Raw genomic sequence first — 56,201 nt, 5'->3', positions numbered from 1 at the left:
AGACCTTCCACATGGCTGCGGCCAGCGCCTGGGCGTGCTTGCTGAGCATCCCTTTGAATCTCCGGGCCCGCAGCAGCTCGATGATGGCCTCCAACTCACTACGCAAGCGCTGCATGCGTTCCTGATGAGCCGCCGCAGAGTTGTCATAGAACATATCCGTCGTGTCTCGACTTTCATGACCCATGGTCATCGAGAGCAGCGCAATGGGATTATCCCGCTTTTTGTAGAGCAGCCAGGTTGGGCGCAGGCGTCGAGTCAGTTCGCTGGCACTCGTCAGTCTTTTGCCGTTGTCTACGACTTCGTACTGCTGAAGGAAATGTTGCACACAGACGCGGAACGTCTTGGGGTGAGCGATGGAGGTCAGGCGACCACCTCGGCTCCAGTCCTCTCGTAGGCGCAGGCAGAGGAACAGCGGGTTCATCTGGTCTTCCGTCATGTCCACTGGGATCTGATCGATCGGGTAGGGGGACAAGGGAGCCGCCAGGTGCTTGGCCAGCCGGATCAGGTTGTAGAAGGAGTAAGGATCATCGCCACTTGTGGGGATCTCAATGCGTTTAGCTGAGAAGTAAGGCTTGTCATTCCCCTGTGAACGCGTCTTCTCCGCGAAGACGACTTTCACCGCTTCATCAATCGTGCCGGTGAGCAGGTGCTCGAAATTGTCTTTGTCCAGCGACAGAGCTGTCTCTTTGTTCCACCCCGACTGGAACATCATGAAAAGCAGAATGGCGGTCATGTCGACAACTGTCGGGTAGTAGAAGCCAAGCACTTCGTCGACCATAGGCAGCTTGGCATCACGGTTCGCTGAGCTGAACCGGTGCAGAAGGATCTTGATAACATCCTGACACCCCGCCTCAATCGAGAGCAGGTTCACTCTGCGCAGCTCGTTGTAGAGGTAATCCAAGGACATTTCGAACGGATAGCCATGGGCTAGGAAGGTCTTGATTACGCGGTGATAGTCAGGCTGCCAGACGCTCATGGGGACGCCAGCGAGTGGGTCTTCGCTAGTGTCAAACTCGGGAAGGCTATGCACTTGTTGCTGGTAGATCGCCTTGAGTTCTTGCATCGCCGTGTCTGGAGTATTCGCAAGCTGGCGCAGCTCTGGATCCGTGCATTCAGCGAGCCGCTTCAGCCACACCTGTCTCCTTGGCTTGCCGTTATTCATCTGCTGATGGTGATAGGATTGCAGCATCCTGACACGAGTCCGAACTGGCGTGAGTTGGTTGTTGATCTCCTCGGCGGTATACGGCTGAGCGCTCTTCACCTCTTCGCGGAATAACATCTTGTCCCAGAGGACGTTGACGTGCGCAGTCAGTGCCTCCTCCAAGGAATTGAGGCCCTCGGCGGACAAAGGCGGGTTCTTGCCCGTCTTGGGCGGCAGGGGCACGATCGGCAGCGTCAGCAGCGGAAGCTTTCCGGTTTCTTCCGCTACGAGTTTGACTGCTGATTTGAAGATTTCCGGCTTAGCGGGCGTGTCGCCTAGGTCATAGACGTACTCGATGTAGCGGTTGAAGATCTCTGCGTTGATGTCCGTGTACATCTTGATGTGCAGAGGTTCAGGGTTGTTCGAGTTGTGAAGGTGCGCGAAGTCCACAAAGAGGCCGATGGCATCGCGTAGCAGGTAAGCTCGTGCGTGGTTTCTGGCAGGGCAATAAAGAAGGAATAACCAATGGAGGCATGCGCAGACGTTGCTGGTCGGATCGTAGTTCGGGTTGCTCAGGTATGAGCACGCCACCTTCCGGCCAGTGGAGGTCACTACTTCGGTAATGCTGTGGTCGAAGGCAGACATCAGTTGCGGCCTCCGGTGGTGCCGGTTTCTGAGTTGGCCTCTGTGTTGTTTTTTGTGGGCGACTGGCGCTGGACGTGGGATTGCCAGGCCTCCGCTACACGGGCCTTGAGGTCTTCCAGGGTGCCATCATTGATTAGATGCAGATCGCCAGGTGCTTGGGCCACGCCGAGCTCTGAGGAGTGGGTATTGATCTTCTGCAGATTCGGTCTGGTGATGTGCCAGATCTCTCCGTTATGCGCCCGGAGAAACGCAGCTTCGTTCTCAAAGCGGATGTCCTTGAAGATGATTGTTCTCGCGTTAGCCGGGATCTGTCCGCGCGGGGTCGGCTTGCTGACAGGGCGGTGGCTGCGCAGGGCATCAAAGTCCGGGTACAGGTCGTAAGCGTGACGTTTAAGCAGCGCTACGGCATCGGCAGGGGAGAGGCCCCAGTAGCTGTCGAGAGTAGTGTAGGAACCTGAGTTCCAGATCTGGTCGTCGCTGAAATCGAAAATCGCCTGAGCTGCCAGCAGGAACGGAGCGTCCGGGGCGCTGAGATTTGCGGGTGTTGCAGGGGGTTTTGGGCGCTCTGGGGGATTGATCTCCCTTGCAGCTCTCATTAGCCAATGGTCTGCGTTATGATGGCGCATCCATTCAGTACCCACCGTTTGAAAGAACTCGCGAGGCGAACGGCCCCAGAGCTCGATGGTTTCTTCCTTTATGTCGTCCTGCCACGCCTCTGCGTCTGTCAGGCCGAACAACGCTTGGCACCCCACTTTGAGTGGGTCAGCCAGAGCAAAGGCGGCTAACCCCGGAATGCTCAGAAGCATCGAAGCTACGGTGTCTTTGCCAGATCTGGCTAAGGCGGCTAGGCCGATGATGGTTCTCACGGTGGACTCCTGTTTTCGGCTCAAGCCTTGTGATTCGGGGATTTGAGCACGTTTACCTTTTTGTTAAAAGGGTTATAATTTTCTGATGTTGACGTTTTTGAAAAACCGAAAACAAGACTCCACTTATGCTTACCAGGGCGGCGGGCGCGGCTTGTCCCTTGAGCGCATCGCCAGTCTGGAGGCTTTCGTCCAAGGCGACTTGCGCCCCGACCTGACCCTGCTGTTCGACCTGCCGATCGAAGTCGGCATGGCTCGCGCCAGTGCCCGTGGGCGCTTGGATCGGTTCGAGCTGGAAGGTTCGACATTCTTCAATGCGGTCCGTAGCGCGTTCCTGCAGCGCGCCAAGGCTGAGCCTGCGCGTTACTCCTTACTGGACGCAGCCCAGCCACTGGCGCAGGTACAGCAGGCCATCGATGCTCTGCTGCCCGAACTTCTGGAGCGCGCCCGTGGCTGAAGCCTACCCGTGGCAGGACAGCCTCTGGCAGCAATTGGCCGGGCGCGCCCAGCATGCCCATGCCTATTTGCTGCACGGCCCCATCGGCATCGGCAAGCGCGCCCTGGCCGAGCGCCTGATGGCCAGCCTGCTGTGCAAGCAACCGATCAACCTGGAAGCCTGCGGCGAGTGCAAATCCTGTCTGTTGCTCAAGGCCGGCAGCCACCCCGACAACTACCTGCTCGAACCTGAAGAGGCCGATAAGGCGATCAAGGTCGACCAGGTGCGTGACCTTGTCAGCTTTGTGGTGCAGACCGCACAAATGGGCGGGCGCAAAGTAGTACTGATCGAACCGGTGGAGGCGATGAACATCAACGCCGCCAACGCTTTGCTCAAGAGCCTGGAAGAACCGTCGGGCGACACTGTGCTGCTGCTGGTGAGCCACCAGTCCAGCCGCCTGTTGCCAACCATCCGCAGCCGTTGCGTGCAGCAGGCCTGCCCGCTGCCGAGCGAGGCCATGAGTTTGCAATGGCTGGCGCACGCGCTGCCGGAATGCTCTGCCGACGAGCGTGTCGAGTTGCTGACCCTGGCTGCCGGTTCACCCTTGGCGGCGGTTAAGCTGCAGGCCCAAGGCGTGCGTGAGCAACGCGCACTCGTGGTGGATGGCGTCAAGAAGCTGCTCAAGCGGGAACAGTCCGCCACGCAACTGGCCGAAGGCGCCTGGAAGGATATCCCGTTGCTGCTGCTGTTCGACTGGTTCTGTGACTGGTCGAGCCTGATCCTGCGCTACCAGTTAACCCAGGACGAAAATGGCCTCGGCCTGCCGGACATGCGCAAAGTGGTGCAGTACCTGGCGCAAAAAAGTGCGCAGGACAAGGTGCTGAACATCCAGGACTGGATTTTGGCCCAGCGCCAGAAAGTCCTCGGCAAAGCCAACCTCAACCGCGTGCTGTTGCTCGAAGCACTGCTGGTGCAATGGGTTGGCTTGCTCGGCCGGCGTTAATTTCCGTGGCCGACGGGTGTATCGTTGGCCAGACACTTTCCATGAATTAAGTCGTACTTTCCTATGCTCGTAGATTCCCACTGCCACCTTGATCGCCTCGACCTCGCCCAACACGGCGGCTCCCTCGACGCCGCCCTGGAAGCGGCACGCCAGCGTGGGGTAGGGCACTTCCTGTGCATCGGCGTGAGCGCGGAGAATGCCGCCGACGTCAAAGCCTTGGCTGATCGATATGCCGATGTCGATTGTTCGGTCGGTATCCACCCGCTGGACCTCAAGCCGGGTGAAGCGCCGGCCCTGGATTGGCTCTTGAACGAGCTCAACCACCCACGCGTGGTGGCGATTGGCGAAACCGGCCTGGATTACCACTACGAGCCTGAAGCCGCCGAGCTGCAGCAAGCCTCCTTCCGCCTGCACCTGCAAGCGGCCCGGCAGACTGGCAAACCCGTGATCGTCCACACCCGAGGCGCTCGCGCTGACACCCTCACGCTGTTGCGCGAAGCTGCCTTGCCCCAGGCCGGCGTGCTGCATTGCTTTACCGAAGACTGGGACATGGCCAAGGCCGCGTTGGACCTGGGTTTCTATATCTCCCTGTCGGGCATCGTCACCTTCCGCAACGCCGACGCCTTGCGTGACGTGGCGCGTCAGGTGCCGGCCGACCGCCTGCTGGTGGAAACGGATTCGCCTTATCTTGCGCCGATTCCCCATCGCGGCAAGCCAAACCTGCCGGAATACGTGCGTGATGTAGCCGATTACCTGGCGATGCTGCGCGGCGAATCCGTTGAGCGCTTTGCCGAGCAGACCACCGAGAACTTCAAGCGTCTGTTTCCGCTGGCGCACGTGGCCGGTTGAGGCGACCAAATCGCAGGCAAAAAAAACCCGGGTTCTGGGGGGGGAATCCGGGCTAAGACCATTAGGAGTAAAACAAGGGTACACAGTCCGTCGGTACCCAGGTCGACGCGTCACTTGGGGGAGATGTCACGCCGACAGTTCAAGTATTGATCAGTATCCGATTCAGTCCAGTCGCGATTGGTCGTTTTTTAAACAGATTTGGAATACGCGCGCTTCGCTTGAGTTCTCATTGAGCGGATGCACGGCTGCAGTTGTTGCGTATTATTTCTGACTGATACCCGGCCATTCGTTGGCGCGCTGAAACTAAAGTGCGCGGTGGGTTCACATAGGCGTTGCCCAACGACCGTTCAGTCGGGATAATCCCTCGCATCGGGTAAATCGTATCGCCACGTATCCGTGGCCCTGCGTAACCCTCCCTAATTCCGACCTCTGCAGACCTCTTCCTCATGCACAAAGAACCCCGTAAGGTCCGTGAGTTTCGCCGCCGTGAGCAGGAAATTCTCGACACCGCGCTCAAGTTGTTCCTCGAACAAGGTGAAGACAGCGTCACCGTCGAGATGATTGCGGATGCCGTGGGTATCGGCAAAGGCACGATCTACAAACACTTCAAATCCAAGGCCGAGATCTACCTGCGGCTGATGCTCGACTACGAGCGCGACTTGAACGAGCTGTTGCATTCGGCTGATGTGGACAAGGACAAGGAGGCGCTGTCACGCGCCTATTTCGAGTTCCGCATGCGTGACCCGCAGCGCTACCGCCTGTTTGACCGCCTGGAAGAAAAGGTGGTCAAGGGGCATCAGGTGCCGGAAATGGTCGAAGAGCTGCACAAGATCCGCGCCTCGAACTTCGAGCGCCTCACCCTGCTGATCAAGGGCCGCATCAGCGAAGGCAAGCTGGAAGACGTACCGCCGTATTTCCACTACTGCGCCGCCTGGGCATTGGTACATGGCGCCGTTGCGCTGTACCACTCGCCGTTCTGGAGCAATGTGCTGGAAGATCAGGAAGGTTTCTTCCAGTTCCTGATGGACATTGGCGTACGCATGGGCAACAAGCGCAAGCACAGCACTGAGCTGCCGAGCGCTGAGCCCAAGAGCGGCGACGCTCCCGCTGTTTAAGCTATTCCCGACAGTGATGGCGCAATGATTTGCTGCCGCTTGCAGTACCCCAGGAATATACTCAGGCAAGGACGCTTGCTAAAAGCTGATTTTTCAGTCAGCTTTTAGCGCGCCTGAACCATCCTCTGCCGGAGTGTTCCATGATCGTTGATCGTCAAGGCAGGCGATTTCGCAATTTGCGGATCAGCCTGACCTCAGCCTGCAATTACGCGTGTACCTACTGCGTGCCAAACGGCAAGCGGCTGGTGGCTGCCCAGGACGAACTCTCGGCCGAGGCCATGGCGCGTGGCGTTGCCTATCTGATCGAAGCTGCCGGCATCGAGCGTTTGCGCATCACCGGCGGTGAACCGCTGGTCAGCCCCAAGCTGGAAGCCTTCATGGGCGCCGTGGGCGGCATGGGCCTCAGTGATATCAGCCTGACCACTAACGGCCAACTGCTGGCGCGCAAGTTGCCACTGCTGGTCGACGCCGGTATTCGGCGCATCAACGTGTCCCTCGATACCCTGGATGCTGACGCTTTCCGCAGCATCGCTCGTGGCGGCGACCTGGCCACCGTGCTCGATGGCATGGACCAGGCCCGCGCCGCCGGCATCAAGATCAAAGTCAATATGGTGCCGCTGCGCGGGCAGAACCTGGACCAGGTGATGCCGCTGCTCGACTACTGCCTGGAGCGCGGCTACGAGCTGCGCTTTATCGAACTGATGCGCATGGGCCACCTGGCCAAGGATTCCAATGCGTTCCTGCAGCAGTTCGTCAGCTTGCAGCAACTGCTCAGCCTGATCGGCGAACATCACGAATACCTGCAAGCCAACGCGCCGATTGATGCCACGGCGGTGCGCTATGAAGTGCCGGGCAAGGGCTTCTTTGGCGTGATCGCAAATGAAAGCGTGCCGTTCTGCCGCACCTGCTCGCGCCTGCGCTTGTCGTCTACCGGTTGGTTGCATGGCTGTTTGTCGTCGAGTAACCGCCATTACGTGGGCGACCTGCTGGACCAGCCACGTCATCAGGCGCTGCCGGCCTTGCAAGGTTTATTGATGAAGGCCCTGGGTGACAAGCAGGAAGTGGCCTTCTCTGGCGGCGCCACGGTCATGAAGATCATCGGCGGCTAACACCGCACACAATCGAATGTAGGAGCAGGCTTTTTGTGGGAGCTGGCTTGCCTGCGATTGCATCACCTCGGTGTACTTGATGTACCTGGGTGTCTGCATCGCAGGCAAGCCAGCTCCCACATTTGGTTATGCATCGTTCTTGAATGGCGCGGATTCTGCATTAAGTGCCCATTCGCCGGTTTTCCGTCACCGGCTTCTGGAGGATTAGGATGCGTAGTCTGGTTTTGTTGCTGGCGTCAGTGGCGCTGAGTGGCTGCATGACCGTCAGCGATATGGCCGAAGGCACCCGCTATCAGATGAGCGACGCCGGGCTGCTGGACCACAGTGATACCCGCCGTACCGCCTCGGTGCGCATACAGCCGGACTCCTTTGTGTTTATTGCCCAAGGCGCCTTTGTACCGCCGGGCAGTGCCTATCCGCGACCTAACGTGGTGGCCGAAGAAGCCTTCAACGGCTTCGTCGAATATTTCCCGATGGTGCGCCGCGCCCGCAAGCCGGAAGGCCTCGAACAAGCCATGGCCGAAGCCCGTGCGGCAGGCGCTCACTACCTGCTCTATTGCCGCTTTGCGGCAGCCGATGACCGTATTGGCAATGCCGATGAGTGGACCGACCAGCAAGCGTTGGACCGTGTCGGCCTGGACAGCGGTGTGATCCAGATCATGTTGATCGAGACCAGCACCCAGTATTTGATTGATACTGCACGCATTCGCAGTCGTGGCGGTTTACTGACGTTCCACGACAACAAGCCAGAAGACTTGATTGCCCGCCCGCTGGCCCAATACGCCCGTGGCCTGTTGGGGATGGGTGATCAATAAAAATCCAGAGGAGAACCCTATGACCGATTCCGCCAAGGCCAATGATCTATTGGCCCAACTGCCCAAGGGCAAGGGGCCGGCGCCGGTACACCTGTGGAACCCGGATTTCTGCGGCAACATCGACATGCGCATCGCCCGTGACGGCACTTGGTTTTACCAAGGCACGCCGATCGGGCGTAAGCCGATGGTCAAGTTGTTCTCCAACATCATTCGCCGCGATGGCGATGAGTATTTCCTGGTCACTCCCGTGGAAAAGGTCGGTATCAGCGTCGATGATGCGCCCTTTGTCGCGGTAACGCTGGAAGTCGAAGGGCAGGGCGAAAGCCAGGTGCTGCGCTTCACCACCAATGTCGACGAGGACATTGAAGCGGGCCTTGAACACCCCTTGCGCGTGGTAATCGACCCGATCACCCAAGAACCCGCGCCCTACCTGCGAGTGCGCACCAACCTTGAAGCCCTTGTGCATCGCAACGTGTTTTACCAGTTGGTCGAACTGGCGGTCAGCCGTCCGATCAACGGTCAGAACTGGCTTGGTGTCTGGAGCGGCGGGGAATTTTTCCGCATTGGCCTCGAACCCTGAGACTGGCTTTTTCATCACCCTGAAATAATTCGCTTGCTGTTGTCGGGCGCTTTCGGTTATCAATTTGTACATGATTAGACATGTCCGATTTGATAAGAAAAAACGCGTCGTCGACGAACTCATCCGCCGTATCGAAGGTGGAGTGATGGCCGACGGTTTCCTGCTGCCGGGCGAGCATCAACTGGCCGAGGAGTTTGCGGTCAGCCGTGGCACCTTGCGCGAAGCCCTGGCTGAGCTCAAACGGCGCAACTACATCGCCACGCAAAGCGGCGTCGGCTCCATCGTCACCTTTGATGGCATGGTGCTCGACCAACGCAGTGGCTGGGCACAGGCGCTGGCCGATACCGGCGCACTGGTCACCACCGACATCCTGCGGCTGGAAGCCGTGACTCGACCGGACCTGCTCAGCCGTTTTGGCAGCGACCAATTTATCGCCCTCGACCGCCGTCGGCGCACCACCGATGGCACCGCCGTTTCTCTGGAGCGTTCGTTGATGCCTGCTACCGGTGGCCTGGAAAGCCTGCCCCGTGTCGGCCTGATCGACAACTCCCTCACCATCACGCTGGCCGCTTACGGCTACGTGGGCGCCGAAGGGGACCAGTGGATCGGTGCCGAGCCCTTGAGCGATGAAGACGCCGAGTTGCTCGGCCGCCCAGCCGGTACGGTGTTTCTCAAAGCCTCGCGCACTACCTACGACCGCCGCGAGCGTCTCATGGAGTATGTCGAAAGCTTGCTCGACCCTTTGCACTTTCGCCTGCACCTGCAGTTTGGAGCTTCGAAATGACCGCGCAAAATCGCGCCCTCGGTGCCTTCTACGGCCTGGCCCTGGGCGATGCATTGGGCATGCCCACCCAGTCGTTGAGCCGCGAGCAGGTGCAGCAGCGCTTCGGGGCCATCACCGCTCTGCAAGATGCTGGTGCCGACCAACCCATCGCGCCGAACATGCCGGCAGGCTCCATCACCGACGACACCGAGCAGGCGATCCTGGTCGGTGAGTTGCTGGTGCAAGGGCAGGGCAAAATCGAACCCACGGTACTCGCCCAGCGCCTGATCGAGTGGGAAGCGGCGATGCGCGCCAAAGGCTCCCAGGACTTGCTGGGGCCATCGACCAAACGCGCCATCGACATGATCCTCGCCGGGCACACCCCGGAAGAATCCGGGCGCTACGGCACCACCAATGGCGCCGCGATGCGCATCACGCCGGTCGGCATTGCCGCCGACGTCAGCGACCCGGCGCAGTTTATCCAGGCGGTGATCCAGGCCTGCCAGGTCACCCATAACACCAACCTGGGCATTTCCAGCGCGGCGGCGGTGGCGGCAGTGGTTTCGGCAGGTATCAACGGTGTGGATTTGGGTGAAGCCCTGAACATTGGCACCCAGCTCGCGCAGCAGGCCGAAGGCCATGGCCACTGGATCGCCGGTGGGCGGATTTCCACGCGCATCAGTTGGGCACGCACCTTGAGCGTCGGCAGTGGCGACAAAGCCCTGTTTGCCGACCTGCTTTACGAACTGATCGGCACCTCGGTCGCTTCTCAGGAATCGGTGGTGGTGTCGTTTGCCCTCGCCCAGCAAGTGGCGGTGGGCGACATGAATGCCGTCGAGGCGCTGTGCCTGGCGGCCAGCCTTGGCGGCGATACCGACACCATTGCCGCCATGTTGGGCGCGATGTTGGGCGCGTGTCTTGGGATGCAGTGCTGGCCTGAGGCGATGATTGAGCAGGTCAAGCAGGTCAATGGTCTGGATTTGCAGCCACTGGTGCAGGGGCTGCTGCAATTGCGCTGATCACCACCGATCAAAAAATGTGGGGGCTGGCTTGCCTGCGATAACGGTGTGCCAGCCACTGATGCACTCACTGAAAGACCGCTATCGCAGGCAAGCCAGCCCCCACCTTAAATCGTGTTTGAGTCAGGACGACCGCTTAAAGCTTTGACTATCTGCCACAACCACAACAATACAGGCACCAGGAGCACCCCTCATGAGCAGCACTTCTTCCGGCCAAAGTGCCGGGCAATTGGAAACACGCGGAATCGAACCGGTCCCCGAAGGCGAGTGCAATGGCCATCCGCTGCAACTGTTCTGGGTGTGGTTCGCGGCTAACATCAGCATCCTCGGCTTGCCGCTCGGCGCGACCCTGGTGGCGTTTCGTGGCCTGGCGATCTGGCAGGCGATCATTGTGGCGATTCTCGGCGCCGCCGGCTCTTTCGCAGTGGTAGGCATCATCTCGATTGCCGGCCGTCGCGGCCGCGCGCCGAGCCTGACGCTGTCGCGCGCCATCTTCGGTGTGCGCGGCAATATCGGTCCCACGCTGGTCTCGCTGATGTCGCGCCTGGGTTGGGAAACCGTCAACACCACCACGGCCGCCTTTGTGCTGCTGTCGTTGTGTTCGATCCTGTTCGGCTCGCCGGTCGAAGCCAAAAGCGCGCCGGTGCTCACGCTGATCTTCATCGCGATTTTCGTGCTGCTGACCCTGTCGGTATCCGGCCTCGGCCACGCCACCTTGCTGGTGATCCAGAAGTGGGCCACCTACGTGTTCGGCGCGTTGAATATCCTGGTGGGCGGCTTCCTCTGCGCCACCATCGACTGGAGCGCGGTGTTCAACGCCACCCCGGCGCCGCTGAGCGCCATGATCATTGGCGTCGGCACTATGGCCGCCGGTACCGGTATCGGCTGGGCCAACGCCGGTGCCGACATGTCGCGCTACCAGCACCGCAGCGTCAAGGCCGTGCGTCTGGTGGCGTCTGCCGCATTTGGTGCGGGCATTCCGCTGGTGCTGTTGATCACCCTCGGCGGCCTGCTGTCGGTGGGCAACAACGACCTGGCGTCGGCCACCGACCCGATCATCGCGATCCGCGACATGCTGCCGACCTGGATGGCCGTGCCGTACTTGATCACCGCGTTCGGCGGGCTGTTGCTCTCCAATAACCTCTCGGTGTATTCGGCTGGTCTCACCACCTTGACCTTGGGTCTTAAGGTCAAGCGCGTGCACGCGGTGATCGTCGATATCGTGGCGATCTTCGCCGGCTCTATTTACTTCATGCTGATAGCCGACAGTTTCTACGGCCCGTTCATCACCTTCATCTCGCTGCTGGCCGTGCCCATCACCGCCTGGGTCGGGATCTTTGTGGTCGACCTGATTCACCGTCACTACTACAGCCCCAAAGACCTGCTGGACGTAAGCCCAAGCAGCGCCTACTGGTATCGCGGCGGCGTGGAATGGCGTGCATTCGGCGCCTGGGCTGTGGCGATTGTGCTGGGTTTCAGCTTCACCACCATCGGCACCACCGCCGAAAATATCTGGTTCGCCGGGCCTTTGTCCGACTCCTGGCTGGGCCACAACGGCCTGGGCTGGATCGTCACCTTCCTGGTGGCCGGTGGGATTTATGCAGTACTGGGCGGCGCAGCTGACCGTCGCCCGGCTTTGGTAGAGCGCGCTAATGTCTAGATTGCTGCACACCGGCCAGGTCATCGTCGACCTGGTCATGGCCCTCGACACACTGCCTGCAACCGGCGGAGATGTGCTGGCGCAATCGGCCAGTTTCGAAGCCGGCGGGGGCTTCAACGTGATGGCTGCCGCCCGGCGCAATGGTTTGCCGGTGGTTTACCTCGGCCGCCATGGCCACGGGCGCTTCGGCGACCTGGCGCGCGCCGCGATGCAGGCCGAGGGCGTGGAAATGGCCCAGCCGGCCAGCGAGGGCAAGGACACCGGTTTGTGTGTGTCGCTGACCGAGGCCAGTACCGAGCGCACGTTCATTTCGCATATCGGCGCTGAAGGGGATTTGAGCGCAGAGGACCTGGCGGGCGTGGTGCCGCGCGCAGACGATTATGTCTACGTCAGCGGCTACAGCCTGTTACTCGACGGCAAGGCCCAGGCATTGCTCGATTGGTTGCTGGCGCTGCCGCGTGAAATCACCGTGGTGTTCGACCCGGGGCCGTTGGTCAAGGCGCCGGACTCGGCCTTGATGGTTGCCTTGCTGCCGCGCATCGATATCTGGACCAGCAATGGGCCGGAAGCCCTGGCGTTTAGCGGCGCCAGTACGCTGGCCGAAGCGCTGCGCGAACTCAACCGTCACTTGCCCGCCGAAGCGCTGCTGGTGGTGCGCGACGGGCCGAATGGCTGCTGGGTGAGTCGCCACGGCAAGGCCGAGCATGTGCCGGGTTTCAAGGTGCAGGCCGTGGACAGCAACGGCGCGGGCGATGCCCATGCCGGTGTGTTTCTGGCGGGGCTGGCCAAGGGCTTGCAACCCTCGCAAGCAGCGCGTCGCGCGAATGCGGCAGCCGCTTTGGCGGTAACGCGTTGGGGGCCGGCGACTTCACCCGGTACTGACGAAGTGGATGCGTTGTTGGCAAAATAGGCGCTTACCCGCACGGAATAAGCCCATGACCCAGAATATCTACGACACCCCGGCCTTCTTCGAGGGCTACAGCAAGATGGGCCGCTCGGTCGAAGGCCTGGCCGGTGCGCCGGAGTGGCCTGCCTTGCAGGCTTTGCTACCGCCGATGCGTGGCTTGCAGGTGGTGGACCTGGGCTGTGGCTATGGCTGGTTCAGCCGCTGGGCCGAGGAACAGGGCGCTGCGCAGGTGCTGGGGTTGGACGTGTCGCAGAAGATGCTGGCGCGGGCCACTGAAATGACTTCGGCGGCGACCATCACCTATGCAATCGCCGACCTGGAACAGCTCGACCTGCCGGCGGGCGCATTCGACCTGGCCTACAGCTCCCTGGCGTTCCATTACATCGTCGACCTCCAGGGGCTATTTGCGCGCATCCACCAGGCCCTGGTACCGGGCGGGCGCCTGGTGTTTTCCATCGAGCACCCGATCTTCATGGCGCCGCGTAATCCGGGGTGGCTGGTTGATGACCAGGGGCGCAAAAGTTGGCCGGTGGACGGCTATCAATTGGAAGGGCCACGGGTGACCCATTGGCTGGCCGATGGCGTGATCAAGCAGCACCGCACCTTGGGCACGTTGCTCAATCTGCTGATACAGGCGGGGTTTACGCTCAACCACATTGAAGAATGGGGGCCGAGCAAAGCGGACCTGATGGCGAGGCCCGAACTGGCCGAAGAACAAGAGCGTCCAATGATGCTGCTAGTGTCGGCTCAGTGCTGATGTGCGCTGCGCACTGCACATCAAAGTGTGGGAGCGGACTTGCCCGCGATGACGGTAGATCAGCCACAAAAAGAGTGACTGATGCGACGCCATCGCGGGCAAGCCCGCTCCCACATTTGATCTTCGTCTAGTTCAAACGGTGCCTTCGCCTTCCAGCTTGCGCGCCTCATCAACCCCTGAGGCGGTCAGCTTGATCGGCAGGTTCAACGAATATTCACCGGCGTCGTCGGTGGTCACATGCCCATCCTTGATAAACCCGCGTTCTTGCAGAAATGCCAGCACACTGGCCACCACCTTTTCGCCGCGGTAGTTATCCAGCACCTCCTTGCCCAGGCCGTTGGGGTGGGCGTGCAGCAGGCGGGTGAGGACTTCTTTTTCAAGGTTTCTATCGACGTTCATGCGTACCTCTTCACTGGGAAATGATCGGGTGTCGGTGCGGCTATCGATGCATCAAGGCGCAGGTTGTTTCGGGGCGCCCGGGATGTTGCTGTCATCGCCTTTGTTGATTTTGGGTTCTTCATTGACGCCTGGGCCCATTTTGCCGTTACCGACTGCAGCCGGTGCCTGACGTTGGGTATCGGCGCCTTTGGTGTGAGGGTCTGCGCCGTTATCGATAATCGCGCCACCGTTGGTTTCCATCCCTGTGCCCATCGAGTCCTGAGACTCCTTGGTAGCAGGGTTGGTGGTGCCGGTGGATGAGGTGGCGGCAACGGCACTCAACGAGGCGGCGGACAGCAAGCCGGTGAGGGCGAGGGCAGCAAATTTGGAATTCTTCATGAGGGGTGTCTCCATATGATTAATGTCCTTACCCCTTATTGGTCCGCCCCAGTTTGCGGTTCGTGCCTTGATGGCGACGAACGGTGCTAATTCACCTGTAAGATTTTGTTAGCCGAACGCTGGCGCCAGATCAGTCGCGCCACCGTGATCAACCAGTTGAACAAGGCCACGGCCAACACACTCGCCAGCAGCGTCGGCAGCCCAGAATCGACAATGATTTTGCCCGCCAGCAGCGGAAAGCCGAACACCCCGACAAAGTACGCCAGGCTGAACAGCAGCAAGGCTTGTGACGTCGTTCCAGGCGGTGCTTCATTGGCTACCAGCCCATTGATCACCGAGTACGTCAGGCCGTAACCCACGCCCAGCGTGCCGGCTGCCAACAGGTAACTGAGGTTGCCACTCACGCCAAACGCAAACAGCGCGATCGAGCCGAGCATGATCCCGGACAGCACGCAGGCGGCCCAGTACGCATCGCGCTTGACCACGTGGCCGGCGATCAACAGCCGGCTGGTAATGGCGGCGCTCAGGAAGCCGCCAAAGAACAGCGAATAGTCCAACCCCTGCGCAGCCGCGTAGCTGGTTTGAAACGATGAAAGCCCACCAAACACACAGCCGCCCAGGCCGACCATCAGGATCGCAAACGCGGCTTTGGATGACAGCACGCGGCGGCTGGACGCCCAGGAAATCTTCGAGGTGGGCGCATTCGCGTGATGGTTGAGTTGTGCGCCCATTCGCCAGAACATCAGGACGCCGACCAGACTGGCCAGGCCGGCGATATAGAAGGCTGCTGTCAGCGGCAGGCCCAGCGCGTCGGCGGCACGGCCGAGCAAAGGGCCGGAGCCGATCCCGCTCAACATACTGCCCGACAGCAGCGCAAAATATTTGGCCCGCTGCGCCGATTGCACCAGCAGCGTCACGATGATCGGCCCCAAGGTGTAGAACACGCCCCAGCCCAACCCAAGCGACAGACCGAACAGCATCAAGCCCTGGCCAAACCCAGGTGTCAGGGCAAACCCCAGGCACGCCACCACCAGCAATACGCCCATGCCCGCAATCGCGCGCGCCGCACCGACCGCATCGGCCAAGTGCCCGCAGAACAGCACTGCCACGAACGTACTGAGCATCGCCATGGAGATCACGCTGCCGGCGTCGTGTTCATTGCCGCCGCGCGAGTGGATCAGCAGCGACAGCAAAAACGTCGAGCCATAGGACAGTGACAGCAAGAAGCTGGCGAGGCAGAAAAAGGCGAACAGTTTGGTATTCACGGCGGGTGTGGAAGGCATCGGGCGACCTTGCAGTTATCAGCATGCAGTTATCAGCATGCAGTTATTAGCGTTATGCCCGACTGTTTACCATGCCCGTGCATGGCGAATGTTGCGTGGTTGGTGGTACTTGCTTTACGCGTGGCCGGAGTAAACAAATTGCACTGCAATCAGTCATCAAAGCGTCTTAGTATGTGGCCTTTGACATTGCCCAAGGCCCGCCCATGACCATCGAGATTCGCCCTGCCGTGCCCAGCGATGCTGCGCAGATCCTGACTTTCATCACTGAACTTGCCGAGTACGAAAAGGCCCGGCACGAAGTGATCGCCAGTGTGGTGGATATCGAGCGCAGCCTGTTCAGCGAGGGCGCCACCGCCCATGGCCTGATCTGTTCGCGGGATGGCCTGCCGATTGGCTTTGCGGTGTTCTTCTTCAGTTACTCCACCTGGCTGGGCAGCAACTGCCTGTACCTCGAAGACCTCTACATCAACCCCGAGCAACGTGGCGGCGGGGCGGGCAAGAAGCTCTTGCGGCACCTGGCCAAGATCGCCTGCGACAACGGTTGCGGGCGTTTCGAGTGGAGCGTGCTGGACTGGAACGAGCCGGCGATTGCCTTCTACAAGTCCATCGGCGCCCAGCCGCAGGAGGAGTGGGTGCGCTATCGCATGGAGGGTAATGCACTGCGCGACTTTGCGCAGGGCTGAAACCCTCTTTCAAAAACACTGAAGGCCCAATGTGTGAGGGCTTGGGTGGGAGCTGGCTTGCCTGCGATACAAGCACCTCGGTATTTCAGTTGTACCGAGGTGCCTGTATCGCAGGCAAGCCAGCTCCCACAGAGGTCGACTCCCGCATTTTTTTGTGTCGCGTCTCACTATATGGGATGCAAATTTATATATTGAGATATTTCAAAAGATGGGTTTATAGTCGGCGGCATCAGCACTCACTACCAAAAATAAAACAGGTGAAGCGATGCAGCCCCAACCGTTGTTATTACCCGCCGTGCCCGAACCCACCTATGGCGAGCGGCTGAAAAACAAAGTGGTGATCATCACCGGTGCCGCTCAAGGGATAGGCGAGGCGATCGTCGCCTGCTTCCAGGCCCAGCAGGCACGGCTGGTGATTGCGGATATCCAGGCCGAAAAGGTTGAGCAAGTCGCCGCCCACTGGCGCGAACGCGGCGCTGAGATTGTCGCGCAGGCCGTCGATATAACCTCCAAAGAGCAATGGCAGGCGCTAGTCAATGTGGCCATCGAGCGCTTTGGCCGTGTGGATGTGTTGATCAACTGCGCGGGCGTCAACGTGTTCCGTGACCCGCTGGAGATGACCGACGACGATTGGCGCCGCTGCTTCGCCATCGACCTCGACGGTGCCTGGTTCGGCTGCCGCACCGTGTTGCCGCACATGATCGAGCAGGGCATCGGCAACATCATCAACATCGCTTCCACCCATTCCAGCCACATCATTCCCGGCTGTTTTCCCTATCCGGTAGCCAAGCATGGCCTGCTCGGTCTCACCCGCGCCCTCGGCATCGAATACGCACCCAAAGGCATCCGCGTGAATGCCATCGCACCGGGCTACATCGAAACCCAGCTCAACGTCGATTACTGGAACGGCTTCCCTGACCCGCATGCCGAGCGCCAGCGCGCCTTCGATTTGCACCCGCCCAAGCGCATCGGCCAACCGGTCGAGGTGGCGATGACGGCGCTGTTTCTGGCCACCGACGAGGCGCCCTTTATCAACGCAACCTGCCTGATGATCGATGGCGGGCGTTCCGTGATGTACCACGACTAACAACAATCAAGAGAGGTGGTTCATGTTCAAGAAGACGTTAGGCGCCGTGGCGCTGGCGATGGCCTTCAGCGGTTTTGCAGCGGCCGAAGAAGTGAAGATCGGCTTCCTGGTCAAGCAGGCCGAAGAGCCTTGGTTCCAGACCGAATGGGCCTTTGCCGAAAAGGCCGGTAAGGACCAGGGCTTCACCGTGATCAAGATCGCCGTGCCCGACGGCGAGAAAACCTTGTCCGCCATCGACACCCTCGCCGCCAACGGCGCCAAGGGGTTTGTGATCTGCCCGCCAGACGTGTCCCTCGGCCCTGCGATCATGGCCAAGGCCAAGCTCAACGGCTTGAAAGTGCTGGCGGTGGATGACCGCTTCGTCGATGCCAAGGGCAAGCCCATGGAAGACGTGCCTTATGTGGGCCTGGATGCCTACAAGATCGGCCAGAAGCAAGGCGAGGCCATGGCCGCCGAAGCCAAGCATCGTAACTGGGACTGGAAGGACACCTACGCCGTCATCAACACCTTTGACGAGCTGGAAACCGGCAAAAAACGCACCGACGGTTCGGTCGAAGGCCTCAAGGTCGCCGGCTTGCCTGCTGACCACATCCTGTTCAGCGCGCAGAAAACCCTCGACGTGCCAGGCAGCATGGATTCCACCAACTCGGCGCTGGTAAAGCTGCCGGGCACCGCGAAAAACCTGATCATCGGCGGCATGAACGACAGCACCGTGCTGGGCGGCGTGCGCGCCACCGAAAGCGCCGGCTTCAAGGCGGCCAATGTGATTGGCGTGGGCATCAATGGCACTGATGCGATTGAAGAGTTGAAGAAAACCGACACCGGCTTCTACGGCTCAATGCTGCTCAGCCCCGATGCATCCGGCTACAAAACCGCCACGGCGATGTTCGAGTGGGTCACCAAAGGCACCGAGCCTGCCAAGTTCACCGCCCTGGATAACGTAACCCTCATCACCCGCGCCAACTTCAAGGAAGAGTTGAGCAAAATCGGTCTGTGGAAATGACCGGCGCGGCCTTGCGTTTCAACGGCATCGGCAAGGAGTTTCCCGGGGTCAAGGCGCTGGCGCAGATCAGCTTTGAAGCGCGGCCGCACTCGGTGCATGCGCTGATGGGCGAGAACGGCGCGGGCAAGTCCACGCTGCTCAAGATCCTCGGCGGTGCCTACACGCCCAGCAGCGGCACGGTGCAGATCGGCGAGCAGGTCATGGCGTTCAAGAACGCCGCCGACAGCATCGCCAACGGCGTGGCGGTGATTCACCAGGAGCTGCATCTGGTGCCGGAAATGACCGTGGCCGAGAACCTGTTTCTCGGGCATTTGCCGTCGCGTTTCGGCGTGGTCAATGGCGGCCAGCTGCGCAAGCAGGCGTTGGCGTGCCTTAAAGGCCTGGCCGATGAAATCGATCCGCAAGAGAAGCTTGGGCGTTTGTCCCTCGGCCAGCGCCAACTGGTGGAAATCGCCAAGGCGTTGTCCCGTGGTGCCCATGTGATTGCTTTTGACGAACCCACCAGCAGCCTGTCGGCGCGGGAAATCGACCGCTTGATGGCGATCATCACGCGCCTGCGCGATGAGGGCAAAGTGGTGCTGTATGTGTCGCATCGCATGGAAGAAGTGTTCCGTATTTGCGATGCGGTGACGGTGTTCAAGGACGGCCGTTATGTGCGCACTTTTGACGACATGGCCACACTGACTCACGACCAGTTGGTGACCTGCATGGTCGGGCGAGATATCCAGGATATCTACGATTACCGCCCGCGCGAACGCGGTGAGGTGGCGCTCAAGGTCAACGGTTTGCTTGGGCCTGGCCTGCGCGAAGCGGTCAGCCTGCAGGTGCACAAGGGCGAGATTCTCGGCCTTTTCGGGCTGGTGGGCGCCGGGCGTACCGAGCTGTTTCGTTTGCTCAGTGGCCTGGAACGCGCAACGGCCGGGCAGTTGGAATTGTTTGGGCAAGCCCTGCCATTACATTCACCACGCGATGCCATCGCCGCCGGTGTGCTGCTGTGCCCGGAGGACCGCAAAAAGGAAGGCATCATCCCGCTGTCCAGCGTGGCCGAGAACATCAACATCAGTGCGCGTGGCGCGCATTCGACCTTTGGCTGGCTGTTGCGTGAAGGCTGGGAGAAGGGCAACGCCGACAAGCAGATCAAGGCGATGAAAGTCAAAACGCCGAACGCCGAGCAGAAAATCATGTACTTGTCCGGCGGCAATCAACAGAAGGCCATTCTTGGCCGCTGGCTGTCGATGCCGATGAAAGTGTTGCTGCTGGATGAGCCCACACGCGGCATCGATATCGGCGCCAAGTCGGAGATCTACCAGATCATTCATAACCTTGCGGCCAGCGGCATTGCGGTGATTGTGGTGTCCAGCGACCTGATGGAAGTGATGGGCATCTCTGATCGCATCCTGGTGATGAGTGAAGGCGCGCTGACTGGCGAGTTGACCCGCGACCAGGCGGATGAAGCGAAGCTGTTGCAACTGGCTCTCCCGCGTTCGCGGGCTTGAAGAATTCGAGGGTATAGGTATGTCACAGGTAAAAACTGCAAAGGGCTTTTGGCCGGGTTTCAACCAACGTAAATTTCTCGATGATTGGGTGATGCTGCTCGCGGCATTGAGCATCTTTGTGCTCAGCGCGCTGTTTATCGACAACTTCCTCTCGCCGCTGAATATGCGCGGGCTGGGCCTGGCGATTTCGACGGTGGGCATCGCTGCGTGCACCATGCTGTTCTGCCTGGCGTCGGGGCATTTCGACTTGTCAGTCGGCTCGGTGATCGCCTGTGCCGGTGTGGTCGCGGGGATTGTGATTCGTGACACCGACAGCGTGGTACTCGGCGTGTCCGCTGCGTTGGCCATGGGCCTGGTAGTGGGGCTGATCAACGGCATCGTGATCGCCAAGCTGCGCATCAACGCGTTGATCGCAACCTTGGCGACCATGCAGATCGTGCGCGGGCTGGCCTATATCTTTTCCAACGGCAAGGCGGTCGGCGTGATGGACGAACGCTTCTTTGTGTTCGGCAACGGCCAACTGATGGGCGTGCCGGTGCCGATTATCATCACCGTGTTGTGCTTTGTGTTCTTCGGCTGGCTGCTCAACTACACCACCTATGGGCGCAACACCATGGCCATCGGTGGCAACCAGGAAGCGGCGTTGCTGGCCGGGGTGAATGTCGACCGCACCAAAATCATCATCTTTGCCGTGCACGGCTTGATCGGCGCATTGGCCGGGGTGATCCTCGCCTCGCGCATGACCTCGGGCCAGCCAATGATCGGCCAGGGCTTCGAGCTGACGGTAATCTCGGCGTGTGTGTTGGGCGGTGTGTCGTTGAGTGGCGGTATCGGCATGATCCGCCATGTGATTGCCGGGGTGTTGATTCTGGCGATCATCGAGAACGCGATGAACCTGAAGAACATCGACACGTTTTACCAGTATGTGATCCGGGGCTCGATCCTGCTCTTGGCGGTCATCATCGACCGCATGAAGCAACGCTGAACTCTCGCCCTATGAAGATCCAAATGTGGGAGCTGGCTTGCCTGCGATAGCGGTGGGTCAGCTAATTATTTGTAGGCTGATGCACCGCTATCGCAGGCAAGCCAGCTCCCACAATGGATCTCCTCTGTTCAGCAGGGCTGCATTTGCCATAATGGCGCCGTTTTCGTACTTCCCAATAGGCCCGATATGCAGGAAAACGCCCACATCCCCGTCAAAGACGCCGCCCCCACCGGCACCCAGACCCTGCTGCGTGGCCTGGGCGTGGTGCAAGCGGTGGCGGCGGGTGCGCGCGACTTGAAAGAGATCGCCAGGCGCATCGGCACCACCCGCAGTACCACTCACCGGCTGGCCAGTTGCCTGGTTGAGGAGCGTTACCTGCGTGTGGTGCCGCAAGTAGGTTATTTGCTCGGGCCGAAACTGATCGAACTGGGTTTTCAGGCCCGTGACGAACTGCCGCTGGTGACCCTGGCGGTGCCGTACCTGGATGAACTGTCGGCGTTGACTGGCGACACCATCCACTTGGCGATTCGTGAATACGACGATGTGCTCTACCTGCACAAGAACCCCGGCCGCTACGGCCCGGAAATGCGCTCGCGAGTCGGCCATCGCATGCCGCTGGCGCGCACCGGTGTGGGCAAGGCAATGTTGCTGGATGACTCTGTGCAGGAGTGGCAGCGCCTGTATGAAGCCAGCCTGCCCGCCGAGGGCAAGAGCCAGCAATGGCCAGCGCACCCGGAGCAATCCTGGGCGCAGTTCGAGCAGCGCATGCGCGAATACGTGGAGGGTGGGTATGCGTTCGACCTGGAAGACAACGAACCGTCGATCCGTTGTGTGGCGGCACCGGTGCGCGATGCCAGCCGGCGAATCGTCGCCGGCATCAGCATCGCCAGTACCGTGCCCTACATGCCGCTGGAAAAGATGGCCGAGCTGATCCCTGTGATCAAACAGGTCGCAGCGCGGCTGTCAGCGGAGTTGGGCGCTAAGGCCTGATCAGGCCTTCAAGGTCGCCATGTCGATGACAAAGCGGTACTTCACATCGCCGGCGATCATGCGGGTGTAAGCCTCGTTGATCTGGCGGATATCGAGCATTTCGATATCGCAGGTGATGTTGTGCTCGGCGCAGAAATCCAGCACTTCCTGGGTTTCGGCAATGCCGCCGATCAACGAACCGGCCAGCACTTTACGGCCCAGCACCAGCTTGGCAGCGTTCACCGGTGGGTCGACCGGTTCGATCAAGCCAACCAGGATATGCACGCCGTCAAAGCGCAGCACGTCGAGGTAGGGGTTCAGGTCGTGTTGCACCGGAATGGTGTCCAGCAGGAAATCGAAGCTGCCGGCGGCGGCTTTCATCTGCTCGGCATCGGTGGACACGATGACATGGTCGGCACCCTGGCGACGGCCTTCTTCAGCCTTGCTCGCGGAGCGGGTGAACAGCGTAACTTCTGCGCCCATGGCCTTGGCGAACTTGATGCCCATGTGGCCCAGGCCGCCCATGCCCAGCACGCCGACTTTGTCGCCAGCCTTCACGCCGTAGTGCTTGAGTGGCGAGTAGGTGGTGATGCCTGCGCACAGAATCGGCGCGGCGCTGGCCAGGTCGAGCTTGGCCGGGATCTTCACCACGAAGTGCTCACTGACGACGATGCTGTCGGAGTAGCCGCCCATGGTGTTGCTGCCATCCACCCGGTCCGGGGTGGCGTAGGTCATGGTCGGGCCTTCGAGGCAGTACTGCTCAAGGTCCGCATGGCAAGCGTCGCAGTGGCGGCACGAATCAACCATGCAGCCCACGCCCACCAGGTCGCCGACTTTGTGCGCGGTCACGCTGGCGCCGACGGCGGTGACTTTGCCGACGATCTCGTGGCCCGGCATCAGCGGGTACACGGCGATGCCCCACTCGTTGCGTGCCTGGTGGATGTCGGAGTGGCATACGCCGCAGTACAGAATCTCGATGGCTACATCGTCGGCGCGCGGGCTGCGGCGTTCGAAGGACATGGGGGCGAGGGGAGTGGTGGCCGACTGGGCGGCATAACCGATGGCGGTGTACATACAGAAACCTCGCAAAAGGATTGACTAGGGAGGCGGCGTATTTTCCGCGCAGGGCCGGGATGCGGCCATGGCGATTGCTCCGAACCTCATGCCTATTCGTCCGGGAGTGCCCTGTGTTTGGATTCATGTGCGCTCAGACCTGCGATGATGCTCTTATCCCTTTTTAACGAAGTTTTTTGCCATGTTGTTGACCCGCCATCTCGATGCCAATGCCACGCTGGTTGCCTTGATTGAGGACCTCACGCCCTGCGACGGTTTCTCCCCGACGTACCTGCCCGGTGTGAAGGTATTGCGCGCCAGTTGCGACGTGGCACGCGGCCCGCAGATCTACGAACCGAGCCTGATGTTTGTGGCTCAGGGCAGCAAAGTCGCCTATTTAGGCCCACGCACACTGGAGTATGGCGCCGGGCACTACCTGATCCAGGCGATGCCGGTGCCGTTCGAATGCGAAACCTTTGCCCTGGCGCCCGACGCGCCGCTGTACGGGGTTACCGTGGGGATTGATCGCGTGGTGCTCGGCGAACTGGTCATGGCCATGGGCATGCAGGCCGGGCCGCCGCCGACGGCGCAGACATTGGAATCCATGAGCTCGGTGATGCTCGATGATGCAATGCGCGGCAGCGTCGAACGGCTATTGCAGTGCCTGCACGATCCGCTGGAAAGCCGGATCATGGGCCCGGCGCGGGTCCGGGAAGTGTTGTTTACCGCGTTACGCGGGCCACAGGCGGATGTGCTGCGTGCCTTGGTGGAACAACAAGGGCAATTCTCACGTATTGCCACCTCGTTGAATCACCTGCATGCCCATTACGCCGAGCCGCTGAACATTGAGACGTTGGCCGGGTATGCGCATATGAGTGCGTCGACCTTTCATGAGCACTTCAAGCGTTGCACGCTGCTGTCGCCGGTGCAGTATTTGAAGCGCTTGCGGTTGTTGAAGGCTCAGCAGTTGCTGCTGGTGGAAGGCTTGGGCGTGGCGCAGGCGGCGCACAACGTGGGGTATCAGAGTACGTCGCAGTTCAGTCGGGAATATAAGCGTTACTTCTTGCGCAACCCGGGTGAAGAACGGGCGGCGTAGGTCAGGCAACACACTCTCTAAATGTGGGAGCTGGCAAGCCAGCTCCCACATTGGATCTGTGCCGGGCATAAAAAAGGCTCCCGTTTGGGAGCCTTTTTTGTTCAAGCAACTGCCTTACATATTCGGGTAAGTCGGCCCACCCGCGCCTTCCGGCGTAACCCACGTGATGTTCTGCGAAGGGTCCTTGATGTCACAGGTCTTGCAGTGCACGCAGTTCTGGGCGTTGATCTGGAAGCGCTTCTCACCGTCTTCCTTGGTGATCACTTCATACACGCCAGCCGGGCAGTAGCGCTGCGCCGGTTCATCGTAGAGCGGCAGGTTGGTGCCGATCGGGATGCTCGGGTCTTTTAGCTTCAAGTGGCACGGCTGCTCTTCTTCGTGGTTGGTACCGGAGATGAACACCGAGCTCAGCTTGTCGAAGCTCAGTTTGCCGTCGGGTTTTGGGTAGTCGATCTTCTTGCTGTCCTTGGCGAGCTTCAGGCAGGCGTAATCCGGCTTGGTGTCGTGCAAGGTAAACGGCATTTTGCCGCCGAGGATGTTCTGGTCGAACCAGTTGAAGCCGGCGCCGATGATCGGGCCGAACTTGTGCATCGCCGGGCCGAAGTTGCGGCTGGCGAACAGCTCTTCGTAGAGCCAGCTGGCCTTGAAACCGTCGACGTAGTTGGTCAGTTCGTCACCGCCTTCGGAGTCCGCGAACAGGCGCTCGGCCACGGCGTCGGCAGCGAGCATGCCGGACTTCATTGCGGTGTGGCTGCCTTTGATCTTGGCCACGTTCATGGTGCCCAGGTCGCAGCCGATCAAGGCGCCGCCTTTGAAGACCATCTTCGGCAACGAGTTGATGCCGCCTTTGGCCAGGGCACGCGCGCCGTAGCTGACGCGTTTGCCGCCTTCCAGGTATTGCGCCAGCACCGGGTGGTGCTTGAGGCGCTGGAACTCATCGAACGGCGACAGGAAGGTGTTGCTGTAGGACAGGTCGACGATCAGGCCGACAACCACCTGGTTGTTTTCCAGGTGATAAAGGAACGAGCCGCCGGTGTTCTCGTTGCTCATGATGTCCAGCGGCCAGCCGGCGGTATGAACCACCAGGCCAGGCTGATGCTTGGCCGGGTCGATTTCCCAGATTTCCTTGAGGCCGATGCCGTAGTGCTGGGCGTCGGCGTCGCTGTCCAGGTTAAAACGCTGGATCAGTTGCTTGCCGATGTGGCCACGGCAACCTTCGGCGAACAGCGTGTACTTGCCACGCAGCTCCATGCCTGGGGTGTACACGCCTTCTTTTGGATGGCCTTCGCGGTCGACGCCGAGGTCGCCGGTGATGATCCCGCGCACCACGCCGTTCTCGTCGAACAGCGCTTCCTGGGCGGCGAAGCCTGGGTAGACTTCTACGCCCAGGTTCTCGGCCTGCTGGGCCAGCCAGCGGCACAGGTTGCCCAGGGAGATAATGTAGTTGCCTTCGTTGTGCATGGTCTTGGGCACGAAGAAGTCAGGCACCTTGGTGGAGGCTTCAGGGCTGCGCAGTACATAGATGTCGTCGCGCACAACCGGGGTATTGAGCGGAGCGCCGAGTTCCTTCCAGTCCGGGAACAGTTCGTTCAGGGCGCGTGGTTCGAACACGGCACCGGAGAGGATGTGAGCGCCGACTTCGGAGCCTTTCTCGACCACGCAGACGCTGATTTCTTTACCGGCTTCGGCGGCCTTCTGCTTCAGTCGGCAGGCGGCAGACAGGCCTGCCGGGCCAGCGCCGACGATGACCACGTCGAATTCCATGTATTCGCGTTCCACAGGCTATCTCCTACTCAAGGCTCAACAGGCTTTTTTTTCTAATGGATGGAGGTTCGGTGTCGTCTTGCAACAACGGCAAGACCCACCTTTCTCTCTAGGTGGCGCATTATATCTACACCACTGGCAGCGTCCAATACAAACGTTTGTTTGAATTGCTCGCAGGCTAGGTAAATCAAAGCAACGCGGCTTATGACTGGCTATTTTGGCGTATTGACCAGAATAGGCGTTCCGGTCAATATACGGTCGGTTTTGCGCTTACCGTAGGCAGACAGCAGGTTTCAAGAGCACGTCCAAAAGCAAGACAGGTGACGCGTGCCTAAATAATGGTGCGCAGTTTACACACTGCGATAAAGAATGACCTCTCAGTCACCCCTGACGAACGGTCATCATTTCCCCATCGCTAAGTCATCCGCCGAAGTTTTTGGAGGTGCCCTTGTGTGCCGATGAGCATCAACCGCCAGGTTCGCCTAGGCGACTTTCTTTTCACCGGAGAGTAACGAGGAATCCATGAAGGTTCTTGTAGCTGTCAAACGCGTTGTCGATTACAACGTGAAAGTTCGCGTCAAGGCGGACAATTCCGGCGTCGACCTTGCTAACGTCAAAATGTCGATGAACCCTTTCTGCGAAATCGCTGTGGAAGAAGCTGTACGCCTGAAAGAGAAAGGCGTGGCGACTGAAATCGTGGTGGTTTCCATCGGCCCTACCACTGCTCAAGAGCAGCTGCGTACCGCCCTGGCCCTGGGCGCCGACCGCGCCATTCTGGTTGAGTCGGCTGAAGACCTGACCTCCCTGGCCGTGGCCAAGTTGCTCAAGGCCGTTGTCGACAAGGAACAGCCTCAGCTGGTGATCCTCGGCAAACAAGCCATCGACAGCGACAACAACCAGACTGGCCAGATGCTGGCTGCGCTGACCGGTTACGGCCAGGGCACCTTCGCTTCCAAAGTCGAAGTGAGCGGCGACAGCGTCGCTGTGACCCGTGAAATCGACGGCGGCGCACAGACCGTTTCGTTGAAACTGCCGGCCATCGTCACCACCGACCTGCGTTTGAACGAGCCGCGCTATGCGTCCCTGCCAAACATCATGAAAGCCAAGAAGAAGCCGCTTGAGTCGGTGACTCCAGAAGCTTTGGGCGTTTCCACCGCCTCTACCAACAAGACCGTCAAGGTTGAAGCACCGGCTGCACGCAGCGCGGGCATCAAGGTCAAGTCGGTGGCTGAATTGGTCGAGAAACTGAAAAACGAAGCGAAGGTGATCTGATCATGGCTATCCTCGTAATCGCCGAACACGACAACAAGGTGCTGGCCCCGGCCACGCTGAACACCGTGGCCGCTGCCGCTAAAATCGGTGGCGACATTCACGTGCTGGTAGCTGGCCTTGGCGCTGGCGCCGTGGCTGAAGCCGCTGCGAAAATCGCGGGCGTGAGCAAAGTCCTTAACGCTGACAACGCCGCCTACGCGCATCAGCTGCCGGAAAACGTTGCTCCGCTGGTAGCTGAGCTGGGCGCTGGCTACAGCCACATCCTGGCTGCTGCTACCTCCAACGGCAAAAACATCCTGCCACGCGTTGCCGCGCAGCTGGACGTTGACCAGATCTCCGAGATCATCTCGGTAGAAAGCGCTGACACCTTCAAGCGCCCGATCTACGCCGGTAATGCTATCGCCACCGTACAGTCCAACGCTTCGGTCAAAGTCATCACCGTGCGTGCCACCGGTTTCGACCCGGTTGCCGCTGAAGGTGGTTCGGCTGCCATTGAAGCTGTGGCTGCTGCCCACGACGCTGGCACTTCCAGCTTTGTTGGCGAAGAGCTGGCCAAGTCGGATCGCCCTGAGCTGACCGCTGCCAAAATCGTCGTTTCCGGCGGCCGCGGCATGCAGAACGGTGACAACTTCAAACACCTGTACGCCCTGGCCGACAAGCTGGGCGCTGCGGTCGGCGCTTCCCGCGCGGCCGTCGACGCAGGTTTCGTACCCAACGACATGCAGGTCGGCCAGACCGGCAAAATCGTTGCGCCACAGTTGTACATCGCCGTCGGTATCTCCGGCGCGATCCAGCACTTGGCCGGTATGAAAGACTCCAAAGTGATCGTTGCGATCAACAAGGACGAAGAAGCGCCAATCTTCCAGGTGGCTGATTACGGCCTGGTTGCGGACTTGTTCGAAGCCGTACCAGAGCTTTCGAAGCTGGTCTAATCCAGTTGCTTCACTTATAAAGAGCCCGGTCTTGTGACCGGGCTTTTTTTTGCCCGGCTTTTTTGAACATCGGAGAAACCGCCATGGATCTGCGTCCCGTATTGCTGGCACTGACACTTGGATTGGCGCTACTGCCCGGCCTCGCGCTGGCTGCCGGCAAATGTGAGCGCCTGGTGATCACCGGCAGCCCGGACGCGCCGCCGTTGCTGTGGCGTGACCCTCAAGACCCAACGCACCTGATCGGCGCCACGGCTGATGTACTGCAACAAATCGGCAAGGACCTGGGCCTTAAAATCGACCTGCTTTACGGCGGCAAACGCTCCCTGGCCCTGGATGAAGTGCGCAGCGGGCGCATGGACATTCTCGCCGATGCGCCGCTGAACCTCGGCGAGCTGGAAACCCTCGACTACATCCACCCGGCGCTGGTGCAGATCGACTACCTGGTGTGGACGCGCAAGGATTCGCCGCTGGTCTACACCAGCGCTGAAGACTTGCACGGGCATAAAGGCGCGGTCTCCGAGCGTGCGCGCTTGAGCGCTGGTTTCGACACCTTCGCCGGCCAGCAGCTCAGCTTGCAACGCCTGCCCAACTTGACCCCGGCGTTCCAGAAACTGCTGCTGGGTGAAGTCGACTACGTGCTGGCCGGGCGCTACTCGGGCATGGCCATGGCCCAGACGCTGGGCATGAGCAACGACCTTGTCGCCCGTGAAATACCCGTCGACCAGCCCGGCCTGTACCTGGCGATTTCCCACAACTCCGCCTGCAACGATCCGTGGCTGCGCGGACAGCTGGCGAAAAAGATGACAGAATTACCCGCGTCTGGTGTCGCGCAAGCCGCTTTGCAGCGCAACCTCGAACGCTGGAAAGCGCAATTGCAGCAACCCGTCGGCACCCCAGCAAAGTAAGGATTTTCAGTGACTCTTCGACCTCTTTTCGCGGCCCTCGCCGTTGTCGCTCTGGCGGGATGTGCAGTTGATCCTGCGCCGAACGAACAAATACGCCTCACCCAGCAGGCCTTGGAACAGGCCAACGCCGTGGGCGCCAGCACCGATGAATCGCCTGAACTGAAACTGGCTGAAGACAAGTTCGCCAAGGCCCGGGCCGACATGGCCGACCAATCCTACAAAGATGCGCGCATGCAGGCCGAACAGGCCGAGCTGGACGCGCGTCTGGCTGAAGCGCGGGTATTGACGCGCAAAAGCCAGGAACAGTTGAACGTGCTTAACACCCGCATCGCCCGACTGCGCAAACAATTGCAGCTGGGAGAAGCCCAATGAGCCCGCTGATCCGTGGTTTGAGTTGTGTGTTGCTGCTGGGCAGCGCGGCAATGGGCGGTTGCGCCAGCCAACCCAACAGCGAGCAGGCGTTGCAGCAGGCCGGCAGCGACTTCCAGAAGGTCAAGGAAGACGCGAATGTGCTGCGTTTTGCGCCCAAGGATGTGATTCGTGCCGGCGAATCCCTGGCCCGCGCCGATCGCTTGTCCAGCTACTGGGGCAGCGGCCCCGACGTGGTGCATTACGCCTACCTGAGCCAGCGCTACAGTGAGATCGCCCGCGAACACACCGAGCAGGGGCTTAACGCCGAGCGCGGCACCAAGCTGGAGCTGGAACGCCAGCGCCTGCAATTGGCCCTGCGTGAGAGCAAGTTGGCGAGCGTGCAGCAGCAAGGCAAGTGGCTCGAAGAGCAAATCGCCAGCCTGACCACCACCCAGACCAATCGCGGCCTGGTCATGACGTTGGGCGATGTGTTGTTCGACACCGGTGACGCCGAGCTGCAAAACTCGGCCAACCGCACCGTGCTGAAAATTGTGCAGTTCTTGCAGTTGAACCCCAAGCGCGTGGTGCGCATCGAGGGTTATACCGACAACACCGGTGGCGAGCAGGAAAACCTCAAGCTGTCGCGCGACCGTGCGCAATCGGTGGCTGATGTGCTGATGGACCTGGGGATTGATGAAAAACGTATCCAGGTCGAGGGCTACGGTGACCAGTACCCGGTAGAGGCCAACGCCTCAGAGCGCGGCCGCGCGCAGAACCGCCGGGTGGAAATTGTGTTCTCCGACGAAAAAGGCCAGCTGGGCGCCGCTCGCTAAAAACCTGCATCGATCAGTGTGGGAGCTGGCTTGCCTGCGATGCAGGCGCCTCGGTATGTCAGGCAAACCGAGGCGATACTATCGCAGGCAAGCCAGCTCCCCACAGGTTGCCGCGTACACACAGAACCGATCATTGATCGGTTTTTTTATGCACCTTGCCCCTACAGTTTTCTCTATCACTGCCGCCCGCGCTCGACTATTGTGGCAACTGTCCCCGTACACTTCTAAACTGTGCCGGTATGTTTCACACAAAAATAAAATACCCGTGAAATCGAGTGCTGCGTCATGACCAATCTGTTGCTTTACCAACGTATCGCCCAGCAACTGGCTGAGGACATCCGGCGCGGTGTCTATCAACCCGGCGAGCGCGTGCCTTCGGTGCGCAAGATGAGCTCACAGCTCAACGTCAGCCACGCCACGGTGTTGCAGGCGTATGCGAACCTGGAAGACCAGGGGCTGATCCGCGCGCGGCCGCAGTCGGGTTATTACGTGCACCAGACGCCTGCGCTCACGGCGCCGACGCCGGATATCGCCCGGGTTGAGCGTCCGGGGTTGGTCACGCGCAGCAGCATTATCCAGCAGGTATTGGTCGAGTCGCGCCGCGAAGGCGTGTTCCCGTTGGGTGCGGCCGTGCCGAGTGTCGATTATTTGCCGGTGCGCGCGTTGCACCAGCAACTGGCCAAGGTCACGCGCTTCCAAAGCCCACGGGCCTTCAGCTACATGTTCAGCCCGGGTTTTGAACCATTGCGCCGCCAGGTGGCGATTCGCATGCGCGATGCTGGCGTGGTAGTGGACCCCTCCGAAGTGGTGATCACCCACGGGTGCGTTGATGCGTTGCAGATGTCGTTGCGCGTACTGACCCGTCCGGGCGACCTCATCGCGGCTGAATCACCGACCTATTACGGCTTGCTGCAACTGGCCGACCTGCTGGGCCTCAAAGTCATCGAGATCCCCAGCGACCCGGCTACGGGCATGAGCCTTGAGGCGCTGCAACTGGCGGCCAACCAATGGTCGATCAAGGCCTTGGTGCTGACCACGCGCCTGAGCAATCCGCTGGGCGCGACCATGCCCGAGGAACGGCAGAAACAGTTGCTGCGCCTGGCCTCGGATTTCGATATCCAGATCGTCGAGGACGATATCTACGGCGAGCTGATGTTCGAACTGGGCCGCACCAAGGCGCTCAAAGCCTATGACCGCCTGGATCGGGTGATCTACTGCTCGAGTTTCTCCAAAACCCTGTCCCCCGGCGTGCGCATCGGCTGGATGATTGCCGGCAAGTACCAGCAGGAAATCCAGCGGCTGCAAATGTTCAGCACCCACTCGGCGTGCAGCGTCACCCAGATGGGTGTGGCGGCGTACCTGGAGAACGGTGGCTACGACCGGCACCTGCGCTACATCCGCCAGGAATACCGCAAGAACCTCAGCGCATTCCAGCTGGCGGTGCAGCAGTATTTCCCCGAAGGCACGCAGATGACCCGGCCGACCGGCGGCTTTATCCTGTGGGTCAGTTTGCCCGGCAGGGTCAATACCCAGGAACTGCACGTGCGTGCGCTGCAGCAGGGCATCAGCATTGCACCGGGAGTCATCTTCAGTAATACGGAACAGTTTAACCACTGTATTCGCCTTAACTGCGGCACGCCGTGGAACCGTGAGGCAGAGCGGGCGCTGATGACGCTGGGGATGTTGGCCAGCCAGTTGTGCCAGGAAACTGCGGCCGGGTTTTGAACCAGGGCTGAGGCGCGTAAAGGGGACACTCATGTTGACCGACTGATCAGCAGGCTTGTCATGCCGCGTTCAACAAGCGAGCATATGGCCCTCTGCCGTTAATGCTGTAGGCAATATGACCTCTATTTTTCGTGCTGTTGTGGTAATTGGCCTGTTAAGTCTGTGTAACGTCGGCACCGTCCTGGCGGCAGCCCCCGTGACTGAAAGCAAGCCCGCAGCCAATACCCAGCAGAAGACTTCGGCGAAGAAACCGGCGCCGGTTAAAAAAGCCCCGGCGGCCAAGAAAAAAACCGGCGTCGTGAAAAAACGTGCACCGGTGGCGAGTAAATCCAAATCTGCCCAAGAAGTAGCCCAGACCAAACTGCCACCGGCACAGTTGGACCTGTCCTTGCCAACCGAAATGGTCAGGCACTTGCAGCCCCTCGGCACTATGCCTAAACCCAAGAGCGTGCCGCTGTTGCCGCCGATGTTTGCGGAAAAACCCACCGACAACAGCGCGTTCCAGATCAATGGCCGCCTACTGAGCAACCAGATGCAGTTGCAGCTGCGTAACGAAGAGCGCCGCGACATTGAAGGCGCTGCGCTGGATTTCGAATTCAAGCAATAAAATTGCGCGCTTAGGTGACGCACGCCCTCGACCATCTGTCGCAGACTGGTCGGTCACTTTTGTTTTGTGCGAAAAACCCCTGTTAGACCATTTTAAAACGGCTGTTTAAGGGCGTACTCTAGCCCGGCCATCCATATTGAGTCGTCGAGGACCTGCCGGTCATGAAATGCCGTGAAGGCTGTGGCGCATGCTGCATTGCCCCCTCCATCAGTTCACCGTTACCGGGAATGCCCAATGGCAAACCTGCGGGAGAACGTTGCCTGCACCTGTCGGTCGAACAGCTATGCCAGCTGTTCGGGCAACCGGAGCGGCCGGCGGTGTGCAGTGATTTCAAGGCAGACCTTGAGGTGTGCGGCAATGATCAGGCCGATGCGATCCGTTTGATCGGCTGGTGGGAGCAGATGACGGCGGCTTGATGGGCTTTACTATCGGAACTTCAAAAATAAGGAATACAACAATGGGTTCGTTGAAACGATTGGCTGTGTTGTGCGGTTTTACGGTGTTGTTTGCTGCCACTGCCCAGGCTGAAGATTGGCAAGTCGCCAAGGACGAAGACGGTATCAAAGTGTCCTTGAGCGAAATTGCCGGCTCCAAGTACAAGGCTTATCGCGGTGTCACCCTGATCAAAGCCCCCGTCGCCAAGATCCAGGCCCTGCAGGAAGACGTGGCCGGTGCCTGCGCCTGGATCCACGAATGCAAATCGCAAAAACTGCTCAAGACCGAAGGTGACAAGAGCTGGACCTACACCCAGTTCAAGGCGCCGTTTCCGGTGACCGACCGCGACTCGATCCTGGAGATCACCACTTCCAAGGCCGCCGACGGCACCGTGACCCGCAAACTGCTGGAAGTGCCGACTTATCAGCCCGAAGTCAAAGGTTACGTGCGCGTAGCCCAAGTGGAAGGTTACTGGAAACTGGTGCCAAAGGGCGATAACCAGACCGAAGTCACTTACCAGGTGCACACCGAGCCAGGCGGCAGCGTGCCATCGTGGCTGGCCAACAAGTTCGTGGTGGACGCACCGTTTAACACCTTGAAAGCCTTGAAAGAACACGCTGAAAAATAAGCGCAGTTGATCCGGTGCCCGAGGCCTTGAGTGGAACGTTTGCCGACCGCTCAAGGTCCAGATAGATGTGAGCCCACACATGGGCTTTATCGAGGAGGCACCGATGCAAACGTGGCAGATTACCTTCGTAGATGATCACGGTGTAAAGACCGTGGAGCAGTTCGCCTGCGCGCAAAAGCCCAGCCTCGAAGATGCGGCGCACATGATCCGCAACAAGCTCGTGCCCGTGGCCGCCGAACTTGATCTCAATGACCTGGAGGGCCGCAAGCCCGAGCCGACGGTCAAGATCCTCAAAGATCAGAACAGCATTCAAATCCTCGACATCTCACCCGCCGCCTGAACATTTCCTGTAGGACCACGAAACCCCTCTGGTGGAGGTGATAGCTTCGCGCTACTCTGCAATTGAGATCAGCGAATGAATCGCTAAGGTCTGGTCTTGTCAGCTACAGGCTTGTTTTCCAACGGTGTTGTATTTGTCGTAGCTCCCGCGCCAGTAGGGCGCGGGCTTCGGGAAGCACGGAAAGTCTATCCATCGGTTTGAGGAGGACGTTTCATGAGCACAGCCTATCAAGAAGACATCAGCACCAACGTACTGCGCCGGATGAAAGAAGGCGGGTTCGACTTCTCGCGTTTTCACCCCATCGAGTTCTACGCCATTTTCCCGGATGAGGAACGTGCGCGCAGGGCTGCGGGTCGCTTTCGCGGAGAATCCCTGAATGCCCAGGTCAGCGCGCGCGACGATGGCGCCTGGTACCTGGAACTGAGCAAAATCATGTTCGCAACCTACGACGGCATAGGAGACTTCGAGCAAGACTTTGAGGCGGTGGTGGAACCGCTGGGCGGCATCATCGAGGGATGGGGCGTCAAGCAGGAGGTGCGTGGGTTACCCATGTAGTGCGATTTGTATGAGTAAAGCAGCGTATCGGCTGACCTTCGGGTCGGCCGTTTTTGTGTGTGCTGTATGAAATCTCCTAACCGCCCACCTCACTTTTCTTGCACCAAAAAAAAGCCACCCAAACAGGGTGGCCCAAAGGGAAGAGCGGTTCGCTGAAGCTGTAGGACGTGTCCTGTTCAGCCGATGGGGATGATTATCCGCAAGCGTGGGCGGGCAGTGAAATCAACTCTGGCTATGCTGTTGATAGTCAAAACCCGCATTACGATGAAGCGCGGGGCGTGACGGCGGGCATTCTGCGCACCAGGAAGGTGCGAGTGGATTCCGTTATTTATTCAACTCACTGATTTTTAAGTGTTTATGCCGATGGCGCGGGCCTTGCAACACTGCTTGCGTCCGAGTGACAAGGAGTACGGCATGACCCGCACTTATTACGATGAAATGTACGACGGGGCAGGGCAGGTCCGGCCCCATTACCGCGAGTTCGCCCGCTGGTTGGCTGATACGCCCGCCGAACTGCTCGCGCAACGTCGGCGTGAAGCCGATTTGCTGTTCCACCGTGCCGGCATCACCTTCACCCTTTACGGGGACGAGCAGGGCACCGAGCGCCTGATCCCGTTTGACACCATCCCACGCAGCATTCCCGCCAGTGAATGGCGGATGGTCGAGCGTGGCTGCATTCAACGGGTCAAGGCGCTGAACCTGTTCCTGGCCGACCTGTACCACGGGCAACGCATCATCAAGGCCGGCATCATCCCCGCCGAACAAGTGCTGGCCAATGACCAATACCAACTGGCCATGCAGGGCTTGAACCTGCACCGTGATCTGTATTCCCACATCTCCGGCGTCGACCTCGTACGCGACGGTGACGGCACGTACTACGTGCTGGAAGACAATTTGCGCACGCCAAGCGGTGTGAGCTACATGCTCGAAGACCGCAAGATGATGATGCGCCTGTTCCCGGAACTGTTTGCGGCCCAGCGCATTGCGCCCATCGACCACTATCCCAACCTGCTGCTCGACACCTTGAAAAGCTCAAGCCCACTGGATAACCCAAGCGTGGTGGTGCTGACACCGGGGCGTTTTAACAGTGCGTTTTTCGAGCATGCCTTTTTGGCTCGTGAGATGGGCGTGGAACTGGTGGAGGGCGCCGACCTGTTTGTGCGTGATGACCGTGTGTTCATGCGCACCACCGACGGTCCCAAGGCGGTGGACGTGATCTACCGTCGCCTCGACGATGCGTTCCTCGACCCGCTGGCCTTCAACCCCGACTCGATGCTCGGCGTGCCCGGCCTGCTGGCCGCATACCGCTCGGGCAATGTAGTGCTGGCCAATGCGATCGGCACCGGGGTGGCGGATGACAAATCGGTGTATCCGTTCGTTACTGAGATGATCCGGTTTTACCTGGATGAAGAGCCTATTCTGCAGAACGTGCCGACCTTTCAATGCCGCAAGCCTGATGAATTGTCCCACGTGCTGGCCAACCTGCCGGATCTGGTGGTCAAGGAAACCCAAGGCTCCGGCGGCTACGGCATGCTGGTCGGCCCAGCCTCCACTGCGGCGGAAATCGAAGCCTTCCGCGCCCGTATCAAGGCCAAACCCCACGCCTATATCGCCCAGCCGACCCTGTGTTTATCCACCTGCCCGACCTTTGTTGAAAACGGTATCGCGCCACGGCATATCGACCTGCGCCCGTTCGTCTTGTCCGGCAAGGAAACCCGCGTGGTCCCCGGCGGCCTGACCCGCGTGGCGCTGCGTGAAGGTTCGCTGGTGGTCAACTCGTCCCAGGGCGGCGGCACCAAAGACACCTGGGTGGTCGAGGATTGAACCATGTTGAGTAGAACTGCCTCGGATTTGTACTGGATGTCTCGCTACCTGGAGCGCGCGGAAAATCTCGCGCGCATGCTTGATGTCAGCTATTCGCTGTCGCTGATGCCCCAGGATGGACGCGGCGATGGCCTGCACGAACTGGCCATGCCGCTGCTGATCACCGGCACCCTCGATGATTACCACGCGCGTCACGGTGAGTTGCATGCCGAGCGCCTGCTGCACTTTTTCGCACTGGACGCGGCCAACCCGGCGAGCATCTACAGCTGCCTCGGCGCCGCGCGGGCCAGCGCCCATGCGGTGCGCGGGCGAATTACCGCTGACATGTGGGAAAACATCAACACCACCTGGCTGGATATTCGCGATATCGCCCGGCAAGGGCTTAGCCGTTATGGCATGAGCCGTTTTTGTGAATGGGTCAAGGAGCGCTCGCACCTGTTCCGGGGCGCCACCTACGGCACCATCATGCGTAACGATGCGTTTCGCTTTATTCGCCTGGGCACCTTTATCGAACGCGCCGACAACACCCTGCGGCTGCTTGACGCTCGCTACGAAATGGCCGGTGACCAAGCAGCCGTCGTCACCGACGGCACGGCCCACGCCTACTATCAGTGGAGCGCCCTGCTGCGCGCCTTGTCGTCGTTCGAGGCCTACACCGAGATCTACCGCGACGCGCCCGGCGCCCGGCAAGTGGCTGAATTACTGTTGCTACGCGCCGACGTCCCGCGCTCATTAAGGGCGTGCAGCGAAGAGATCGACCAGATCCTCGCCAGCCTGCCCGGCATCAACGGCCGTCCGGCCCAGCGCCTGGCCGCCGAGATGGACGCGCGCCTGCGCTTTACCGCTATTGACGAAATCATCGAGGAAGGCCTGCACGCCTGGCTGACCGACTTCATCCCCTTGGTGCGCCAGTTGGGCGACGCCATTTACAGTTCCTACCTGGAGGCCGCATGAGACTCTCCATCAGCCACGAAACCACCTACCACTACGAAGACCAGGTGCGCGCCAGCATTCAGTACCTGCGCCTTACGCCCCACGACAGCGAGCGCCAGCATGTGATCAGCTGGCAGCTGGATTTGCCGCGCCCGGTGCGCGCGCAAGTCGACCCGTTCGGCAATATCCTGCACGTGTTGACCCTGGATGAGCCCCACGATGCGATCATTATTGGCGCCCGAGGCCAGGTGGATATCGACGAGTTGCGTGAGGCGGAACACGAGAACCAGTCAGCGTTTCCGTTCCTGCGCAGCACGCGCCTGACAGAACCCGATGAAGCATTGCTGGGTTTTGCGCAACAGCACTGCCAGCAACGTCGCGATCGCAACGCGTTGATCGACCTGATGCACGCGCTCAACCAATCAATGGTCTACACGCCTGGCGCCACCGAAGTCGACACCTGCGCGGCCCAGGCCTTTGCCGGGCGTGCAGGCGTGTGTCAGGACCACACCCACGCGTTCCTGGCCTGCGCGCGCAGCCTGGGGATACCTGCGCGGTATGTGTCGGGGTATTTGTACACCGAAGACAGCACGCACCTGGCGAGCCACGCCTGGGCCGAAGCCTGGCTGGATGACGCCTGGTACAGCTTTGATGTGACCAACCAACTGGCCCGACCGGAGCGGCATTTGAAGCTGGCCGTAGGTTTGGATTACCTCGACGCCTGCCCGGTGCGCGGTATGCGCAGAGGCGGTGGGCATGAGCAAATGCATGCCAAGGTGTTCGTGGCGCCGACGCCGGTGATTTCGGTGCAGCAGCAATAGGCACAGCACTTTAAGTGTGGGAGCTGGCTTGCCTGCGATAGCAGTGGGTCAGCTACACCTGTGCGGGCTGGCAGGCCGCTATCGCAGGCAAGCCAGCTCCCACATTGGATTTGTGATGGGCTTAGGGTTGTTGCTTACGCCCCGCCATATGCTTCAAGTACCCCACCAGCAAATCCAACTCGCCATCGGGCAGCACACTGGCGTTAAACGCCGGCATCTTCGCCTGTGGCCAATGCCGCAAGCTCTGCGGGTCGCGGATGTAACGCTTGAGGAAATCCCCGCTGAAATACTCGGTGGGGTTGTAGGGAATATTCAAGTCCGGCCCCACCTGCGCATCGCCGGCGCCATTGAGCCGATGACACGCCAGGCAATTCTTCTGAAACAGCGCAAAGCCCTGGTTGACCGGGTCATTCGCCGCCAACTTCGGGTCAGGCAACAAGGCCGGAAAACGCTCAGCCACCGTCTTCAATTGCTTGATCTCGGACACCTGGAACGGCCACTGTTCAGGGCTGATATGCCCGGCTTGCGGGTCGGTCCATACCAGATAAAACGGCCCGGCACTCGGTTTACCGTCTGCCAGTGCAGGCCACGGCTGGGCCGGGTCTTCCACTGCCAGCCAGGCGCGGGCACCGTGTTTCTCCAGAAGCGGCGCGGCTGTCAGTTCTGCGGCGAACCCATCCAGGGCCACGGCTTGCAGATGGTTCGCAGGCGTGAGACCCGGTAGCAGAGAGGCCAGCGGCACGGCGCGATAGGTCATAGTGCGCTTGTAGGAAACGTCATCGACGATCTGCACCGTCTGCGCATCCGGGTGCTTGAGCAGCTCAGCGGTCTGCCAGGTCTTGCGGGTGTGGTCGAGTTCGATGGTCAATTGCGCGGCCGTTGCCGGCAGGGCCAACAGCAAAGCGAGGAAGGCAAGGATCGGTTTCAAGGGAGAGCCCGGTTCTAGGTGGCGGTGGCGCCCACAATACCGGAAAGCTGCGCGCAAAAAGACAGCCCCTGCAACAGGACCGCTATGCGCAATGTCCTGGCAGGTGCTGCCAAAAGCTGCAGTCCTGGTGCTGTGTGTGCACGGAATCTGGAGGCTGAATCGTCACCCGATAACCTTGGTTAAATTGGGCAGGATCAGAATCAGTGTGGTGGCGAACAGAATAAGTCCCGCCTGACGTACTTTCGAATGTTTAAACATGGCTGACTGCCTTTTGTTGTTATTCCTGAGCGTCAAATGCGTGCCGATAAATTTCAGTATCGCGATGTGACGTTGCACTTTTCTTACAACTGCCCCAGCAAAACCCGGCAGCAGCTTCCTACTGATTCAACCTTAGAGCCCTCGTTCTTCGCGGCTTAGATCCATTTCATATCAGCTAATCAGTATTTGCGCTAAAAACGGCATGAGGCTTAGTGCCATCTTGGCGCCAGCCCTAGGGCTAGACAGCTAAAACGATTAATCAGCGGTTTCCCATAGCTGCCTACCGTTCGTCCGAGCGAGGGGGTCAAAAGCAATGAGCGCATCGGTCATTGAAACCGTGTCAATCGGGCCTGAAGGTAGGCACACACGCACTGGCTGCTCGAGGATGTCATGACCCAAGCTTTGATCTTTGATGCGATACGTACGCCCCGTGGCAAAGGCAAGGCCGATGGTGCCCTGCACAGCGTCAAACCGGTCAACCTGGTGGCGGGCCTGCTGACGGCGCTGGCGCAACGCAGCGACCTCGACACGCGCCAGGTAGATGACATCGTCCTTGGCTGCGTCACCCCGGTGGGTGACCAGGGCGCCGACATTGCCAAGACCGCTGCACTGGTGGCCGACTGGGACGTCAGCGTTGCTGGCGTGCAGATCAACCGCTTCTGCGCCTCGGGCCTTGAAGCGGTGAACCTTGGCGCAATGAAAGTGCGCTCGGGCTTCGAAGACCTGGTGGTGGTCGGCGGTGTCGAGTCCATGTCCCGCGTGCCTATGGGCAGCGACGGCGGCGCCTGGGTGCTCGACCCGCAGACCAATCTGCACAGCCACTTCACGCCACAAGGCATTGGTGCGGACCTGATCGCTACACTCGAAGGCTTCACCCGCCAGGACGTCGACACCTTCGCCCTACAGTCCCAGCAGAAAGCGGCCAGGGCTCGTGCAGACGGTTCCTTCAACAAGTCGCTGATTGCGGTGCAGGATCAGAACGGCATCGTGCTGTTGGACCATGATGAATTTATCCGTGGTGACTCCACCCTCGAAGGCCTCGGCAAGCTCAAGCCAAGCTTCGAAATGATGGGGCAGATGGGGTTCGACGCCACCGCGCTGCGGGTCTACAGCCATGTGGAGCGTATCCACCATGTACACACGCCCGGCAACAGCTCCGGCATTGTCGACGGCGCTGCGTTGATGCTGATCGGCTCCGAGGCCAAGGGCCGCGAACTAGGCCTGCAACCGCGGGCGCGCATCGTCGCCACGGCGGTCACCAGCACCGACCCGACCATCATGCTCACCGGCCCCGCACCGGCGACGCGCAAGGCGTTGGCCAAAGCCGGTCTGCGCGTTGAAGACATCGACCTGTTCGAGGTCAACGAAGCGTTTGCTTCCGTGGTCCTCAAGTTCATCAAAGACATGGGCATAGACGCCGCTCGAGTCAACGTCAACGGCGGTTCCATTGCCATGGGCCACCCGCTGGGCGCCACCGGCTGCGCGATCCTCGGCACCTTGCTCGACGAGCTGGAGGTGCGTCAGCAGCGCTACGGCCTGGCCACCCTGTGTGTCGGCGGTGGCATGGGCATCGCCACCATCATCGAACGCCTCTGAGCCCAAGGAATTTGTCATGACCGAAGCCATTCGTTACGAAAAAGGCCAGGACCAGATTGTGGTGCTGACCCTCGACATGCCCGGCCAGAGCGCCAACACCATGAACGGCGTGTACCGGGAGGCCATTGCGGCCATCGTCACACGCCTTGAGGCGGAAAAGGCCAACATCGCCGGCGTGGTTATCACCTCGGCGAAGAAGACCTTCTTCGCCGGTGGCGACCTCAATGAACTGATCAAAGTCGACAAAGCCCACGCCAAGGCTTTCTACGACAGCGTGCTGGTGTTGAAGGCGCAACTGCGCCGCCTGGAAACTCTCGGTAAACCGGTGGTGGCCGCGATCAATGGCGCAGCGCTGGGCGGCGGTTGGGAGATTTGCCTGGCGTGTCATTACCGCGTTGCGCTGGATGACAAATCTACTCAGCTTGGCCTGCCGGAAGTCACCCTGGGCCTGTTGCCGGGCGGCGGCGGGGTAGTGCGCATGGTGCGCATGCTGGGGCTGGAGAAGGCTTTGCCGTATTTGCTGGAAGGTAAAAAAGTGCGGCCGCAGCAGGCATTGCAGGCGGGTTTGATCAATGAGCTGGCGGCGGATCGCGATGAGCTGCTGGCCAAGTCCCGCGCCTGGATTTTGGCCAATCCCGAGGCCAAACAACCGTGGGACAACAAGGGCTACCAGATCCCCGGCGGCACGCCGTCAAACCCAAAAGTTGCGCAGATGCTGGCCATCGCGCCGTCGATTTTGCGCAGTAAAACCAATGGCTGCTTCCCCGCGCCGGAGAAAATTCTCTGTGCGGCTGTAGAAGGCGCCCAAGTGGATTTCGACACTGCGCACCTGATCGAAACCCGCTACTTCACCGAGCTGGTCACCGGGCAAGTGGCGAAAAACATGATTGGCACCTTCTGGTTTCAGCTCAATGAGATCAACGCCGGCAGCTCACGGCCGAAAGGTTTTGCCCCTTATGTCACGCGTAAGGTGGGCGTGCTGGGCGCCGGGATGATGGGCGCGGGCATTGCGTATGTGAGTGCTTGTGCGGGCGTTGAGGTGGTGCTCAAGGACATCAACCTGGCGGCGGCCGAGAAGGGCAAGGCGCATTCTGCCGCGCTGCTGGACAAGAAAGTCAGTCGTGGGCAATTGACCGCCGAACAGCGGGAAAGCACCTTGGCGCGGATTCATCCTACGGCCTCCGATGCCGACCTGGCCGGTTGCGACCTGATCATCGAAGCCGTGTATGAGGACCGTGAACTCAAAGCCAGGGTCACGGCGGCGGCGCAAAGCGTGGTCGGCAGCGAGGCGGTGATCGCTTCCAACACCTCCACCTTGCCCATCACTGGCCTGGCAACAGCGGTGCCCGATCAAGGCCAATTCATTGGCCTGCATTTCTTCAGCCCCGTCGACAAGATGCCGCTGGTAGAAATCATCAAGGGCGCTCACACCCGCGACGAAACCCTGGCCCGAGGTTTTGATTTCGTACTGCAAATCAAGAAAACCCCGATCGTGGTCAACGACAGCCGCGGCTTCTTCACCTCGCGGGTGTTCGGCACCTTCACCAACGAAGGCATCGCCATGCTCGGCGAAGGTGTGGCAGCGCCGATGATCGAAATCGAAGCGCGCAAGGCCGGTATGCCGGTGGGGCCGTTGGCGGTGTCGGATGAAGTGTCCCTCAGCTTGATGAGCCATATCCGACAGCAGACGGCGAAGGATCTGCAAGCCGAAGGCAAGCAAGTGCCGGCTCACCCGGCGACGGCTGTGATCGACCTGTTGGTGAATGAATACAAACGCACGGGCAAGGCGGCAGGCGGCGGTTTTTACGACTACCCCGCAGGCGGGCACAAGCATCTGTGGCCCGAGCTGAAAACCCGCTTTGAACAACCCGGCAAACAGATCTCAGCGCAGGATGTGCGCGACCGTTTACTGTTTATTCAGGCGATTGAAACCGTGCGGTGCGTGGAGGAGGGCGTGTTGATGTCCACGGCGGATGCCAATGTGGGCTCTATCTTCGGCATTGGCTTTGCCGCGTGGAGTGGCGGTGCGCTGCAGTTTATCAACCAGTATGGCCTGAACGACTTCATTGCCCGGGCGCGTTACCTGGCCGAGCAATATGGCGAGCGGTTCTCACCGCCAGCGTTGTTGCTTGAGAAGGCTGCACGGGGTGAACTATTTGCCTGATCAAACCGCCCTGTTTTGAATGATGGAGAACCCCTGTGGGAGCGGGCTTGCCCGCGATAGCGTCATATCAGCCGATATTTGCAGTGGCTGACACACCACTATCGCGGGCAAGCCCGCTCCCACAGGTAGTCACTTGGCGGGACTTGCTTTGCTGGGGTGTTTCAAGGCAGGCTCTGGGCTGTGCATTATTCCCATCACCGTGTCAGGTATTTTTTATGTCGCTACGCGTCTGTATCCTGGAAACCGATATCCTGCGTCCAGGCTTGATCGATCAATACCAAGGGTACGGGCAGATGTTCAAGCGCCTGTTCTCCAAGCAACCGATTGCCGCCGAATTCGTCATCTACAACGTGGTGCAGGGCGAATACCCGCCAGCTGACGAGGTGTTTGACGCCTACCTGATCACCGGCAGCAAGGCCGATTCCTTCGGGACCGACCCGTGGATCCAGACCCTCAAAACCTACGTGCTTGAGCGCTACGAGCGTGGCGACAAGCTGCTGGGCGTGTGTTTCGGTCACCAGCTACTCGCGTTGCTGCTGGGTGGCAAGACCGAACGCGCCAGCCAAGGCTGGGGCATGGGCATCCACGACTACAAGCTCAACGCCAAAGCGCCGTGGATGAGCCCGGTGGTGGAAGAATTGACCTTGCTGATCAGCCACCAGGACCAGGTCACCGCGCTGCCGGACAACGCCACGGTGATCGCCTCCAGCGATTTTTGCCCGTATGCCGCGTACCACATCGAAGACCAGGTGCTGTGCTTCCAGGGCCACCCGGAGTTTATCCACGACTATTCCCGCGAGTTACTGGAGATTCTTCAGACAACCCTGGGCGAAAAGGTCTACACCCACGGCGTGGCCAGCCTTGCGCGTGACCACCACGGTGCCACCGTGGCTGAATGGATGATGCGCTTTGTCGCCCACAAGCCAGAGGCTGCGGCTTAAAGCCAGCCCGAGCGTTTAAAGCTAGCCCACAAACTCGTGCAGCCCACCGCAATAAACCCGAGCACCGCAAAATAGCCGTAGTGCCATTGCAGCTCGGGCATGTTCTGGAAGTTCATCCCATATATCCCCGCCACCGCCGTGGGGAATGCCAGAATCGCCGCCCAGGCGGCGAACTTGCGCTGCACCACGCTTTGCCGCGAAGCCTCCAGTAACACACCGATTTCGATGGTCTGGCTGGCGATATCGCGCAGGGTAGTGAGGTCCTCCATCTGCCGCGTCACGTGGATCTGCACATCGCGAAAATACGGGCGCATATTCTTGTCGATAAATGGGAAGCTGAGCTTCTGCAGCTCCTGGCTGATCTCCACCATCGGCGCCACATACCGTTTGAGCCGCAGCACATCGCGGCGCAGGCCGTGCAGGTTTTGGATATCGTGCTCGCTCAGGGAACTGCACAGCACGTTGCGCTCCAACTCATCAATCTCGGCGTGGATCGCTTCGCTCACCGGCTGGTAGTTTTCGGTGACGAAATCCAGCAGCGCATAGAGTACGAAATCTTCCCCATGCTCCAGCAACAACGGCCGCGCCTCACAGCGCTGGCGCACAAAACCGTAGGACGCCGAATGACCGTTGCGGGCGGTGATGATGTAGCCGTTGCCGGCGAAGATATGGGTTTCGATAAACTCCAGCTTGCCGTTTTCGCGCACCGGTGAGTAGGTGACGATAAACAGCGCATCGCCGAAGGTTTCAAGCTTGGGGCGGCTGTGTTTTTCCAGGGCGTCTTCGATGGCCAGTTCATGCAGGTTGAACTGGCGTTGCAGGTTGGCCAGCTCCTGGGCGCTGGGTTCTTCCAGGCCGATCCACACAAAATGGTCGGGTTTGGCGGCCCAGGCGGCGCCTTCGTCGAGGGTGATATCCGTGACTTTCTTACCGGCGCTGTAAACGGCTGCCGCAACAACTCTACCCATGGTGCAGATCGCTTCTTATTAGGAGGACAGGTGTTGGGCAGCTTAGCCTGAATGGCGTTCCCTTGTTGCGGTGCAGAGGTCAGCTTTTTGTGGCGAGCAAGCTTGCTTGCGCTGGGGGCGAAGCCCCCCATCAATCACAAAGGCGCAGGTGCCCAAGCGGTTTGCAGCTCATGGTCCATCTCGGCAATGCATGCCTCCATCTGCGCCTGACACGTCTGCATCAACGCCGGGATGTCATCCGAAGTCAGCCCGACGGTAGGAATCGGCGGCAACGAGCGTATGAGCACCTCACCGCTGTTCCAGCGATTGAGCTGCATATGCTTGACGTAAGTGCTGGCGCACACCTGCACAATCGGTACGCCAGCCGCAATCGCCATATGGAACGCGCCCTTCTTGAACGGCAGCAAGCCGTTACCCAGGTTGCGTGTGCCTTCGGCGAACACCCAAATCGAGGTGTCCTCATGCTGCAAGGTCTGTGTGGTCGTAAGCATCGCCCGGCGCGCCTTGTGCGCATTGCCGCGGTCAATCAACACATTGCCCGCCAGCCAGAACAACTGGCCGAACAACGGCACCCACTTCAGACTCTTTTTAGCGATACACACCGTGCGATGGGGCACCACATTGCCGAATATAAACAGGTCATAGTTGGACTGATGGTTGGCGATGACCACACAGGTGCCGGGCTTGTTACGCAACGAGTCGACATCGGCCTTAAGGCGCAAGCCCAGGATACGCATGGCAGGCAACGCATAGAGACGAGCACACAGGCGGCTGTTGTCCGGGTTGAACGGCCGGCACACACCCAACAGCACGCCCAATACCCCGGCGACCATAAAGTGCAGGCCCATCAACAACATACGTAACAGAAAAAGCATCGACACAGCCCATCGGGACAAAAGGTGGCGCAGTGTACGGATGTGCACTGTATTCGGCAATTGCCCCTACAGACGTAGGAGATGGGCGATGTTTAAGCACATGTTTCAACGTATGCCGACATAGCCCGACTAGAGCGGCTAAAGACGTTTCGGATTTATTTGTAAGAAAAAGCCCGACTCAAGGTCGGGCTTTGGCACATCAGCTTTAGGTATGGCGGCCACCTATTCTGTGGCGAGCGGGCTTGCCCCGCGTTGGGCTGCGAAGCAGCCCCAAAACCAGGCCCCGCGTTCTTTCAGGCGAAACCTCAGTGCCTTTACTGGGGCCGCTTCGCGGCCCAACGCGGGGCAAGCCCGCTCGCCACAACAGCCCGCTCAGAACAGATGTTGCCTTTAGCTACTCAGCTATAGGGCATTAGCCCAGGTTGTGGCCCTGATCCTGAATGATTGCATCATCCAAGGCTTCCAACAGTGCCTTACGCACCTTCAACTTGGTGTGTTTGTGGGCGTTCATATTGATCTTCTTCAGCTGCCGCGCAGCCTCCAGGGCCGCTGCGTGCAACTCCTCCGGCGCCACCACCTTATCCAGGAAGCCAGCGCCCAACGCGCCCTGCGGATCAAACATCTCGGCATTGATCACCGAGCGATGAAACGCCGATTTACGCAGACGATCCCGCGCCAACTCGATACCGGCGTGGTGCATGGTCATGCCGATCGCCACTTCGTTCAGGCCAATGCTGAACGGGCCTTCCACGCCAATCCGGTAATCCGCCGACAACAGCAGGAACGCACCCTTGGCCACCGCATGCCCAGGGCACGCCACAATCACCGGGAACGGGTGCGACAACAGGCGCCGCGCCAACGTCGAACCCGATGTCACCAGGCCAATGGCTTCTTTAGGCCCAGCGGTCATCACCTTCAAATCATAACCACCCGACAGAATCCCCGGCGTGCCGGTGATGATCACCACCGCCCGATCCTTCTCGGCCTGATCCAGCGCAGCGTTGAACTCAGCAACCACTGCCGGAGAAATGGCGTTTACCTTGCCGTTGCTCAAGGTCAGGGTCGCGATACCGTCTTCGAGGTGGTAGGCAATCAACTCACTCATGACGCGGTTCCTTGTAGGAATTGTTATAGATAGGCTGTTAATAGAAGCGCATGCGCAGACGTTACCCACCACGCCCGCCCCGGTAAAGCGCCGTGACTGACTACACAGTCAGACTTTTCCCGCATTCCCAAGGGTAGACGGCCCGCAGCAGGGCACAGCCGCCGCGCCAGACACCCGCAACCGATGCCCAAGAATGGCAGATTCACCACCCCTCACCGAGCGAGTCCCGGCATAACCGTCTAAGCGCATGAAAATTCTGAAAAAAACCTTTGCCATCAGAAAGGCTTTCGACTACATTAGCGCGCCTCGACAGACTGAACTGGTTTGACGAGATACGGTGAAGTGTCCGAGTGGCTTAAGGAGCACGCCTGGAAAGTGTGTATACAAGAAATTGTATCGAGAGTTCGAATCTCTCCTTCACCGCCACATTCTACAAACACAAACCCCTGATTTTCCTAGTGAAAGTCGGGGGTTTGTGGTTTTTGGCGTCCAAAAAATAGCCCCATGGGGCCGTCATGGGACTAGTGCGCATTTTTGGTGTGTTTGTTGTTCGCGAAATGCATTGCATCTCTGCGCCGTTGATTGGGTATGCGGTTGGCTAACTTTGGCAGGTAGCTGCAACTCAATGGTGTCAATCAAAGCAAAGGCGATTCATTGCCATACCTAATCTCCTCCCTTATTTGATTCTCTGTGCTGTGCATCCAGCGGAGGGATTGATCCGTATGTCCTCTTGAGGGCTCGAGTGCGATGAGTATCCGAGATCATCAAGCGATGCAGTGCGATGAGCGGTTCAGGCATTTCTTGATCCGAACCATCATTCCTGCCAAGGACAGCTACGATCATGATAGGACCACAGTCAGGTACTGCCATGAACGCCACGGATGACGCTCATTTTTTGGACCGCCTATTGCGCGGAGAACAAGACGCATATCGTGATTTGGTGTGCACGCATCAGGGCGCAATGAGGGCCATAGCTTATGGAATCGTGGGGCCGCGCCATGCGGACGATGTAGTGCAAGATGCATGGCTTGCGATTGTGAGAGGCATGGGGAAATTTCAGAGACGATCCAGCTTAAAAACCTGGATGCTAAGGATCACGTCGAATACGGCGAAATGTAGATACAAAGCTCGGCGCAGTGAATCGAACTGTATCCCATGTACCTCTTGGGTTGAAGGAAGAAGCGTTTTATTTGTAGATGATCTTTCCTACACTTCGCCTGGGGCGTTGCATGAAGATAGCCCCGAAGCACTTCTGAGCGAATCCGAGCTATATGCTCGAATTAACGTTGCTCTTGAGGCGCTACCGGATCTGCAAAGAAGCGTGTTGATACTGAGAGAGCGCTCTGGATTGGAGCTGGATGAAATTTCTACGCTCCTCGGAATATCGCTGACTAACGTAAGAGTGCTTTTGCACCGAGCGCGTTTAAAGGTTTTTTCGGCAATTGCGGAGTACCAGTCTGTTTTTGATATGTGAGCATCATGGTGATTTCCCAACTGCCTGGATGTTGGCACTCGAAAAATGGTACTGAGATTTCCACTGGAGGTCTGCCATGGCGACTGTAAAAACTGCACTCGTTCTCGCAGGTGGCGGTAGCCTCGGTGCGGTTCAGGTTGGAATGTTGCAAGCTCTTGTGGACGACGGCATTAGATTCGATCTGGTGGTCGGCGCATCTGTCGGGGCCATCAATGGTGCGTATTTCGCAGCCAGGCCGAATGCGCAGGGGATCGCTGAGCTCGCTGACTTCTGGCGGGGTTTGCGAAAGGCGGATGTGTTTCCATTTTCTGTAATCGACACCCTGACGGCAATATTGCGACGTCGTGGATATCTTCTACGCGCTTCAGCGTTACAACACCTGGTGCGCCGGTCGCTGCCGGTGAAATTGATCGAAGATACTGAGTTGCCTTTGTATATCGTCACCACCAATCTGCTCAGCGGTGCTGAAGAGTTACTTTCCAGTGGCAGTGCTGAACAGGCCTTACTCGCCAGTGCAGCAATCCCGCTGGTGTTTCCACCCGTCCGAATAAGTAACAAACTCTTAATTGACGGTGGCGTGGCTAGCAACACACCTATTGCCAGTGCAATCTCACTAGGGGCCACTCGTGTTGTTGTGGTACCAACTGGTTTCGGTTGTGCCTGCCCTAATCCGCCGATCGGGCTCGTTGCATTAGCCTTGCACACACTCAATTTAATGAGCATGCGTCAACTGGTACGTGATATTGAGTTGTACGCTCCGCGGGCGTCTATTCACGTTGTTGCGCCGTTGTGCCCATTAAATGCTTCGGTATTCGATTTCAGCCAAACAGATCAGCTCCTAAAGCGCGCTTACCAGTCGACCCAAACGTGGATTGAGGAAGGTGGGTTAATTCGCACTGGTGTGCCGGATTCGTTACAGGCTCACACCCACACCCAGATATAGGTAAATAGCCCGGGTTTCTAGAAGCGATCGGTCGGTTTCGATTGGCCGATTGCGACGGTTCACGAAAGTTAGATTGAAAGCGAAATTAGAATAACGCCACTTATATAAAACAGGCCCCCACATCGAAGCCAAGTGTGGGGGGCTTTTTTGTGAGGGTGGATACCAGATCCGGTATGGCTGGTATACCAATCCCACCTCAACTGGCTAACACTGAAAAACGGGACGGATTTATTCAATCGCTCACTTCTCTTGGTGGGCCAGTAAGAAAGTGCTTACACCGCTTCGTGGATCAACACAGGGGTGGCCTGCTCGCCACAATAAAGTGACCTCTTAACTGCCTGATATTAGCTGGACACGACCGGTTTATTTCGCAATAAATGTGCAGTTTTTGCACAGATATTGTTCATTCCTGTGTGTATTTCAAACATGAAAGCCCCCCTTAAACTCGACGCCACTCACCCCGTTACGGTTTAAGGAAACGCACAAATGATCAACCCCTCTCAGCAGACCATCCGCGCAATGTCTGGCGCAACACCCGTCACCCAGCTTGACCCAGCCACCACCGCACTGCTGGTCATCGATTTCCAGAACGAATATTTCAACGGCAAGATGCCGATCCCCGAAGGTGCGGCCGCGCTGCATAACGCCCAGTGCCTGATCGAATTCGCCGACCAGCACAAGATCCCGGTCATTCACATCCAGCACCTCGCACCGGCCGGTTCCGCAGTGTTTGCCCAGGACGGCAACACCGTCGATTTCCACCCACTGATGCAGCCGCGCGCTCAAGACACACTGGTGCAGAAAACCACCGTCAGCGTGTTCGCCAGCACTGACCTGCACAACCAACTTCAGCACCAGGGCATCCGTACCCTGATCATCTGCGGCCTGATGACTCACGCCTGTGTCGCGGGTGCGGCCCGTGATGGTGCGGCATTGGGCTACGCCATTGTGGTTGCTAGCGATGCTTCGGCGACCCGGGCAATCACCCGTGCCAACGGTGAGTCGGTGACCCAGGACCAACTGCATGCCTCGGCACTCGCTGAAATTGAAGACACCTTTGGTGACGTGCTGACCACGTCCCAGGTCGTCGGCTTGTCTGTGCGCTAACGGTCGGCCTTTCAGCACCCTAATTCAACTCGTCAAACAGGACTGCATCATGACTTGCACATTCGCCACTCCATCGAGCCGCCTTCTGCCCAAGCTGTTCAAATCTGCCGTCATCGGCCTGGGCTTGATGATGGGCCTCGGCCAGTTTGCTGCCGCCGCCGAGGCACCGGCTAACCCACACCCAACCATTCGCGCCATGTTCGGTGCCAAGCCGGCTGACAAACTGGATGCCAAGACCACCGCACTGTTGGTGATCGACTTCCAGAATGAGTACTACACCGGCCGCATGCCGATCCCGGATGGCATGAAAGCCCTGGAAAACACTCAGCGCCTGATTGCCTTCGCAGACAAGGAACACATCCAGGTGATCCACGTGCAGCACATCGCTCCAAATGGCGCCGCAGTATTTGCCAAAGATGGCAAGACCGTGGATTTCCATCCGCTGATGCAGCCACGCCCGCAGGACAAGGTTATTCAGAAAACCACCGTCAGCGTGTTCGCCAGCACCGATATTGATGCCCAGCTGAAGAAAGCCGGGATCAAGACGCTGATCATTTCCGGCCTGATGACCCACGCCTGTGTCGCCGCTGCAGCCCGCGACGCCACGCCGTTGGGCTACGACGTTGTGGTAGCATCCGACGCCACGGCAACCCGCGCCATCACTCGCGCCAATGGGCGTTCGGTGACCAAAGACCAACTGCATGACTCGGCGCTGGCCGAGATCGAAGACACCTTCGGTTCAGTGCTGACCACCGCGCAAATCGTCGCCTTGCCGGTTCACTGATCAGCCTGATCACTCATTGGAGTAACGCCCGCTTCATGAACCAGCTATCTGCCATGCGCGCCTTTCGGTGCATTGTCGAGGCCAAGGGCTTCTCTGCTGCGGCAGAGCGGCTGGATACTACCCACTCGACGATATCTCGGCAGTTGCAGCAGCTGGAACTTGAACTGGGCGTTCAGTTGATCAACCGCAATACCCGACGTTTCAGCCTGACCGGCCCTGGGGAGCAGTACTTCGCAGCCTGTGTCGATATTCTTGACCGCCTCGATGCAGCTACCCAGGCCATGGCACAGGGGCATCAGCGCCCCGAAGGCCTGTTGCGGGTCAGTGTGCCGCTGGTGGTGGGCACGCTGGACTTGCCGCACTGGCTGCCGGGGTTTCAGAAGCGTTATCCCGATATCGAACTTGAGCTGTGCTGCGACGACAAATTCGTTGACCTGGTGGCCGAGGGCTTCGATGTCGCCATCCGCATCGCCAGCGCTTTGGGCGATACCACGCTGATCGCTCGCACCCTCACCGTTTCAAAACGCGTGCTGGTGGCGTCGCCTGCCTACATCCACACCCACGGTTTACCGCGCACCGCCCAGGAACTCGACGAGCACCGCTTGCTGAGGTTTGTCGGGGAGGCATCAGACTGGCAACTCACCTCGGCCCGTGGTGCAACCGTGAGCGTCACGCCCAAAGGCCAATTCAAGACCAACACCATCACTGCCTTGCACGCCGCCACACTGGCCGGCGCAGGCATCGGCTGCTTCACGCATGCGACGGTGCGCAACAACCTGGCGCAAGGGCAACTGGTGCCCATCCTGCCCAACTACTCGATGGGCGAGTGGCGTTATTACGCGCTGTACCCGCAATCCCGGCACTTGGCGCCCAAGGTCAGGGCGTTTGTGGATTACATGGCGGATTTTTACCAGGTGGATGCTAAAGCCGCCGTCTGAGAAAGGAAAAGGACAGATTTATTTGAGTCTTGTCACGGGCTCCATGCGAGGCAATTAAACCCCTGATTTCGGGAGAGACCAGGGGTTTTGTGATCTCTGGAGTTTGAAAGCTGCCGTTTCTAGATCACGCGCCGGGTACATCCATGCGTCGGCCTATGACGTCCAGCAAATCGCAGCCGTCGCGTAACGGGATTGAGCACAGCAGGGCAAAATCACTGAGAACAACGGCATCACTACTGATCTCGCTGCGCAGTGCAAGGTTCTCAAGGACTTGGGTGACGGCACGCAGCCGAAAACTCGCGGCGTCGAGGAGAATTTCCAGGGGGACGGTGGTATCGACAAAAAGGGCAGGGGTGGCGCTGTCGTTGCTGGTGAGGGCTATGTATTGGTTCATGCGTTAAGTCCGTTCACTTAGAGGAATATGAGCCACGCATTTGTCGCCAAACAAAAGGTGGCCGCTGTACGCAGGTTGGCGAACCGGTATAAGAACGGACAAAGACCGGCAGACCCGAAGGTCTCCCACGCACAGCAGCCGTTGAGCAGCTTATTGCGTGCAGGCGCATCCCGCAAATCTGCCGGGAGACTTCTGCCGTCTTAATAGTCGAGTCGCCAAACCCGTTCGCCCTGTGGGCGACCGAGTGACTATAGGCTTTGCAATTTTGAAGCGGCAGGCCGACGCTTCCGAATGAGCTGTAGGACGTTGCCCAAACCCATTTATATGGCTGCCAAAGACGCCATCCTCAATGCCGATGCCGATGATGCACATCCGGAAAATGCGCATGGCTATGCCGCATCACACTGTGAACATGCACATGACTGTGCGGCTGCGCCGGGTCCCACTCAAACCCGTGCTCATGCTGATGATGTTCATCATGCACATGCCGATGCCCATGTTCCGTCGCTTCATGCAGATGCTCATGGGCATGCCGCTCCGTCAGGTGCAACCACACGCCCACGGCCATCAACGCTGATGCAATCCAGAACGCCACCGTTACCGATTCCCCAAACATCAGCAGGGCAACAGCCGCGCCGAGGAACGGCGCCGTCGAGAAGTAAGCGCCCGTGCGTGCACTGCCCAACCCGCGTAACGCCAGCACAAACATGACGAGGCTGATGCCATACCCCAAAAACCCAACCAACAAGATCGGCGCCAGCTGTGCCACACCCGGTATCTGCGCGCCGAGGTAAAGCGCCAGGCTGCCATTCACCAGCCCGGCTATCAAGCCCTTGGCGCCGGCGATAAACAGCGCGTCCGAGGCCGAGACTTTGCGCGTCAGGTTGTTATCAATCCCCCAGCACACGCACGCCAGCGCCACGGCAAACGGCCCGGTCCAGTCGTTGCTGGCGCCGCCGCCGTCGGACCATGACAGCACCACGCCGCCCAGCACGATCGCGAGCATGCCGAGGACGATGCGGCGGTCGGCGTTTTCTCTGAACACCAGCCAGGCGATCACGGCAGTCAGCACCGATTCAAGGTTGAGCATCAGGGAGGCGGTCGCGCCGGCGGTGCGCGTGAGGCCGAACATCAAGGCAACCGGGCCGAGGATGCCACCGAAGGCGATGGCGCCGAGCAGCCAGGGCCATTCAGCACGGGTCAGCCCGCTGGGTTTCCAGCCGCGATCACGGATAAGGCGCACGCAGGCCAGGCCGAGACCGCTGCCGAGGTAGAGCAGGCCGGCGAGCAGTACGGGCGAAAGGTTCAGGCCGAGGCTTTTGGCGAGCGGGGTGCTGGCGCCGAACAGGGCGGCGGCGGCGAGTGCGTAAACGATGCTGAGGTTCATGGGCCATCCTCGAAAGGTTGACCCATGATACGTCGCTTGCCAGGGGCAGCGCCCTGACAACTTTATATTTACTGCGCGGTTTTCAGCTTGATCACATCACCCGAAATCTTGGTGGTGTAACCGTTCAGTACCCAGGCCCAGAACCATTTTTCCTGCACTTGAGTGTTGATCAGCGCGTCGCCGCCTTTGGCCTTGATGGCGGCATCCTGGGCGCGCACGAAGCGGTTGTTCTGGCCGATCGGGATGACGCCGAGCAACATGATGCCGGTGGCACTGCCTTCACTGTGGCCCAAAACGGTGTATTGGCTGCTGTCGTACTGCGGGGATTTGATGGCGGTGCCGGTGCAGCCTGCGAGGGTGAAACCGAGAACAGCTGCTGCAACTACTTTACTGACGTACTTCACTGTGAAACTCCATGGACTGACCCCCGGGATTCAATTCTCGAGGGGGCGCCATTTTAATCCCCACACTGGCAGATTGAAATCAATTACCCGGATGTTTCATTTTCACACCTGCACGTACACCCACGCTGTAAGACCCGAAGCCAACGCCACGGACACACGCTTGTAGTCCGACACCTCATACGCATCCGCTGCCGCCAGTTCCTGCTCGTTAATCTGAAAGACCATGCCTTCAACGCTGGCAGCCTTTTCCTCGGTGGGCGCGACAATCGGGTGATGGGTCTTGCCACTGGTGGCGAGCACTTGCGGATCGGTAATTTCTACCCAGCTTTGCGCATAGCCGAGCATGGCGTCGTGATGGCCGACCAGTTCCCGGCCGAAGTTGGCGAGTTGCACGGCTTTGTCCTGCAAGGTGCCGTAGGAAAACAGCAGCACGGGAAATTGGGTGGAGCGTTCCATGGATGTTCCTTAAGCGAGTAGGTCTTCGTAAAAAGCGCCGTAGGGCTTGCTCGGGTGGGCGATCTGGATTTCCAGAATCCACAGCCCGGCATTCGGGTAATGCTCGAAATCGCCCAGGTCGCCGCCGCGATGGATGGCATGGGGGAAGTCGCTGACGCGGTGGCCTTTGATGTCGAGGTTCAAACGCCAGCCCATGCCTTGTGCTTGCTCTTGGGCGTAGCGGTAAAGCTCAAGGCCTACCACGTGGTCATTTTTCCAGCGTGATTGTACGCGGTCGAACAGCGCCTTGGCGGCGTTGGCGCAGGCGATCATGTCCGCGTCGTCGCCAACGGTGAAGGTGGCACCGGCGTCGCCTTCATGGCCTTGCCACACGGCGCCCATGTCGATGAAGAAGATATCGTTTTCAGCCAGCACCGGGTCGCCTTCGGAGCGTTGGTTGAAAGCCTTGAGGGTGTTGGCGCCGAAACGCACCAGCAGCGGGTGCCAGATGCGTTGCATGTCGAGCTCAGTGAGTACCTGTTTGCCCAGCTCGCGAGCCTCGGATTCAAGCATGCCGGGGCGGATGCGTGGGGCGAGGTGTTCGATGGCTTGCCAGGTCATGGCTTGGGCGTAGCGCATGGCGTCGATGCTGTAGGCGGCGCCCACGGCTTCTTTGGGTTGTGCAGGCACCGGTGTTCCCTCGCAGTCAGGCTGTGCTGGTCGTTATGCGTTTTACTATATAGCGATGCCGAGATGGAACCCAACCCTTAAAACACCACAGATCAAATGTGGGAGCTGGCTTGCCTGCGATGGCGGTGGTTCAGCAAACAGTGATGTTGCATGACCCACCGCCATCGCAGGCAAGCCAGTTCCCACATGCTGTCAGAGGTGCAGCCAGGCCAGGCTACCCAGCACCATCGCCACACCGCCAGCGGTGTATGACATACGTTTGAGCCACTCCTTGCGCGTCAGCAACGTAATCGCCGCCAACGAAATCGCGATCTGAATCGCGGTCATTGCCTGTGCCCAGCGGTGATGCTGGTGCAGCGCCTCCTCGGATTTCTGATCCCATTCCCTGGATGTCGCCTCAAGCTTCTCGGCCTGTTTGCGCACCTCCTCCTTCTGGCCCTTGTAGCGCTCGATTTCGTCCTTGTAATGCGCGGCATCCACACCCGGAATATGCGTGGCCAGTTCCGCCAGGTTCTGGCGGCTGGATTTGGCCTGGTAGTAGTTCCACTGGTTGGCGGCTTCGGTCTTGATGATGGCGGCGTTGTTCTTGTCCATGGCCGCTTCGCTTTCGGTGGAGCCGGCCTGGTAGCTGAGCATGGCACCCAGGGTGGCCATCAACGCGGTCATTACGGCGATGCGGCTGGCGAAATTGTCACCGCGCCCGTGCGCATGTTCGGTGGTGTGTTCGATGTGTTTTTCGTGGGGGCTGGGGACTTCGAAGGCTTCGGACATGGGGGCGTCTATGAAGGGAC

At 59.5% G+C, this 56,201-nt stretch carries 57 protein-coding genes, 1 tRNA gene and 1 pseudogene (1 of these 59 only partly in view); 42 read left to right on the top strand and 17 right to left on the bottom strand.

Annotation, left to right across the window (positions count from 1 at the left end; translation table 11 throughout):
- A protein-coding gene (locus GIW48_RS08775; protein ID WP_236460244.1) for a hypothetical protein crosses the window boundary here: on the bottom strand, positions 1–1,786 show its 5' portion. 392 nt of this gene lie to the left of the window's left edge; only the first 1,786 of its 2,178 coding nucleotides appear in the window; it begins with the start codon at positions 1,784–1,786; the stop codon falls past the left edge of the window.
- The gene (locus GIW48_RS08770) at positions 1,786–2,652 is read right to left on the bottom strand and encodes a deoxynucleotide monophosphate kinase family protein (protein ID WP_236460245.1); all 867 of its coding nucleotides are present in this window, start codon (positions 2,650–2,652) and stop codon (positions 1,786–1,788) included. Before GIW48_RS08770 ends, GIW48_RS08775 begins: the two co-directional genes overlap by 1 nt.
- A 97-nt stretch (positions 2,653–2,749) precedes the next feature.
- On the opposite strand from GIW48_RS08770, the pseudogene GIW48_RS08765 reads away from it, so the two are divergent.
- The 12 genes and pseudogenes from GIW48_RS08765 to GIW48_RS08710 all read left to right on the top strand — a co-directional run.
- Positions 2,750–3,106: pseudogene (locus GIW48_RS08765) on the top strand (dTMP kinase); the annotation flags it as partial.
- Positions 3,099–4,088 (top strand): DNA polymerase III subunit delta', encoded by a 990-nt coding sequence (locus GIW48_RS08760; protein WP_236460246.1) that lies wholly within the window; start codon positions 3,099–3,101, stop codon positions 4,086–4,088. The pseudogene GIW48_RS08765 and the gene GIW48_RS08760, both read left to right, overlap by 8 nt.
- A 63-nt stretch (positions 4,089–4,151) precedes the next feature.
- On the top strand, positions 4,152–4,937 hold the full coding sequence (locus tag GIW48_RS08755; RefSeq protein ID WP_138449119.1) for a TatD family hydrolase: 786 nt from the start codon (positions 4,152–4,154) through the stop codon (positions 4,935–4,937).
- A 446-nt stretch (positions 4,938–5,383) separates the two neighbouring features.
- Positions 5,384–6,052 (top strand): TetR/AcrR family transcriptional regulator, encoded by a 669-nt coding sequence (locus tag GIW48_RS08750; RefSeq protein WP_017138360.1) that lies wholly within the window; start codon positions 5,384–5,386, stop codon positions 6,050–6,052.
- A gap of 140 nt (positions 6,053–6,192) precedes the next feature.
- On the top strand, positions 6,193–7,161 hold the full coding sequence (locus tag GIW48_RS08745; protein WP_017138359.1) for a GTP 3',8-cyclase MoaA: 969 nt from the start codon (positions 6,193–6,195) through the stop codon (positions 7,159–7,161).
- Between the two features lie 209 nt (positions 7,162–7,370).
- Positions 7,371–7,976 (top strand): DUF4823 domain-containing protein, encoded by a 606-nt coding sequence (locus tag GIW48_RS08740; RefSeq protein ID WP_017138358.1) that lies wholly within the window; start codon positions 7,371–7,373, stop codon positions 7,974–7,976.
- A gap of 19 nt (positions 7,977–7,995) precedes the next feature.
- Entirely contained in the window at positions 7,996–8,556 is a 561-nt protein-coding gene (locus tag GIW48_RS08735) for a DUF1285 domain-containing protein (RefSeq protein ID WP_017138357.1), read from the top strand.
- Between the two features lie 70 nt (positions 8,557–8,626).
- Entirely contained in the window at positions 8,627–9,340 is a 714-nt protein-coding gene (locus GIW48_RS08730) for a GntR family transcriptional regulator (RefSeq protein WP_017138356.1), read from the top strand.
- Positions 9,337–10,338: an ADP-ribosylglycohydrolase family protein gene (locus tag GIW48_RS08725; RefSeq protein ID WP_099548160.1), complete on the top strand. Its 1,002-nt coding sequence runs from the start codon at positions 9,337–9,339 to the stop codon at positions 10,336–10,338. Before GIW48_RS08730 ends, GIW48_RS08725 begins: the two co-directional genes overlap by 4 nt.
- 193 nt (positions 10,339–10,531) lie before the next feature.
- Positions 10,532–11,998, top strand: a complete 1,467-nt coding sequence (locus GIW48_RS08720) for a purine-cytosine permease family protein (protein ID WP_017138354.1) — start codon at positions 10,532–10,534, stop codon at positions 11,996–11,998.
- A complete protein-coding gene (locus GIW48_RS08715) occupies positions 11,991–12,908 on the top strand; it encodes a PfkB family carbohydrate kinase (protein ID WP_186617521.1) in 918 nt (305 codons plus the stop codon). The genes GIW48_RS08720 and GIW48_RS08715 overlap by 8 nt, the downstream gene beginning before the upstream one ends.
- 25 nt (positions 12,909–12,933) lie before the next feature.
- The gene (locus tag GIW48_RS08710) at positions 12,934–13,662 is read left to right on the top strand and encodes a class I SAM-dependent methyltransferase (RefSeq protein ID WP_017138352.1); all 729 of its coding nucleotides are present in this window, start codon (positions 12,934–12,936) and stop codon (positions 13,660–13,662) included.
- A gap of 132 nt (positions 13,663–13,794) precedes the next feature.
- Here the strand turns inward: GIW48_RS08710 and GIW48_RS08705 are convergent, their stop codons facing one another.
- The 3 genes from GIW48_RS08705 to GIW48_RS08695 all read right to left on the bottom strand — a co-directional run bounded on the left by GIW48_RS08705 (position 13,795) and on the right by GIW48_RS08695 (position 15,722).
- On the bottom strand, positions 13,795–14,061 hold the full coding sequence (locus tag GIW48_RS08705) for a hypothetical protein (protein ID WP_017138351.1): 267 nt from the start codon (positions 14,059–14,061) through the stop codon (positions 13,795–13,797).
- A 51-nt stretch (positions 14,062–14,112) separates the two neighbouring features.
- Complete coding sequence (locus tag GIW48_RS08700) at positions 14,113–14,439, bottom strand: hypothetical protein (protein WP_170040891.1); 327 nt, start codon at positions 14,437–14,439, stop codon at positions 14,113–14,115.
- A gap of 86 nt (positions 14,440–14,525) precedes the next feature.
- Positions 14,526–15,722, bottom strand: a complete 1,197-nt coding sequence (locus GIW48_RS08695) for an MFS transporter (RefSeq protein ID WP_099548760.1) — start codon at positions 15,720–15,722, stop codon at positions 14,526–14,528.
- A 203-nt stretch (positions 15,723–15,925) separates the two neighbouring features.
- On the opposite strand from GIW48_RS08695, the gene GIW48_RS08690 reads away from it, so the two are divergent.
- The 6 genes from GIW48_RS08690 (at position 15,926) to GIW48_RS08665 (ending at position 21,966) form a co-directional block, all read left to right on the top strand.
- On the top strand, positions 15,926–16,405 hold the full coding sequence (locus GIW48_RS08690; RefSeq protein WP_026013792.1) for a GNAT family N-acetyltransferase: 480 nt from the start codon (positions 15,926–15,928) through the stop codon (positions 16,403–16,405).
- Positions 16,406–16,670: 265 nt separating this feature from the next.
- Positions 16,671–17,492 (top strand): SDR family oxidoreductase, encoded by an 822-nt coding sequence (locus GIW48_RS08685; protein ID WP_236460247.1) that lies wholly within the window; start codon positions 16,671–16,673, stop codon positions 17,490–17,492.
- A 22-nt stretch (positions 17,493–17,514) separates the two neighbouring features.
- The gene (locus GIW48_RS08680) at positions 17,515–18,495 is read left to right on the top strand and encodes a substrate-binding domain-containing protein (protein WP_176991441.1); all 981 of its coding nucleotides are present in this window, start codon (positions 17,515–17,517) and stop codon (positions 18,493–18,495) included.
- Positions 18,492–19,991, top strand: a complete 1,500-nt coding sequence (gene araG / locus GIW48_RS08675; RefSeq protein ID WP_032865806.1) for an L-arabinose ABC transporter ATP-binding protein AraG — start codon at positions 18,492–18,494, stop codon at positions 19,989–19,991. The genes GIW48_RS08680 and araG overlap by 4 nt, the downstream gene beginning before the upstream one ends.
- 19 nt (positions 19,992–20,010) lie before the next feature.
- Positions 20,011–20,976 carry an L-arabinose ABC transporter permease AraH gene (gene araH, locus GIW48_RS08670; RefSeq protein ID WP_017138344.1) on the top strand — a complete coding sequence of 322 codons (966 nt, stop codon included), beginning with the start codon at positions 20,011–20,013 and terminating at the stop codon, positions 20,974–20,976.
- Between the two features lie 186 nt (positions 20,977–21,162).
- Entirely contained in the window at positions 21,163–21,966 is an 804-nt protein-coding gene (locus GIW48_RS08665; RefSeq protein ID WP_017138343.1) for an IclR family transcriptional regulator, read from the top strand.
- Here GIW48_RS08665 and GIW48_RS08660 read toward each other — a convergent pair whose 3' ends face one another.
- A complete protein-coding gene (locus GIW48_RS08660) occupies positions 21,967–23,019 on the bottom strand; it encodes an NAD(P)-dependent alcohol dehydrogenase (RefSeq protein WP_017138342.1) in 1,053 nt (350 codons plus the stop codon).
- Positions 23,020–23,200: 181 nt separating this feature from the next.
- On the opposite strand from GIW48_RS08660, the gene GIW48_RS08655 reads away from it, so the two are divergent.
- Positions 23,201–24,094 (top strand): AraC family transcriptional regulator, encoded by an 894-nt coding sequence (locus GIW48_RS08655; RefSeq protein ID WP_170040892.1) that lies wholly within the window; start codon positions 23,201–23,203, stop codon positions 24,092–24,094.
- Positions 24,095–24,208: 114 nt separating this feature from the next.
- On the opposite strand, the gene GIW48_RS08650 is transcribed toward GIW48_RS08655, so the two are convergent.
- A complete protein-coding gene (locus tag GIW48_RS08650) occupies positions 24,209–25,873 on the bottom strand; it encodes an electron transfer flavoprotein-ubiquinone oxidoreductase (RefSeq protein ID WP_017138340.1) in 1,665 nt (554 codons plus the stop codon).
- 507 nt (positions 25,874–26,380) lie between these two features.
- Here GIW48_RS08650 and GIW48_RS08645 point away from each other — a divergent pair.
- The 14 genes from GIW48_RS08645 (at position 26,381) to GIW48_RS08580 (ending at position 38,019) form a co-directional block, all read left to right on the top strand.
- Positions 26,381–27,130, top strand: a complete 750-nt coding sequence (locus tag GIW48_RS08645) for an electron transfer flavoprotein subunit beta/FixA family protein (RefSeq protein WP_017138339.1) — start codon at positions 26,381–26,383, stop codon at positions 27,128–27,130.
- A gap of 2 nt (positions 27,131–27,132) precedes the next feature.
- Positions 27,133–28,062: an electron transfer flavoprotein subunit alpha/FixB family protein gene (locus GIW48_RS08640; RefSeq protein WP_176991440.1), complete on the top strand. Its 930-nt coding sequence runs from the start codon at positions 27,133–27,135 to the stop codon at positions 28,060–28,062.
- 83 nt (positions 28,063–28,145) lie between these two features.
- Entirely contained in the window at positions 28,146–28,967 is an 822-nt protein-coding gene (locus GIW48_RS08635) for a substrate-binding periplasmic protein (RefSeq protein WP_017138338.1), read from the top strand.
- Between the two features lie 9 nt (positions 28,968–28,976).
- Positions 28,977–29,339 (top strand): DUF4398 domain-containing protein, encoded by a 363-nt coding sequence (locus GIW48_RS08630; RefSeq protein WP_176991439.1) that lies wholly within the window; start codon positions 28,977–28,979, stop codon positions 29,337–29,339.
- A complete protein-coding gene (locus GIW48_RS08625) occupies positions 29,336–30,151 on the top strand; it encodes an OmpA family protein (protein WP_176991438.1) in 816 nt (271 codons plus the stop codon). The genes GIW48_RS08630 and GIW48_RS08625 overlap by 4 nt, the downstream gene beginning before the upstream one ends.
- Before the next feature lie 285 nt (positions 30,152–30,436).
- Positions 30,437–31,876: an aminotransferase-like domain-containing protein gene (locus GIW48_RS08620; RefSeq protein WP_017138335.1), complete on the top strand. Its 1,440-nt coding sequence runs from the start codon at positions 30,437–30,439 to the stop codon at positions 31,874–31,876.
- A gap of 115 nt (positions 31,877–31,991) precedes the next feature.
- On the top strand, positions 31,992–32,483 hold the full coding sequence (locus GIW48_RS08615; protein WP_236460248.1) for a translation initiation factor 2: 492 nt from the start codon (positions 31,992–31,994) through the stop codon (positions 32,481–32,483).
- Between the two features lie 161 nt (positions 32,484–32,644).
- Complete coding sequence (locus GIW48_RS08610) at positions 32,645–32,899, top strand: YkgJ family cysteine cluster protein (RefSeq protein WP_017138333.1); 255 nt, start codon at positions 32,645–32,647, stop codon at positions 32,897–32,899.
- Positions 32,900–32,940: 41 nt separating this feature from the next.
- Complete coding sequence (locus tag GIW48_RS08605) at positions 32,941–33,546, top strand: START domain-containing protein (RefSeq protein WP_099548766.1); 606 nt, start codon at positions 32,941–32,943, stop codon at positions 33,544–33,546.
- 103 nt (positions 33,547–33,649) lie between these two features.
- Positions 33,650–33,886 carry a hypothetical protein gene (locus GIW48_RS08600; RefSeq protein ID WP_026013791.1) on the top strand — a complete coding sequence of 79 codons (237 nt, stop codon included), beginning with the start codon at positions 33,650–33,652 and terminating at the stop codon, positions 33,884–33,886.
- A gap of 213 nt (positions 33,887–34,099) precedes the next feature.
- On the top strand, positions 34,100–34,441 hold the full coding sequence (locus tag GIW48_RS08595) for a ribonuclease E inhibitor RraB (protein ID WP_003193463.1): 342 nt from the start codon (positions 34,100–34,102) through the stop codon (positions 34,439–34,441).
- A 414-nt stretch (positions 34,442–34,855) separates the two neighbouring features.
- Positions 34,856–36,265 (top strand): circularly permuted type 2 ATP-grasp protein, encoded by a 1,410-nt coding sequence (locus tag GIW48_RS08590; RefSeq protein ID WP_017138329.1) that lies wholly within the window; start codon positions 34,856–34,858, stop codon positions 36,263–36,265.
- Positions 36,266–36,268: 3 nt separating this feature from the next.
- A complete protein-coding gene (locus GIW48_RS08585; RefSeq protein ID WP_017138328.1) occupies positions 36,269–37,219 on the top strand; it encodes an alpha-E domain-containing protein in 951 nt (316 codons plus the stop codon).
- Positions 37,216–38,019, top strand: coding sequence for a transglutaminase family protein (locus GIW48_RS08580; RefSeq protein WP_170040894.1), 804 nt, complete (start codon positions 37,216–37,218; stop codon positions 38,017–38,019). The genes GIW48_RS08585 and GIW48_RS08580 overlap by 4 nt, the downstream gene beginning before the upstream one ends.
- Positions 38,020–38,140: 121 nt before the next feature.
- Here the strand turns inward: GIW48_RS08580 and GIW48_RS08575 are convergent, their stop codons facing one another.
- Entirely contained in the window at positions 38,141–38,947 is an 807-nt protein-coding gene (locus tag GIW48_RS08575; RefSeq protein WP_017138326.1) for a c-type cytochrome, read from the bottom strand.
- Between the two features lie 648 nt (positions 38,948–39,595).
- Between GIW48_RS08575 and GIW48_RS08570 the strand changes: the two genes are divergently transcribed.
- The 3 genes from GIW48_RS08570 to GIW48_RS08560 all read left to right on the top strand — a co-directional run bounded on the left by GIW48_RS08570 (position 39,596) and on the right by GIW48_RS08560 (position 43,906).
- Positions 39,596–40,801, top strand: coding sequence for an acetyl-CoA C-acetyltransferase (locus GIW48_RS08570; RefSeq protein WP_017138325.1), 1,206 nt, complete (start codon positions 39,596–39,598; stop codon positions 40,799–40,801).
- A gap of 16 nt (positions 40,802–40,817) precedes the next feature.
- Positions 40,818–42,965: a 3-hydroxyacyl-CoA dehydrogenase NAD-binding domain-containing protein gene (locus GIW48_RS08565; protein ID WP_236460249.1), complete on the top strand. Its 2,148-nt coding sequence runs from the start codon at positions 40,818–40,820 to the stop codon at positions 42,963–42,965.
- Positions 42,966–43,180: 215 nt separating this feature from the next.
- Positions 43,181–43,906: an amidotransferase gene (locus tag GIW48_RS08560; protein WP_017138323.1), complete on the top strand. Its 726-nt coding sequence runs from the start codon at positions 43,181–43,183 to the stop codon at positions 43,904–43,906.
- Here GIW48_RS08560 and GIW48_RS08555 read toward each other — a convergent pair.
- The 3 genes from GIW48_RS08555 to GIW48_RS08545 form a co-directional block, all read right to left on the bottom strand.
- Positions 43,903–44,874 (bottom strand): magnesium and cobalt transport protein CorA, encoded by a 972-nt coding sequence (locus GIW48_RS08555; RefSeq protein WP_099548771.1) that lies wholly within the window; start codon positions 44,872–44,874, stop codon positions 43,903–43,905. The two genes, GIW48_RS08560 and GIW48_RS08555, sit on opposite strands and share 4 nt — an antisense overlap.
- 134 nt (positions 44,875–45,008) lie before the next feature.
- Positions 45,009–45,749, bottom strand: coding sequence for a lysophospholipid acyltransferase family protein (locus tag GIW48_RS08550; RefSeq protein ID WP_236460250.1), 741 nt, complete (start codon positions 45,747–45,749; stop codon positions 45,009–45,011).
- Positions 45,750–46,161: 412 nt separating this feature from the next.
- A complete protein-coding gene (locus tag GIW48_RS08545; RefSeq protein WP_017138321.1) occupies positions 46,162–46,854 on the bottom strand; it encodes a crotonase/enoyl-CoA hydratase family protein in 693 nt (230 codons plus the stop codon).
- Positions 46,855–47,190: 336 nt separating this feature from the next.
- On the opposite strand from GIW48_RS08545, the gene GIW48_RS08540 reads away from it, so the two are divergent.
- The 6 genes from GIW48_RS08540 to GIW48_RS08515 all read left to right on the top strand — a co-directional run bounded on the left by GIW48_RS08540 (position 47,191) and on the right by GIW48_RS08515 (position 52,100).
- Positions 47,191–47,280, top strand: a tRNA-Ser gene (locus tag GIW48_RS08540).
- Positions 47,281–47,722: 442 nt separating this feature from the next.
- A complete protein-coding gene (locus GIW48_RS08535; protein WP_170039323.1) occupies positions 47,723–48,328 on the top strand; it encodes an RNA polymerase sigma factor in 606 nt (201 codons plus the stop codon).
- A 76-nt stretch (positions 48,329–48,404) separates the two neighbouring features.
- Complete coding sequence (locus GIW48_RS08530) at positions 48,405–49,271, top strand: patatin-like phospholipase family protein (protein ID WP_170039321.1); 867 nt, start codon at positions 48,405–48,407, stop codon at positions 49,269–49,271.
- Positions 49,272–49,757: 486 nt separating this feature from the next.
- The gene (locus GIW48_RS08525; protein ID WP_236460252.1) at positions 49,758–50,378 is read left to right on the top strand and encodes a cysteine hydrolase family protein; all 621 of its coding nucleotides are present in this window, start codon (positions 49,758–49,760) and stop codon (positions 50,376–50,378) included.
- A 49-nt stretch (positions 50,379–50,427) separates the two neighbouring features.
- Positions 50,428–51,162: an isochorismatase family protein gene (locus GIW48_RS08520; RefSeq protein ID WP_236460253.1), complete on the top strand. Its 735-nt coding sequence runs from the start codon at positions 50,428–50,430 to the stop codon at positions 51,160–51,162.
- A 35-nt stretch (positions 51,163–51,197) separates the two neighbouring features.
- Entirely contained in the window at positions 51,198–52,100 is a 903-nt protein-coding gene (locus GIW48_RS08515) for a LysR family transcriptional regulator (RefSeq protein ID WP_026013790.1), read from the top strand.
- Positions 52,101–52,224: 124 nt separating this feature from the next.
- Here the strand turns inward: GIW48_RS08515 and GIW48_RS08510 are convergent, their stop codons facing one another.
- The 6 genes from GIW48_RS08510 to GIW48_RS08485 form a co-directional block, all read right to left on the bottom strand.
- On the bottom strand, positions 52,225–52,494 hold the full coding sequence (locus GIW48_RS08510) for a short-chain dehydrogenase (protein ID WP_170039313.1): 270 nt from the start codon (positions 52,492–52,494) through the stop codon (positions 52,225–52,227).
- Between the two features lie 346 nt (positions 52,495–52,840).
- Complete coding sequence (locus GIW48_RS08505) at positions 52,841–53,881, bottom strand: DMT family transporter (protein ID WP_236460254.1); 1,041 nt, start codon at positions 53,879–53,881, stop codon at positions 52,841–52,843.
- A 68-nt stretch (positions 53,882–53,949) separates the two neighbouring features.
- Entirely contained in the window at positions 53,950–54,285 is a 336-nt protein-coding gene (locus GIW48_RS08500) for a hypothetical protein (RefSeq protein ID WP_017138311.1), read from the bottom strand.
- 102 nt (positions 54,286–54,387) lie between these two features.
- Positions 54,388–54,741, bottom strand: a complete 354-nt coding sequence (locus tag GIW48_RS08495) for a gamma-glutamylcyclotransferase family protein (protein WP_017138310.1) — start codon at positions 54,739–54,741, stop codon at positions 54,388–54,390.
- A gap of 9 nt (positions 54,742–54,750) precedes the next feature.
- Positions 54,751–55,410 carry a M24 family metallopeptidase gene (locus GIW48_RS08490; protein WP_236460255.1) on the bottom strand — a complete coding sequence of 220 codons (660 nt, stop codon included), beginning with the start codon at positions 55,408–55,410 and terminating at the stop codon, positions 54,751–54,753.
- Positions 55,411–55,602: 192 nt separating this feature from the next.
- Complete coding sequence (locus GIW48_RS08485; RefSeq protein WP_058420803.1) at positions 55,603–56,181, bottom strand: DUF4337 domain-containing protein; 579 nt, start codon at positions 56,179–56,181, stop codon at positions 55,603–55,605.
- Positions 56,182–56,201: the final 20 nt, after the last annotated feature.

The sequence above is a fragment of the Pseudomonas sp. PA-6-3C genome (assembly GCF_021605825.1).
Classification (GTDB): domain Bacteria; phylum Pseudomonadota; class Gammaproteobacteria; order Pseudomonadales; family Pseudomonadaceae; genus Aquipseudomonas; species Aquipseudomonas edaphica.
The sequence above is the reverse complement of the archived record's forward strand: the minus strand, read 5'-3'. Positions and strand labels throughout refer to the sequence as shown.

Coding starts and splice junctions, on each gene's coding strand:
- GIW48_RS08745 (WP_017138359.1), top strand. CDS start 6,193: ATGATCGTTGATCGTCAAGGCAGGCGATTTCGCAATTTGCGGATCAGC.
- GIW48_RS08705 (WP_017138351.1), bottom strand. CDS start 14,061: ATGAACGTCGATAGAAACCTTGAAAAAGAAGTCCTCACCCGCCTGCTG.
- GIW48_RS08580 (WP_170040894.1), top strand. CDS start 37,216: ATGAGACTCTCCATCAGCCACGAAACCACCTACCACTACGAAGACCAG.
- araG (WP_032865806.1), top strand. CDS start 18,492: ATGACCGGCGCGGCCTTGCGTTTCAACGGCATCGGCAAGGAGTTTCCC.
- GIW48_RS08545 (WP_017138321.1), bottom strand. CDS start 46,854: ATGAGTGAGTTGATTGCCTACCACCTCGAAGACGGTATCGCGACCCTG.
- GIW48_RS08625 (WP_176991438.1), top strand. CDS start 29,336: ATGAGCCCGCTGATCCGTGGTTTGAGTTGTGTGTTGCTGCTGGGCAGC.
- GIW48_RS08505 (WP_236460254.1), bottom strand. CDS start 53,881: ATGAACCTCAGCATCGTTTACGCACTCGCCGCCGCCGCCCTGTTCGGC.
- GIW48_RS08730 (WP_017138356.1), top strand. CDS start 8,627: ATGATTAGACATGTCCGATTTGATAAGAAAAAACGCGTCGTCGACGAA.
- GIW48_RS08565 (WP_236460249.1), top strand. CDS start 40,818: ATGACCGAAGCCATTCGTTACGAAAAAGGCCAGGACCAGATTGTGGTG.
- GIW48_RS08620 (WP_017138335.1), top strand. CDS start 30,437: ATGACCAATCTGTTGCTTTACCAACGTATCGCCCAGCAACTGGCTGAG.
- GIW48_RS08685 (WP_236460247.1), top strand. CDS start 16,671: ATGCAGCCCCAACCGTTGTTATTACCCGCCGTGCCCGAACCCACCTAT.
- GIW48_RS08635 (WP_017138338.1), top strand. CDS start 28,146: ATGGATCTGCGTCCCGTATTGCTGGCACTGACACTTGGATTGGCGCTA.
- GIW48_RS08665 (WP_017138343.1), top strand. CDS start 21,163: ATGCAGGAAAACGCCCACATCCCCGTCAAAGACGCCGCCCCCACCGGC.
- GIW48_RS08640 (WP_176991440.1), top strand. CDS start 27,133: ATGGCTATCCTCGTAATCGCCGAACACGACAACAAGGTGCTGGCCCCG.
- GIW48_RS08495 (WP_017138310.1), bottom strand. CDS start 54,741: ATGGAACGCTCCACCCAATTTCCCGTGCTGCTGTTTTCCTACGGCACC.
- GIW48_RS08725 (WP_099548160.1), top strand. CDS start 9,337: ATGACCGCGCAAAATCGCGCCCTCGGTGCCTTCTACGGCCTGGCCCTG.
- GIW48_RS08720 (WP_017138354.1), top strand. CDS start 10,532: ATGAGCAGCACTTCTTCCGGCCAAAGTGCCGGGCAATTGGAAACACGC.
- GIW48_RS08615 (WP_236460248.1), top strand. CDS start 31,992: ATGACCTCTATTTTTCGTGCTGTTGTGGTAATTGGCCTGTTAAGTCTG.
- GIW48_RS08750 (WP_017138360.1), top strand. CDS start 5,384: ATGCACAAAGAACCCCGTAAGGTCCGTGAGTTTCGCCGCCGTGAGCAG.
- GIW48_RS08740 (WP_017138358.1), top strand. CDS start 7,371: ATGCGTAGTCTGGTTTTGTTGCTGGCGTCAGTGGCGCTGAGTGGCTGC.
- GIW48_RS08510 (WP_170039313.1), bottom strand. CDS start 52,494: ATGAACCAATACATAGCCCTCACCAGCAACGACAGCGCCACCCCTGCC.
- GIW48_RS08645 (WP_017138339.1), top strand. CDS start 26,381: ATGAAGGTTCTTGTAGCTGTCAAACGCGTTGTCGATTACAACGTGAAA.
- GIW48_RS08735 (WP_017138357.1), top strand. CDS start 7,996: ATGACCGATTCCGCCAAGGCCAATGATCTATTGGCCCAACTGCCCAAG.
- GIW48_RS08660 (WP_017138342.1), bottom strand. CDS start 23,019: ATGTACACCGCCATCGGTTATGCCGCCCAGTCGGCCACCACTCCCCTC.
- GIW48_RS08550 (WP_236460250.1), bottom strand. CDS start 45,749: ATGCTTTTTCTGTTACGTATGTTGTTGATGGGCCTGCACTTTATGGTC.
- GIW48_RS08600 (WP_026013791.1), top strand. CDS start 33,650: ATGCAAACGTGGCAGATTACCTTCGTAGATGATCACGGTGTAAAGACC.
- GIW48_RS08680 (WP_176991441.1), top strand. CDS start 17,515: ATGTTCAAGAAGACGTTAGGCGCCGTGGCGCTGGCGATGGCCTTCAGC.
- GIW48_RS08690 (WP_026013792.1), top strand. CDS start 15,926: ATGACCATCGAGATTCGCCCTGCCGTGCCCAGCGATGCTGCGCAGATC.
- GIW48_RS08595 (WP_003193463.1), top strand. CDS start 34,100: ATGAGCACAGCCTATCAAGAAGACATCAGCACCAACGTACTGCGCCGG.
- GIW48_RS08555 (WP_099548771.1), bottom strand. CDS start 44,874: ATGGGTAGAGTTGTTGCGGCAGCCGTTTACAGCGCCGGTAAGAAAGTC.
- GIW48_RS08530 (WP_170039321.1), top strand. CDS start 48,405: ATGGCGACTGTAAAAACTGCACTCGTTCTCGCAGGTGGCGGTAGCCTC.
- GIW48_RS08610 (WP_017138333.1), top strand. CDS start 32,645: ATGAAATGCCGTGAAGGCTGTGGCGCATGCTGCATTGCCCCCTCCATC.
- GIW48_RS08560 (WP_017138323.1), top strand. CDS start 43,181: ATGTCGCTACGCGTCTGTATCCTGGAAACCGATATCCTGCGTCCAGGC.
- GIW48_RS08520 (WP_236460253.1), top strand. CDS start 50,428: ATGACTTGCACATTCGCCACTCCATCGAGCCGCCTTCTGCCCAAGCTG.
- GIW48_RS08525 (WP_236460252.1), top strand. CDS start 49,758: ATGATCAACCCCTCTCAGCAGACCATCCGCGCAATGTCTGGCGCAACA.
- GIW48_RS08590 (WP_017138329.1), top strand. CDS start 34,856: ATGACCCGCACTTATTACGATGAAATGTACGACGGGGCAGGGCAGGTC.
- GIW48_RS08715 (WP_186617521.1), top strand. CDS start 11,991: ATGTCTAGATTGCTGCACACCGGCCAGGTCATCGTCGACCTGGTCATG.
- GIW48_RS08570 (WP_017138325.1), top strand. CDS start 39,596: ATGACCCAAGCTTTGATCTTTGATGCGATACGTACGCCCCGTGGCAAA.
- GIW48_RS08535 (WP_170039323.1), top strand. CDS start 47,723: ATGAACGCCACGGATGACGCTCATTTTTTGGACCGCCTATTGCGCGGA.
- GIW48_RS08695 (WP_099548760.1), bottom strand. CDS start 15,722: ATGCCTTCCACACCCGCCGTGAATACCAAACTGTTCGCCTTTTTCTGC.
- GIW48_RS08515 (WP_026013790.1), top strand. CDS start 51,198: ATGAACCAGCTATCTGCCATGCGCGCCTTTCGGTGCATTGTCGAGGCC.
- GIW48_RS08585 (WP_017138328.1), top strand. CDS start 36,269: ATGTTGAGTAGAACTGCCTCGGATTTGTACTGGATGTCTCGCTACCTG.
- araH (WP_017138344.1), top strand. CDS start 20,011: ATGTCACAGGTAAAAACTGCAAAGGGCTTTTGGCCGGGTTTCAACCAA.
- GIW48_RS08485 (WP_058420803.1), bottom strand. CDS start 56,181: ATGTCCGAAGCCTTCGAAGTCCCCAGCCCCCACGAAAAACACATCGAA.
- GIW48_RS08655 (WP_170040892.1), top strand. CDS start 23,201: ATGTTGTTGACCCGCCATCTCGATGCCAATGCCACGCTGGTTGCCTTG.
- GIW48_RS08700 (WP_170040891.1), bottom strand. CDS start 14,439: ATGAAGAATTCCAAATTTGCTGCCCTCGCCCTCACCGGCTTGCTGTCC.
- GIW48_RS08710 (WP_017138352.1), top strand. CDS start 12,934: ATGACCCAGAATATCTACGACACCCCGGCCTTCTTCGAGGGCTACAGC.
- GIW48_RS08605 (WP_099548766.1), top strand. CDS start 32,941: ATGGGTTCGTTGAAACGATTGGCTGTGTTGTGCGGTTTTACGGTGTTG.
- GIW48_RS08755 (WP_138449119.1), top strand. CDS start 4,152: ATGCTCGTAGATTCCCACTGCCACCTTGATCGCCTCGACCTCGCCCAA.